Annotated in this window: 47 protein-coding genes and 1 pseudogene (1 of these 48 only partly in view); 33 read left to right on the top strand and 15 right to left on the bottom strand. The window is 71.8% G+C overall.

The features are described 5' to 3' along the window. The first annotated feature begins 115 nt into the window (after positions 1-115). On the top strand, positions 116-301 hold the full coding sequence (locus IE212_RS28240; protein WP_190200798.1) for a hypothetical protein: 186 nt from the start codon (positions 116-118) through the stop codon (positions 299-301). Here the strand turns inward: IE212_RS28240 and IE212_RS28235 are convergent. Continuing rightward, on the bottom strand, positions 255-2048 hold the full coding sequence (locus tag IE212_RS28235; protein ID WP_190200797.1) for a thiamine pyrophosphate-requiring protein: 1794 nt from the start codon (positions 2046-2048) through the stop codon (positions 255-257). The two genes, IE212_RS28240 and IE212_RS28235, sit on opposite strands and share 47 nt — an antisense overlap. 242 nt (positions 2049-2290) lie before the next feature. On the opposite strand from IE212_RS28235, the gene IE212_RS28230 reads away from it, so the two are divergent. The 4 genes from IE212_RS28230 to IE212_RS28215 all read left to right on the top strand — a co-directional run bounded on the left by IE212_RS28230 (position 2291) and on the right by IE212_RS28215 (position 7112). Then, positions 2291-3085, top strand: coding sequence for an RNA polymerase sigma factor SigF (locus tag IE212_RS28230; protein ID WP_190200796.1), 795 nt, complete (start codon positions 2291-2293; stop codon positions 3083-3085). Positions 3086-3205: 120 nt separating this feature from the next. Continuing rightward, positions 3206-4573 (top strand): hypothetical protein, encoded by a 1368-nt coding sequence (locus IE212_RS35565; protein WP_308430255.1) that lies wholly within the window; start codon positions 3206-3208, stop codon positions 4571-4573. Between the two features lie 242 nt (positions 4574-4815). After that, entirely contained in the window at positions 4816-6063 is a 1248-nt protein-coding gene (locus IE212_RS28220; RefSeq protein WP_190200795.1) for an aminotransferase class I/II-fold pyridoxal phosphate-dependent enzyme, read from the top strand. Further along, positions 6060-7112, top strand: a complete 1053-nt coding sequence (locus IE212_RS28215; protein WP_190200794.1) for an MBL fold metallo-hydrolase — start codon at positions 6060-6062, stop codon at positions 7110-7112. The genes IE212_RS28220 and IE212_RS28215 overlap by 4 nt, the downstream gene beginning before the upstream one ends. 84 nt (positions 7113-7196) lie before the next feature. On the opposite strand, the gene IE212_RS28210 is transcribed toward IE212_RS28215, so the two are convergent. Then, positions 7197-7850: a DedA family protein gene (locus IE212_RS28210; RefSeq protein ID WP_190200793.1), complete on the bottom strand. Its 654-nt coding sequence runs from the start codon at positions 7848-7850 to the stop codon at positions 7197-7199. Further along, positions 7847-8620 (bottom strand): MBL fold metallo-hydrolase, encoded by a 774-nt coding sequence (locus IE212_RS28205; RefSeq protein ID WP_190200792.1) that lies wholly within the window; start codon positions 8618-8620, stop codon positions 7847-7849. The genes IE212_RS28210 and IE212_RS28205 overlap by 4 nt, the downstream gene beginning before the upstream one ends. 82 nt (positions 8621-8702) lie before the next feature. On the opposite strand from IE212_RS28205, the gene IE212_RS28200 reads away from it, so the two are divergent. The 5 genes from IE212_RS28200 to dnaK all read left to right on the top strand — a co-directional run bounded on the left by IE212_RS28200 (position 8703) and on the right by dnaK (position 14729). Further along, positions 8703-9104: a hypothetical protein gene (locus IE212_RS28200; RefSeq protein ID WP_190200791.1), complete on the top strand. Its 402-nt coding sequence runs from the start codon at positions 8703-8705 to the stop codon at positions 9102-9104. Between the two features lie 151 nt (positions 9105-9255). After that, on the top strand, positions 9256-11328 hold the full coding sequence (locus IE212_RS28195) for a phage holin family protein (protein ID WP_190200790.1): 2073 nt from the start codon (positions 9256-9258) through the stop codon (positions 11326-11328). 128 nt (positions 11329-11456) lie between these two features. Beyond that, positions 11457-11885, top strand: a complete 429-nt coding sequence (locus IE212_RS28190) for an OsmC family peroxiredoxin (RefSeq protein WP_190200789.1) — start codon at positions 11457-11459, stop codon at positions 11883-11885. Positions 11886-12043: 158 nt separating this feature from the next. Further along, on the top strand, positions 12044-12784 hold the full coding sequence (locus tag IE212_RS28185) for a glycerophosphodiester phosphodiesterase family protein (protein WP_190200788.1): 741 nt from the start codon (positions 12044-12046) through the stop codon (positions 12782-12784). Between the two features lie 64 nt (positions 12785-12848). After that, positions 12849-14729, top strand: a complete 1881-nt coding sequence (gene dnaK, locus IE212_RS28180; RefSeq protein ID WP_190200787.1) for a molecular chaperone DnaK — start codon at positions 12849-12851, stop codon at positions 14727-14729. A 38-nt stretch (positions 14730-14767) separates the two neighbouring features. Here dnaK and IE212_RS28175 read toward each other — a convergent pair whose 3' ends face one another. Together IE212_RS28175 and IE212_RS28170 are read right to left on the bottom strand one after the other, a co-directional pair. Beyond that, positions 14768-15256 (bottom strand): nitrate reductase molybdenum cofactor assembly chaperone, encoded by a 489-nt coding sequence (locus tag IE212_RS28175; protein WP_190200786.1) that lies wholly within the window; start codon positions 15254-15256, stop codon positions 14768-14770. Between the two features lie 124 nt (positions 15257-15380). After that, positions 15381-16244: a Sco1979 family transcriptional regulator gene (locus IE212_RS28170; RefSeq protein ID WP_190200785.1), complete on the bottom strand. Its 864-nt coding sequence runs from the start codon at positions 16242-16244 to the stop codon at positions 15381-15383. Between the two features lie 282 nt (positions 16245-16526). Here IE212_RS28170 and IE212_RS28165 point away from each other — a divergent pair, with 282 nt between their 5' ends. Then, positions 16527-16952, top strand: coding sequence for a hypothetical protein (locus tag IE212_RS28165; RefSeq protein WP_190200784.1), 426 nt, complete (start codon positions 16527-16529; stop codon positions 16950-16952). On the opposite strand, the gene IE212_RS28160 is transcribed toward IE212_RS28165, so the two are convergent. Next, on the bottom strand, positions 16934-17740 hold the full coding sequence (locus IE212_RS28160) for a helix-turn-helix domain-containing protein (RefSeq protein WP_190200783.1): 807 nt from the start codon (positions 17738-17740) through the stop codon (positions 16934-16936). The two genes, IE212_RS28165 and IE212_RS28160, sit on opposite strands and share 19 nt — an antisense overlap. A 125-nt stretch (positions 17741-17865) precedes the next feature. On the opposite strand from IE212_RS28160, the gene IE212_RS28155 reads away from it, so the two are divergent. From IE212_RS28155 to IE212_RS28145, 3 genes are all read left to right on the top strand, one after another. After that, positions 17866-18171, top strand: a complete 306-nt coding sequence (locus IE212_RS28155; protein WP_190200782.1) for a 4a-hydroxytetrahydrobiopterin dehydratase — start codon at positions 17866-17868, stop codon at positions 18169-18171. Positions 18172-18175: 4 nt separating this feature from the next. Next, a complete protein-coding gene (locus tag IE212_RS28150) occupies positions 18176-18931 on the top strand; it encodes a class I SAM-dependent methyltransferase (RefSeq protein WP_190200781.1) in 756 nt (251 codons plus the stop codon). Between the two features lie 106 nt (positions 18932-19037). Then, on the top strand, positions 19038-19649 hold the full coding sequence (locus IE212_RS28145) for a DUF4352 domain-containing protein (protein ID WP_190200780.1): 612 nt from the start codon (positions 19038-19040) through the stop codon (positions 19647-19649). A 53-nt stretch (positions 19650-19702) separates the two neighbouring features. On the opposite strand, the gene IE212_RS28140 is transcribed toward IE212_RS28145, so the two are convergent. Together IE212_RS28140 and IE212_RS28135 are read right to left on the bottom strand one after the other, a co-directional pair. Continuing rightward, a complete protein-coding gene (locus IE212_RS28140; protein ID WP_190200779.1) occupies positions 19703-22357 on the bottom strand; it encodes a cellulose binding domain-containing protein in 2655 nt (884 codons plus the stop codon). Positions 22358-22598: 241 nt separating this feature from the next. Next, positions 22599-25517, bottom strand: a complete 2919-nt coding sequence (locus IE212_RS28135) for a glycoside hydrolase family 48 protein (protein ID WP_190200778.1) — start codon at positions 25515-25517, stop codon at positions 22599-22601. A 404-nt stretch (positions 25518-25921) separates the two neighbouring features. Between IE212_RS28135 and IE212_RS28130 the strand changes: the two genes are divergently transcribed. Together IE212_RS28130 and IE212_RS28125 are read left to right on the top strand one after the other, a co-directional pair. Next, positions 25922-27652, top strand: coding sequence for a glycoside hydrolase family 6 protein (locus IE212_RS28130; protein ID WP_190200777.1), 1731 nt, complete (start codon positions 25922-25924; stop codon positions 27650-27652). A gap of 137 nt (positions 27653-27789) precedes the next feature. After that, positions 27790-28689 (top strand): class I SAM-dependent methyltransferase, encoded by a 900-nt coding sequence (locus IE212_RS28125; RefSeq protein WP_190200776.1) that lies wholly within the window; start codon positions 27790-27792, stop codon positions 28687-28689. Between the two features lie 73 nt (positions 28690-28762). Here IE212_RS28125 and IE212_RS28120 read toward each other — a convergent pair whose 3' ends face one another. The 3 genes from IE212_RS28120 to IE212_RS28110 all read right to left on the bottom strand — a co-directional run bounded on the left by IE212_RS28120 (position 28763) and on the right by IE212_RS28110 (position 32769). Next, positions 28763-29554, bottom strand: a complete 792-nt coding sequence (locus IE212_RS28120; RefSeq protein WP_190200809.1) for an aldo/keto reductase — start codon at positions 29552-29554, stop codon at positions 28763-28765. A 168-nt stretch (positions 29555-29722) separates the two neighbouring features. Next, the gene (locus tag IE212_RS28115) at positions 29723-31549 is read right to left on the bottom strand and encodes an AMP-dependent synthetase/ligase (RefSeq protein WP_190200775.1); all 1827 of its coding nucleotides are present in this window, start codon (positions 31547-31549) and stop codon (positions 29723-29725) included. Positions 31550-31890: 341 nt separating this feature from the next. Continuing rightward, positions 31891-32769: a LysR substrate-binding domain-containing protein gene (locus IE212_RS28110; protein WP_190200774.1), complete on the bottom strand. Its 879-nt coding sequence runs from the start codon at positions 32767-32769 to the stop codon at positions 31891-31893. Between the two features lie 161 nt (positions 32770-32930). Here IE212_RS28110 and IE212_RS28105 point away from each other — a divergent pair, with 161 nt between their 5' ends. Then, on the top strand, positions 32931-33944 hold the full coding sequence (locus IE212_RS28105) for a bile acid:sodium symporter family protein (protein WP_190200808.1): 1014 nt from the start codon (positions 32931-32933) through the stop codon (positions 33942-33944). Here the strand turns inward: IE212_RS28105 and IE212_RS28100 are convergent. The 4 genes and pseudogenes from IE212_RS28100 to IE212_RS28085 all read right to left on the bottom strand — a co-directional run. Next, entirely contained in the window at positions 33880-35118 is a 1239-nt protein-coding gene (locus IE212_RS28100; protein ID WP_190200773.1) for a DUF5005 domain-containing protein, read from the bottom strand. The two genes, IE212_RS28105 and IE212_RS28100, sit on opposite strands and share 65 nt — an antisense overlap. Before the next feature lie 11 nt (positions 35119-35129). After that, positions 35130-37001, bottom strand: coding sequence for a sialidase family protein (locus IE212_RS28095; protein ID WP_190200772.1), 1872 nt, complete (start codon positions 36999-37001; stop codon positions 35130-35132). A 304-nt stretch (positions 37002-37305) separates the two neighbouring features. Continuing rightward, a complete protein-coding gene (fdhD, locus tag IE212_RS28090) occupies positions 37306-38154 on the bottom strand; it encodes a formate dehydrogenase accessory sulfurtransferase FdhD (RefSeq protein WP_190200771.1) in 849 nt (282 codons plus the stop codon). 7 nt (positions 38155-38161) lie between these two features. Then, positions 38162-38302: pseudogene (locus IE212_RS28085) on the bottom strand (2Fe-2S iron-sulfur cluster-binding protein); the annotation flags it as partial. Between the two features lie 158 nt (positions 38303-38460). On the opposite strand from IE212_RS28085, the gene IE212_RS28080 reads away from it, so the two are divergent. From IE212_RS28080 to IE212_RS28005, 16 genes are all read left to right on the top strand, one after another. Next, positions 38461-39795: an OFA family MFS transporter gene (locus tag IE212_RS28080; RefSeq protein ID WP_190200769.1), complete on the top strand. Its 1335-nt coding sequence runs from the start codon at positions 38461-38463 to the stop codon at positions 39793-39795. After that, entirely contained in the window at positions 39764-39904 is a 141-nt protein-coding gene (locus IE212_RS28075; protein ID WP_010045941.1) for an MFS transporter small subunit, read from the top strand. The genes IE212_RS28080 and IE212_RS28075 overlap by 32 nt, the downstream gene beginning before the upstream one ends. Positions 39905-40054: 150 nt before the next feature. Continuing rightward, complete coding sequence (locus IE212_RS28070; protein WP_190200768.1) at positions 40055-40993, top strand: beta-ketoacyl-ACP synthase III; 939 nt, start codon at positions 40055-40057, stop codon at positions 40991-40993. Positions 40994-41064: 71 nt separating this feature from the next. Continuing rightward, entirely contained in the window at positions 41065-41742 is a 678-nt protein-coding gene (locus tag IE212_RS28065; protein WP_190200767.1) for a GntR family transcriptional regulator, read from the top strand. A 240-nt stretch (positions 41743-41982) separates the two neighbouring features. Then, positions 41983-43164, top strand: a complete 1182-nt coding sequence (locus tag IE212_RS28060) for an ROK family protein (RefSeq protein WP_190200766.1) — start codon at positions 41983-41985, stop codon at positions 43162-43164. A 113-nt stretch (positions 43165-43277) separates the two neighbouring features. Then, complete coding sequence (locus IE212_RS28055; protein ID WP_190200765.1) at positions 43278-44795, top strand: sugar ABC transporter ATP-binding protein; 1518 nt, start codon at positions 43278-43280, stop codon at positions 44793-44795. After that, positions 44792-45811 carry an ABC transporter permease gene (locus IE212_RS28050; protein WP_190200764.1) on the top strand — a complete coding sequence of 340 codons (1020 nt, stop codon included), beginning with the start codon at positions 44792-44794 and terminating at the stop codon, positions 45809-45811. The genes IE212_RS28055 and IE212_RS28050 overlap by 4 nt, the downstream gene beginning before the upstream one ends. 17 nt (positions 45812-45828) lie before the next feature. Continuing rightward, the gene (locus IE212_RS28045) at positions 45829-46875 is read left to right on the top strand and encodes a substrate-binding domain-containing protein (protein WP_190200763.1); all 1047 of its coding nucleotides are present in this window, start codon (positions 45829-45831) and stop codon (positions 46873-46875) included. Positions 46876-46928: 53 nt separating this feature from the next. After that, positions 46929-48140, top strand: a complete 1212-nt coding sequence (locus tag IE212_RS28040; protein WP_190200762.1) for a Gfo/Idh/MocA family protein — start codon at positions 46929-46931, stop codon at positions 48138-48140. 14 nt (positions 48141-48154) lie between these two features. Then, positions 48155-49153: a sugar phosphate isomerase/epimerase family protein gene (locus IE212_RS28035; RefSeq protein ID WP_190200761.1), complete on the top strand. Its 999-nt coding sequence runs from the start codon at positions 48155-48157 to the stop codon at positions 49151-49153. 263 nt (positions 49154-49416) lie between these two features. Beyond that, entirely contained in the window at positions 49417-53139 is a 3723-nt protein-coding gene (locus IE212_RS28030; RefSeq protein WP_190200760.1) for a ThuA domain-containing protein, read from the top strand. 74 nt (positions 53140-53213) lie between these two features. Further along, positions 53214-54359 (top strand): inositol-3-phosphate synthase, encoded by a 1146-nt coding sequence (locus IE212_RS28025; protein ID WP_190200759.1) that lies wholly within the window; start codon positions 53214-53216, stop codon positions 54357-54359. Next, on the top strand, positions 54356-55426 hold the full coding sequence (locus IE212_RS28020; protein WP_190200758.1) for an SCO3242 family prenyltransferase: 1071 nt from the start codon (positions 54356-54358) through the stop codon (positions 55424-55426). Before IE212_RS28025 ends, IE212_RS28020 begins: the two co-directional genes overlap by 4 nt. Continuing rightward, positions 55423-56391 (top strand): sugar phosphate isomerase/epimerase family protein, encoded by a 969-nt coding sequence (locus tag IE212_RS28015; RefSeq protein WP_229864625.1) that lies wholly within the window; start codon positions 55423-55425, stop codon positions 56389-56391. The genes IE212_RS28020 and IE212_RS28015 overlap by 4 nt, the downstream gene beginning before the upstream one ends. Then, positions 56388-57140, top strand: coding sequence for an EboA domain-containing protein (locus IE212_RS28010; protein WP_190200757.1), 753 nt, complete (start codon positions 56388-56390; stop codon positions 57138-57140). The genes IE212_RS28015 and IE212_RS28010 overlap by 4 nt, the downstream gene beginning before the upstream one ends. Continuing rightward, positions 57140-57671, top strand: the 5' portion of a protein-coding gene (locus IE212_RS28005; protein WP_190200756.1) for a TatD family hydrolase. It continues 380 nt past the right edge of the window; 532 of the gene's 912 nt are visible here — the first part of the coding sequence; its start codon is at positions 57140-57142; its stop codon lies beyond the right edge, outside the window. The genes IE212_RS28010 and IE212_RS28005 overlap by 1 nt, the downstream gene beginning before the upstream one ends.

The following is a 57671-nucleotide window of genomic DNA, read 5'->3' as shown; positions in this document are numbered from 1 at the left end:
CGGAAGCCGACACGGGCTGCGCCCACCGGATCGCCGCGCGCCGCGCTGGTTTGCGCCACCGCCTCCGGGAGACCCGGATCGCACCCCCCCACACATTCCTGGGGAAGGACACGTCATGGCGCTGTTCGCTGTGCTCATCCCGCTGCTCATGCTCGGAGTGGTGCTGGTGCTGGGCCGTTACGAGGAACTGCTGCTGCCGCAGGACGACGCCGACCGGAGCGAACCGGCCGGCGTGCCTCCCGCCCCCGCCGCGGCTACTTCTTCTCCCGCCCCGGCAGGAACTCCTGCACCTTCGCCTTGAAGCCCTGCTTGACCACCGATGCCCGGTCCGCGTCACCCTTCAGGATCGACGCGGCGGTCGCCTCCATCTGGTCCCAGGTGGCGTGCGGCGGGATCGGTGGGACAGCCGGATCGGTCAGGAACTCGACCACCGCGGGACCGTCCGCCGCCAGCGCGGCACGCCAGGCCGCCTCGACGTCCTCGGGCTTCTCCACCCGGATGCCGGTCAGCCCCAGCGAACGGGCGAACGCCGCGTACTGCACGTCGGGCAGCTCCTGCGAGGGCAGGAACGACGGTGCGCCCTCCATGGCACGCATCTCCCATGTGACCTGATTCAGATCGTGGTTGTTCCACACCGCGACCACCAGTCGCGGGTCCTCCCACAGATGCCGGTACTTCGCCGCCGTGATCAGCTCCGCCATCCCGTTCATCTGCATCGCCCCGTCGCCGACCAGCGCGATCGCCGGCCGGTCCGGGTGCGCGAACTTGGCGCCGATGACGTACGGCACCCCGCAGCCCATCGTCGCCAGCGTCCCGGAGAGCGAACCGCGCATGCCCGGCCGCATGGTGAGGTGCCGGGCGTACCAGTTCGCCGTCGAACCGGAGTCGGAGGTGACGATCGCGTTGTCCGGCAGCAGCGGGTCCAGCGCGCGGGCCACGTACTCCGGGTTGATCGGATCGGCGTCGAGCCCCGCCCGGCGCTCCATCACGTCACGCCACAGCGTCACGTTCGCGCACACCGTGTCGTACCACTCGCGCCCGCGTCCGCCCTCGATCAGCGGGATCAGCCGTTCCAGGGTGGCCTTCGCGTCACCGACCAGGTTCACCTCGTACGGGTAGCGCATCCCGACCATGTGCGGGTCGATGTCGATCTGCACACCCCGCGCCTTGCCGAACTCCGGCAGGAACTGGGAGTACGGGAACGACGAGCCGATGGTCAGCAAGGTGTCGCAGTCACGCATCAGCTCGTACGACGGTCGCGTGCCCAGCAGGCCGATCGATCCGGTGACGTACGGCAGTTCGTCGCTGATGACGTCCTTGCCGAGCAGCGCCTTGGCGACGCCCGCGCCGAGCAGCTCGGCGATCCGCTCGACCTCGGCCCGCGCGCCGGCCGCGCCCTGGCCGACCAGAATCGCCACCTTGTCACCGGAGTTGAGGATCTCGGCGGCCCGCCGCACCGAGTCCTCGGAGGGCACCGCCGTCCACGAGCTGCGGTCCAGACTCGAGGGGACCATCTTGAACTCGTGCGTCGGCGGCGAGTAGTCGAGCTCCTGCACATCACCCGGGATGATGATCGCGGTCGGGCAGCGCCGCGCGTACGCGGTGCGGATCGCCCGGTCCAGCACGTTCGGCAGCTGCTCCGGCACCGTCACCGTCTCCACGAAATCGGAGGCGACATCCTTGAACAGCGTGTGCAGATCCACTTCCTGCTGGTAGGAGCCGCCCATCGCGGTGCGGTGCGTCTGGCCGACGATCGCCAGTACCGGCACATGGTCCAGTTTGGCGTCGTACAGGCCGTTCAGCAGATGGATCGCGCCCGGCCCCGACGTCGCGGCGCACACCCCGAGACGGCCGCTGAACTTGGCGTAGCCGACCGCCTGGAACGCGGACATCTCCTCGTGCCGCGACTGTACGAAACGTGGCTCGTTCTCGGCCCGGCCCCATGCGGCGAGCAGGCCGTTGATGCCGTCGCCCGGATAGCCGAAGACCTGCTCCACTCCCCACTCGCGCAGCCTGTGCAGGACGTAATCGGAGACGTTGGTGCTCATGTACGACCTCCCGGACGTAGGGGGAAGGGGCCAGCGGTACGAGTCACCCTGCGCGACGGCGGAAAACCTGGGGCGGGTTTGCGGGCAGGGGCGGAGGGCAGGCGCCCCTCAGTGCTTCGGACAGGAGGCACGTCCGTGAGGGAGCGGCGTCAAGCGCCGCCACCGGCGGTCCTGTCCCACAGCGGCCGAGCTCCCACGGTGACCGGCAACACAAGGCACCTATAAGGGAATTGTGACGCATCATGCCGATTCACACACGCGCGAAGCAGCACCCCCACGACGACGCCCCCGACACGGCCGACGCCTTCCGCAGGCTCGCCGCCCTCCCCGCCGGGCCCGAGCGCGACGCGCTCCGCGACGAGATCGTCGAGGCCTGGCTGCCCATGGCCGACCGTCTCGCCGGACGCTTCCGCAGCCGTGGCGAGAGCTTCGAGGACCTGCGCCAGGTGGCGGCCCTCGGCCTGGTCAAGGCCGTCGACCGGTACGACCCGGAGCTGGGCAACGCCTTCGAGAGCTACGCGGTGCCCACCGTCACGGGTGAGATCAAGCGGCACTTCCGCGACCACATGTGGACCCTGCACGTCCCCCGCCGGGTCCAGGACCTGCGCAACCGCGTCCGGCTGGCTTCCCGGGATCTGTCCCAGACCATCTCCGGCCGCCGGCCCACGGTCGCCGAGATCGCCGAGCACGCGAGGATGAGCGAGGAGGACGTCAAGGCGGGCCTGGAAGCTCTGGAGAGCTTCACCGCCCTGTCCCTGGACGCGGAGCTGCCCGGCGCCGAGGACGGGTACTCCCTGAGTGACGCGCTGGGGTCCCCGGACCCGGCGCTGGACACGGTCGTCGACCGCGAGTCCGTGAAGGCCCGGCTGGCGGCGCTGCCCGAGCGGGAGCGGGCGATTCTGTACATGCGGTTCTTCGGGGACATGACGCAGAGCCGGATCGCCGAGGAGCTGGGGATCTCGCAGATGCATGTGTCGCGGCTGATCAGCCGGTGCTGCGGGCGGGTGCGGGAGCAGGTCATGCGGGACATCGCGTAGCGCGTTCACCCGGTCGGAGGGCGCTGTCCCGCTAATGGGGGCCGGTCGCGCGCGCTGACCTGCCGGGCTGGCTGTGATGGCAGAAGGGCATTCCTGCCGTCGCCCGAAGGAGCTCGCGCCATGTGCCGCACCCTCCACGCACTGTCCGTCGCCGCCCTGGCCGGCTCGGCTCTGCTGAGCTTCGCGCCGGGCGTCGCCGCCGAACCCGCCGCCGAGGTCAGCCCGGCCACCGTCGGGCCCGGAGGCACACTCACCATCTCGGTGAGCTGTGATCCGGACGGCGGGCATCCGCCCGACACCATCGACGCGACCTCGCAGGCCTTCGACGAGGGCACGGTCCCGCTGCGCAGGGTGACCGGCAACGACGACAAGGTGTCCGGGCCCGCCTACCGCGGCACCGCCCGTATCGCCCACGACCTGAAGGGCGACCCCGGCCCGGGCAAGGACTCGGCCTGGACCGTCGACGGCACCTGTCCCGCCGCTCCCGGCGGTAAGGGCAAGGAGTGGAGCGCGACGTTCACGGTGGCCGACGGCGGAGGCGGTCACAGCCCGTCGCACAAGCCGTCTCCCACCACCCCGCCCACCCACGACCCCTGCCGGGCCGACGACCCGGACCACGAACCGGCCACCGGCTGGGCGGGAGAGCCGGGCGACGAAGGGGCCGGCGAGCTGGGCGAGGAGGTGGCTGGTGAGCTGGGCGGTGAGGCCGGTGAGCTGGGTGGCGAGGCGGCTGGTGGCCGGGCCGGTGTGTCGGGCGCTGGCGGGGTCGGCGAACCGGGTGGTGAAGCGGATGGCTCGCTGGGCGGGGAAGGGGACGGCGAGCTGGGTGGCGAGGCGGCCGGCGAGCTGGGCGATGAAGCGGCTGGCGAACCGGGCGGGGAAGTGGCTGGTGAGCTGGGCGGTGAGGCCGGTGAGGCCGGTGAGGCCGGTGAGCTGGGTGGCGAGGCGGCTGGTGGCCGGGCCGGTGTGTCGGGCGCTGGCGGGGTCGGCGAACCGGGTGGTGAAGCGGCTGGCGAACCGGGTGGGGAAGTGGCTGGTGAGCTGGGCGGTGAGGCCGGTGACGCCGGTGAGGCCGGTGAGCTGGGTGGCGAGGCGGCTGGTGGCCGGGCCGGTGTGTCGGGCGCTGGCGGGGTCGGCGAAACGGCTGATGAAGCAGCTGGCTCGCTGGGCGGTGAAGCGGCCGGCGAACCGGGCGGTGAAGCGGCTGGCTCGCTGGGCGGGGAAGCGGCCGGCGAGCTGGGTGGCGAGGCGGCCGGCGAGCTGAGCGATGAAGCTGCCGGCGAGTTGGGCGGTGAAGCGGCCGGTGGGTCGTGGCAGCACGAGGACGACTGCGGAGGAGCGGCCGTGCGGCGCGGGGTGCGGGCCGGTGACGGAGGCGCCTTCAGGGACTCCGTGCCCGCCCTGGTCGCCGGCGGGTTGCTGATCGCGGGCGCGTTCGGAGCCGCCGCGCACCGGCTGCGCAACCGGGAGAGCGATCCGTATCGCTGACCCACCCGCCCCCCACACGCGCCACCGCCCCCGATCGGCCCCTCTTTCCCCGGCCCGGCCCGATCATGCTGTGACCGTCACGACCCGGCGGGGTGCCCATGGGACGGCGGAGACCTGGGTACCCGGAGCCGAGGAAACGAGCCGCACCGCACGGACGAACGGGCATTGGACGGCGCACACGCCGAAGGCGACACAAGGCGGCACCAGGCACTGGCCCTGGCCCTGGCACTGCGGAGGTACGGATGCGGCGGACGGACCCGCAAGGCCACGGCCCCGTCCGGTTCGGGCCGCCGCTCCCCGAGGACGGACTGCCCGTACTGCCGGAGCTGTCCGCGGTGCTCGCCGCCGCGGCCTCCCGCGGTGATCACGAGCCGGTCGGCGGCGGCCCGGCCGTGCGCGAGGCCGCCTGCGCCTACTGGGAGCGGCGCGGCCTGCCCTGTGCCCCCGGCCACGTGGCCGCCGGCCCCGGCGCCCCCGCCCTGCTGCTCGCGCTGACCGCCGCCCTGGGCGGCGACGTCCTGGTGCCCAGGCCGTGCGCCGCCTGGTGGGCGCCGTACGCCCGCCTGCTGGGGCGCCCCGCCTTCCACGTGCCGACCCCGCCGGAGAGCGGTGGGGTACCCGACCCGTACGCCCTCCTGGAGACCGTGCGCCGGGTCCGCGCCGAGGGCGGCGATCCGCGCCTGCTCGTGCTGTCCGTCGCCGACGACCCCACGGCCCGGGTCGCCCCTCCCGAGCTCCTGCACGAGACCGTCGAGGCCGCCCAGGGTGAGGGCCTGCACCTGATCAGCGACGAGACCTGGCGCGACACCCTGCACGATCCGCACGACACGGTGCTGCTCAGCCCCGCCGAGATGCTGCCCGACCGGGTCACCGTCGTCACCGACCTGGCCGGTGCCCTGCTCCCGCCGGGCTGGCCGGCCGCCGTGGCCCGCTTCCCGGCCGGCGACGACGCCGAAGGTCTTCACGCGCGCGTGCTCGACGTCCTCACGGCTCTCGACGCCCGCGTCGCCGCCCCCGTCGCGGCGGCGGCCGCCTACGCCCTGGGAGAGCCGGAACCGCTCAGGGAGCGCGTCGCCACCGCCGTACGCCTGCACGCACGCCTGGCCGCCGAGGCGCACTCCGCCGTGGTCACCGCGGGTGCCCTCGCGCGGCCCCCGCAGGCCGGGCGCCACCTGTACGTCGACCTCACCCCGCTGCGGCCCGCGCTCAGCGCGCACGGCGTCGGCGACGCACAGGAACTCGAGGACTTCCTCTCCGCCCGCATCGGCCTGCCGGCCCCGGGCGGCCACCGCTTCGGCGACGATCTCGAAGCCCCGCGCGTGCGACTGTCCACCGGCGCACTGTTGCACGGCTCCGACACGGAACGCGCGGAATGCCTCACCTCACCCACACCGTTGGAACTGCCGCAGGTGCGGCACGCGTTGATCCAACTGAAGTCGGCCTTCGACGATCTCCGCGACGACGCTCGGCGATGGGAGCCTCCGCGATGACGCAGCAGTCCGAGTCGACCACGACCACCACCACGCAGGAAGCCGGCCACCCGGCCCCTCCGTCCCCCCTGGCACCCCCGTACCCGCCGCTGGCCGAACCGAGGCCGCTGGCCGAACGCCGGGTGTGGCCCCGTACGTTCCACGACCGGCTGACCGCCCCCCTCCCGGGCCTGAAGGCCATGGCCCGCTTCGCCCGCGAAGGCGCCGTGAGACCGGGCCCGGAAGGCCTCGTTGACATTCCCCGGCTGCCCTACGAGCCGGGCCCGCTGCCCCGCGTCGACGCCGGCACGGTCGCCGTCACCTGGGCGGGACACGCCAGTTGGGTGATCCGCATAGGCGGTCTCACCGTCCTCACCGACCCGGTCTGGTCCCGCCGGATCCTCGGGACCCCGGCCCGCATCACACCCGTGGGCGTCCCCTGGGAGGCGCTGCCGCGCGTCGACGCCGTCGTCATCAGCCACAACCACTACGACCACCTGGACGCCCCCACGCTGCGCAGACTCCCGCGCGACACCCCCGTGTTCGTCCCGGCCGGGCTGGCCCGCTGGTTCCACCGCCGCCGCTTCACTCGCGTCACCGAGCTCGACTGGTGGGAGGCGGCCCAACTCGACGGCGTCCGCTTCGACTTCGTCCCGTCCCACCACTGGTCCAAGCGCACCCTCACCGACACCTGCCGCAGCCTGTGGGGCGGCTGGGTCCTCACGGACCAGCAGGGCCAACGCGTCTACTTCGCCGGCGACACCGGCTACGGCCACTGGTTCTCCCGCATCGGGCGCCGCTATCCCGGCATCGACCTCGCGCTCCTCCCCATCGGCGCCTACGACCCGCGCTGGTGGCTCAGCGACGTCCACTGCGACCCGGAGGAGGCGGTTCTGGCCGTCCAGGACCTGGGCGCGACCAGGATGGCCCCCATGCACTGGGCCACGTTCGTCCTGTCGGCGGAGCCGGTCCTCGAACCCCTCACCCGGGTGCGGGCGGCATGGGACAAGGCGGGCCTGCCCCGGGAAAACCTCTGGGACATGCCGGTGGGCGCTTCAAAGGTGCTGTAGTGAACCAAGCCGAGGGGCGCGGGGAACTGCGTGACAAGCCACACACAACCCGCACCCCGAAGACAACAGCGGACGACAACGGCGCTACCGCACCCGCCGCACCACACTCGGCACCGCGCTGATCACCAGGGTCAGCCCGATCGCGGCCACCACACCCTGCCACGGCTCGTCGAACAACGACCCCCCGAGGATCCCGATCAGCTGATACGTCACGGCCCAGGCCAGGCAGGCCGGCAGATTCCCCCGGGAGAACCGCCGCAGCGGCCACTCGGCCAGCAGGCAGGCCAGCATCACGGGGATACGCCCCGCCGGCACCAGCCGGGACAGCACCAGTACGGCGACACCGTGCGCCGCGAGTTTCCCCTGCGCCTGCGCCAGCCGGTCCTCCGGCGCCCGTGCCCGGATCCGCTCCAGCCAGCGCGACCCGTTCCTGGACCTCAGCCCACGCCGCCCCAGCCAGTACAGCGTCGCGTCACCGAGGAACGCCGCGAGCGACGCCGTGACGAACAGCAACAGCAGCGAGAACGGTGCCATCCGGTGGAAGGCGACCACCGCCGCCGAACTCACCAGCGCGCCCGTGGGGATCACCGGCAGCAACGCCCCGACGAGCACCAGCAGGAAGAGCATGGGATACCCGACCGCCTGCTGCGTGGACTCCGGCAGGATCGGCGCCGGGGTGACGGCCGACGCGGCGAGCAGGGCCACGCCGGCCTGCGCTATCGGCGCGGTCCAGCTCATCTCCCGGCCTCCACGCGCACGCTCTGACCGTGCCCGAGCCGGTGCACGGCCACGCCGGGCGCGCGCCTGGCCGCGAGGCGCACGAACTCGTCACCCGGCGCGTGGAACTCGTGGGGGCGCACGGCGTCCATCCCGATCGGCCAGTACGTGCCGTAGTGCACCGGCACCGCACTGCACGGCGCCAGCCGCTCCAGCGCCTGTGCCGCCCGCCCGGCGTCCAGGTGCCCCTCGCCGAGGTACGGTCCCCAGCCGCCCACCGGCAGCAGCGCCACCTCGACCGGCCCGACCTCCTTGGCCATCTCGTCGAACAGCCCCGTGTCCCCGGCGAAGTAGGTGCGGGCCTCGCCGGCTATGACGTAGCCGAGGGCGGGGGAGCGGTGCGGTCCGAGCGGCAGCCGGCGCCCGTCGTGCCGCGCGGGCACCGCCCGTACGACGATGTCTCCGACGGGTGTCTCGTCCCCGGGCGCCATCTCGCCGATACGCAGGTGCGTGAGCCGGCGCAGACCGGGTACCGCCCGGCGCGCCCCCCGGGGCACGAGCAGGCGGGTGCCGGGAGCGAGCCGCATCAGCGACGGCACGTGCAGGTGGTCGGCGTGCAGATGCGACACCAGCGCCACGTCCGCGAGACGGGCTGCCGGGGGTGGCACGGCCCCGCGCCGCCGGCGCAGGTGCGCGAGCCGGCGCGCGAACAGAGGGTCGGTGAGTATCCGTACGTTCGAGTCCTCGACCGTGCACGTCGCGTGACCCCACCAGGTGATCTCCACCGGCACCTCTTTGCCTCCTTCGCGCGACTCCCCGAAGCCTACGTGCAGGAGTAGGGTCGGCGGCGAAACCGGAGGTGAGGGGGACGCCATGATGCCCGTGCGGGTCACGGCGATCGCGAGTCTGACGCCGCTGGAGGAGCTGGACGAGGACCCGTTCCTGGTCGACTCCCGTAGCCAGCACGCGATGTGCGCCCGCTGGGCCGCCGAGCGGGGATACGTGGTCAGCCGGGAGTTACTGGTCCGGGCCCTGCGCCCCGACCACGGCGTGCTGTGGGACGGCGTCCGGCCCGGCCTCGACCTGTTCGTGGCGCCCAGCCGGAGGGTGCTGGAGAGCGCGCTCGCGTCCGTCGAGGAGTTCACCGCGGAGTGTGCCCGGCGCGGGGTGCGGGTCGAGACGGTGGGACACGCGGAACCGGCGTACGACGCGGCGATGAAGGCGTGCGTGCACCGGCGGCTGTCGATGCCGACGGCCGGTTACGACGGCCGCTGACGTCCCGTCGTGGTTGCCCGGGCTGCCGCGGGAAACAAGGAATGCCCTCGGGCCGGAGGAAGAGCGCAGGGACAAAGGGCGTTCCCCCGGCGTTGAGACACTGTGAGCGGCAGGCCCGCGGCGGCGGGCCAGGGACGTGAGGTGGCGGGGCGTGCGGGGCGTGCGATGGCGACGGTTCGCCAGTCAGGTGGGGCGGAGCATCGCCGTGTGGGCGGTCTCCACCGTCACCATGCTCGTCCTCGCCGGAATCCTGCCGGACTTCCGGCTCCGCTCGGAGAACGGCGACAGCGCCACCGACATCGCCGTCACGGCCGCCTTCGGCGCCGGCGCCTTCGGCCTGCTGTCGGCCGTGGTGTGGCCGCTGCTCGTCCGGCTCCTGCTGCTCGTCCCGGCGCTCGTGCTCGGACTGCTGGTGTTCTTCCTCAACGGCGCGCTGCTGCTGCTCGCCCTGTACCTCAACCCGGCCGAGCGCGGTGCCGCCGCGCCGGAGACCGCCGTGGTGGTCGCCGCGGTGATGTCCGCCGTGGCGTCCGCCACCGGCGCCGCGCTGGCGGTACGCGACGACGACGCCTACCGCCGCCGGCTGTACCGGCTGTCCGACCGCCGCCGCAGATCCGGGCCGCCCAGCCCGGCCGCCCCCGGCACGGTCTTCGTCCAACTCGACGGCGTCGGCCACGACGTCCTGCTGGACGCCGTCGGCAAGGGCCTGATGCCCACCGTCGCCCGCTGGCTCGACCTGGGCGACGGTGGCCGCCCCACCCACCGGCTCACCCCCTGGCGCACCGACTGGTCCAGCCAGACCGGAGCCAGCCAGCTCGGCATCCTGCACGGCAGCAACCACGACGTCCCCGCGTTCCGCTGGTACGAGAAGGACACCCGCGAGGTGGTGGTCTGCAACCGCCCGACCAGCGCCGCCGAACTCCAGCGCCGCGCCGTCGCACACGCCGGGCACGGCGGTCTGCTCACCATCGACGGCGCCAGCCGCGGGAACCTGTTCAGCGGGGGCGCGGAGGAACAGGCCCTGGTGCTGTCCATAGCCACCCGCCGCCGCAGCCCGGAGAACCGCTCCCGCGCGGGCTACTTCGCCTACTTCTCCGACCCGGCCAACGCCGTGCGCACCGCCCTCTCCTTCGTCGCCGAGGCCGGCCGGGAGATCGGACAGTCCACCCGGGCCCGCCTGAGCAAGCAGAGACCGCGCGTCTCCCGCGGCGGCCTTTATCCCTTCGTCCGGGCCTTCGCGACGGTCGTCGAGCGGGACGTCGTCGTCGCCTCCGTCATGGGCGACATGCTCGCCGGACGCACCGCCGTCTACGCCGACCTGGTGGCCTACGACGAGGTGGCCCACCACTCCGGACCGATGAGCCGCGACGCGCAGAAGGTCCTCGAACGCCTGGACCGTTCGCTCGCCCTGATCGAGAACGTCGCCGAGCACGCCCCGCGTCCCTACCGGATCGTCGTGCTGTCCGACCACGGCCAGAGCCCCGGCGAGACGTTCCGCTCCCGCTACGGCCTCACCCTCGGCGACCTGGTGCGGGCCGGCTGCGGGCTGCACGTGCCGCGCAAGGCGGAGCGCACCCGCAGTGGGGCGGAGGCGCGTGCCGCGGTGCGCGCCGCGCTGCGGTTCCCGGTGGCGGAGAGCGGCGAGCAGCACCGCCCCGAGCGCCGCGAGGAGCCGATCGTGCTGGCCTCCGGCAACCTCGGCCTGGTCTCCTTCCCGGACGTCACGCACCGGATGAGCAAGGAGGAGATCGACGCCCGCCACCCGGCGCTGCTGCCGACCCTCGCCAACCACCCCGGCATCGGCTTCCTGCTGGTGCGCAGCGACGAGCACGGCGGGGTCGTCCTGGGCGCGTACGGCGCCGAGATCCCGCTGGCCGACCTGGACGACGACCCGGGGCCGCTCGCCCCGTTCGGGCCGGGCGCCGTCGACGCGGTACGCCGCACGCACTCCTTCCCGCACACCGCCGACATCATGGTCAACTCCTTCCACGATCCCGCCGACGGCGAAGTGCTCGCCTTCGAGGAGCAGATCGGCTCCCACGGCGGCCTCGGCGGCGAGCAGGGCAGACCCTTCCTGCTGTCGCCGCTCGTCCTGTCCGCGCCGGCCGGCGAAGGCGAGGAACTCGCCGGCGCCGAACACGTCCACCGCGTGCTGCGCCGCTGGCTGCGCGAGTCGAACGGCCCTCAGGTGCCGCTCGAGAGCACCGGGGAACGCGCCGCCTGACGCGGACCGACTGCCGTTCACCGTCCAGAGGCCCGGTCTTGCCAGTGAGCCGAACCGGAATGTGATCGGATGGGGACGGGACCCGCCCGAGGGGCCCGCACGCGAGTCCGCACGCGAAAGGAAGAACCGTGGCTACCACGCGCTCCGCACACACCGTCTGGGAAGGCAACCTCCTCGAGGGCAACGGCGTCGTCACCTTCGACTCCTCCGGGGCCATCGGCGAGCAGCCGGTCACGTGGGCCTCGCGCGCCCAGGAGGCGAACGGCAAGACCAGCCCCGAGGAGCTGATCGCCGCCGCCCACTCCAGCTGCTTCTCGATGGCCTTCTCCAACATCCTCAACAAGGCCGGCACGCCGCCCACCAAGCTCGTCACCTCCGCCGACGTCTCCTTCCAGCCCGGCGAGGGCATCACCGGCATCCACCTCACCGTCGAGGGCACCGTCCCCGGCATCGACGAGGCGGCCTTCCAGGCCGCCGCCGACGAGGCCAAGGTCGGCTGCCCCGTCAGCCAGGCCCTCAAGGCCACGCCCATCACCCTGACCGCCAAGCTCGCCTGACCCCGTTCACCGACGTCGCGCGGGCCGCCCACCGGGGCCGCCCGCGCGACGTCGTCGGTTCGCCCCCCACGCCGCCGCTCCGGCTCGCTGCTGCCGGGGCCCGGCGACGACGCCGTACCCCTTCCGCCGCCCCGCTCGCCCTCCGGGAGTCCGCGACCATGAGGCCACGCCCCGCCGTCTCCGCCCACCGGGGCGGCTCCGAGCGCGCCGGCGCCGCGACCTGGGAGGCGTACAAGGACGCGATCGGGTCCGGCGCGGAGTACGTCGAGTTCGACATCCGCCGCACGGCCGACGGCGTCCTCGTCGTCTACCACGACCCCCGCGTCGGGCCCACCGGACCGCCGCTGTCCGCGCTCACCCACGCCCAGCTGAGCGAGCGGGCCGGATACGACGTGCCGGTGGTGGACGAGGTCATGGCGCTGATCGCCGGGAAGCTCGTGGCGCACCTGGACCTGAAGGAGGCGGGCTACGAGCGGGAGGTGATCGACCGGGCGGTGGCCCTGCTCGGCGCGGACGGGCTGGTCGTGACGACGCTGGAGGACCGTTCCGTCGCCGCCGTCACGCACGGCTTCCCGGGAGTGCGCACCGCGCTGTCCCTGGGGCGCGACCGCAAAGAGCTGGCCCTGGCGCGGCTGCCCGGCACCCGGCTGAGCGAGCTGTTCCCGGCCCGCCGCATCCGGGCCTGCGGAGCCCACGGCGTCGCCGTGCACCAGCGGCTGGCCAGGACCAACGTGCTGCGCGAGGCGACCCGGCACGGACTGTTCACCATGGTGTGGACCGTCAACGACGACACCCTGATGCGCGCCTTCCTCGCCCATCCCCGCGTGGACGTGCTCGTCACCGACCGGCCCCGGCGCGCGGTGGAGCTGCGCGGGCCGGTCACCCATCCGCGGCATTGACAACAGCGCACTCAAGTTTTGTGCTGGAGAGTGTGGAGAGCCGCCCTGGCGGAAGGGGACAGCGATGGGACGTGCGGTCGGGATCGACCTCGGAACCACGAACTCGGTGGTCGCCGTGCTGGAAGGCGGCGAGCCCACCGTCATCGCCAACGCGGAGGGGGCCAGAACCACACCCTCGGTCGTGGCGTTCGCCAAGAACCGTGAGGTGCTGGTCGGGGAGGTGGCCAAGCGGCAGGCCGTGACGAACGTCGAGCGCACCGCCCGCTCGGTCAAGCGCCACATGGGGGACGCGCACTGGCACTTCCCCGAGCAGGGTGACATCGACGGCACGCGCTACCGGGCGCAGGAACTGTCCGCGCGGGTGCTGCAGAAACTGAAGCGGGACGCCGAGTCCTACCTCGGCGAGGACGTCACCGACGCGGTGATCACCGTCCCGGCGTACTTCGACGACAGTCAGCGGCAGGCGACCAAGGAGGCCGGGGAGATCGCGGGCCTGAAGGTGCTGCGGATCATCAACGAGCCGACGGCCGCGGCACTGGCCTACGGGCTGGACAAGGAGAACGACCAGACGGTGCTCGTCTTCGACCTCGGCGGCGGCACCTTCGACGTGTCGCTGCTGGAGATGGGCGAGGGCGTCATCGAGGTGAAGGCCACCAACGGCGACACACACCTGGGCGGCGACGACTGGGACCAGCGGATCGTCGAGTACCTCGTCAAGCGCTTCAAGGGGCAGTACGGCGTCGACCTGGGCAGCGACAAGATGGCCGTGCAGCGGCTCCGCGAGGGCGCCGAGAAGGCCAAGATCGAGCTGTCCAGCTCCACCGAGACGACGATCAACCTGCCCTACATCACGGCCTCGTCGGAAGGGCCGCTGCACCTGGACGAGAAACTCACCCGGGCCCAGTTCCAGGAGCTCACCCAGGACCTGCTCGACCGCTGCAAGAAGCCTTTCCACCAGGCGGTCGAGGACGCCGGTGTGAAACTCTCCGCGATCGACCACGTGATCCTCGTCGGCGGCTCGACCCGGATGCCCGCCGTGACGGACCTGGTCAAGGAACTCACCGGCAAGGAACCGCACAAGGGCGTCAACCCCGACGAGGTCGTGGCGGTCGGCGCCGCGCTCCAGGCGGGCGTCATCCGCGGCGACGTCAAGGACGTGCTGCTGCTCGACGTCACGCCGCTGTCCCTGGGCATCGAGACCAAGGGCGGCATCATGACGAAGCTCATCGAGCGCAACACCACCATCCCGACGCGGCGTTCGGAGATCTTCACCACGGCGGCGGACAACCAGCCCTCGGTCGGCATCCAGGTCTACCAGGGCGAACGGGAGATCGCCGCGTACAACAAGAAGCTCGGCGTCTTCGACCTGACGGGCCTGCCACCGGCGCCGCGCGGAGTCCCGCAGATCGAGGTGGCCTTCGACATCGACGCCAACGGCATCATGCACGTCTCCGCCAAGGACCTGGCGACCGGCCGCGAACAGAAGATGACGGTCACCGGCGGCTCGGCCCTGCCCAAGGACGACATCGACCGCATGATGCGCGAGGCCGAGCAGTACGCGGAGGAGGACCGCCAACGCCGAGAGGCGGCCGAGACCCGCAACCAGGCCGAGCAACTCGTCTACCAGACCGAGAACTTCCTCCGTGACAACGGCGACCGGATCCCGGCCGAGACGAAGTCCGAGGTCGAGTCGGCCGTCTTGGACGTCAAGGGACAGCTGGAGCAGCAGGCGGACACGGCCGCCCTGCGCGCCGCTGTCGAGAAGCTCGCCTCGGTCAGCCAGAAGATGGGCCAGGCGATGTACGCCCAGGCCCAGCAGACACCCACCGAGGGGACTCCCGCCGAGGAGACCCCCACCCCGCCGCAGGACGAGGAGGGCGTGGTCGACGCGGAGATCGTGGACGAGGAGAAGGACCAGCGCGACCGGGAGGGCGGCGCCGCATAGGCCGAACTCCGGTTGCCGAGAGACTCTCCCGCGAGGTTTCAGTCGCCTCTGCCGGCCTCCTGGGACCCGGTGTGCGCGGGCGGCAGCGTCGCGCACACCGCGTCCAGGACCGTCGCGTACGGCGTGCCGAACGCGGTGAGCTGGGACCGCAGCCGGTCCAGGCCGTCGCGGTGCTCGGTCAGCAGCTCGGCGCTGCCGGTGCGGGCCGCGAACTCCAAAACCGCGGGGAGGAAGTCCGGTGGCTCCTCGCCGGTGGTCTTGAGGCCGTGCGCGCGGTAGATCTCCTCGGAGGGCGCCGGTGCCGCCTCGCGCCAGGCGCTCAGATACAGGCTGAGGTCCTGCCCGGACTCGAAGACCTCGACGTAGTGCGCGGCCAGCTCCCCTGGCGGGGTGAGCGCCGCGTGGTCGGCGAACTCCCTCAGCTGCGGGGCGGCTTCACGCAGCAGCGGCAGGCGGGCTCGGAAGCCGTCGTCGGGGTACATCAGGCACAGCGCGGCCGCCTGGTACAGCACCTCGAACCCGGGCATCGGACCTCCTTCGCGTGCGCCCCGTGGTCCCGACGCTAAGGGCGCGCGGCGCAGCACACCTGCCGACCGGGCCCGTACGGGTCAGAACCGCGCTGTGACCAGGGAAAACGGCCGGGGGTCGGGCTCAGAAGCTGTCGCGGTACTCCCGCAGCAGCCCCTCCGTACGCTGCGGCGACGCGGCACCCGCCGTCATGTGGTCGAGGACCTCCAGATGCGCGGAGACCTCCTTGGCGGAGTCGAGGTAGAGCGCGCCGGTCAGGTACTCGGTGAAGACCATGTCGGGCAGTTCGGGCTCGGCGAAGCGGAACAGCGAGAACGGTGCGTACGTCCCGGGATGCGGCCCGTCCTCGAACTCGGCGACCTGGAGCGTGACGCGGTCCCGCGCGGAGTACTCCAGCAGCTTGTCCAGCTGGTCGCGCATCACCCGGCTGTCGACGCTCACCGGCCGGCGCAGCACCGTCTCGTCCATGATCACCCACAGGTGCGGCGGATTCTCGCGTTCCAGGAGCCGCTGCCGCTCCAGCCGCAGCGACACGTGCCGCTCCACGGCGTCCGGCCCGGAGTTCCCGATGGTGCCCGCCTCCAGAACGGCACGCGCGTACCCCTCCGTCTGGAGCAGTCCCGGAACGAAGTGCGGCTCGTAGGAGCGGATGATCCGGGCGGCGCCCTCCAGGCTCACGTAGAGGCTGAACCAATCGGGCAGCACGTCGTGGAACCGCTGCCACCAGCCCGGCCGGTTCGCCTCCTCGGCGAGCCCGACGAACGCCGTCACCTCGTCGTCGGCCACCCCGTACGCGGTCAGCAGGATCTGCACGTACGGGATCTTCAGCGCGACGTCGGCCGTCTCCATCCGGCGGACGGTCGCGGGGGCGACCCGCAGCACCCGGGCGGCCTCGTCGCGACTGAGGCCCGCCGCCTCACGCAGCTCCTGCAACCGCTTGCCCAGCACCACCTGGCCCACGGTCGGTGCGGCCCGCCGTTCACTCACGCCCCGCCTCCCCAACGCGCCCGTGATCGCGATCAGTGTGCCACGTTCCGCAGCCGGTCCCACAGGGCCGGTGGGGAGGAGATCGCACGAAGGGACCGGGCGCCGGGCCATTACCCCGCGGGTAATCGACCGGGCGCGGCCGGAACGGGATCGTGGACGTACCGGGGGCCGGACCGGCGCACTCCGGCCCGGGCCCCGGGCCCGCTGCCACCCGGCCGTGGCGCCCTGGGCCCGCGGCCGTCCCCAGCCACCGCACCACGACCCGACGGAGGGTGATGCCCCATGTCCACGACCCAGCTCGCCGCGCTCGCCCGGACCTCTTCCCCGCAGTCGACGCTGCGCCGCTTCCTGGCCCTGGACGCCGTGGTGACCGGCGCCAACGCCCTCGCCTACCTCGCCCTCTCCGGCCCCCTCGGCCGCTTCCTCGGCGTCGACTCCGGGCTGCTGCTCGCGCTGGGCGCGTTCCTCACCGTCTACGCCGCGGGCGTGGGCCTGCTGGCGTCCCGCCCGGAACCGCCGGCGCTCGGTGTCCGGGCCGTCGTCGAGGCCAACCTCGCCTGGACGGTGGCCAGCCTGGTGGCCCTGGCGCTGTGGCTCACGCCGAGCACACCGGGCGCCGTGTGGACGGTGCTCCAGGCGCTGGTCGTGACCGGCTTCGCCGTTCTCCAGCACGCTGCCCTGAGGGACCGTCAGAAGGCGAGGCCCTGAAGGTACTTGGCCGTCGCCGGGTCGGCCGGAAGCAGCGTCTCGATGGCCAGCTCCGCGACGGTCACGTCCATCGGGGTGTTGAACGTCGAGATCGAGGAGAGGAACGACAGTGTCCGCCCCTCGTGTTCGATCCGCAGCGGCAGCGCGAAGTACGGCACGGGCTCCAAAGGCTCCTCCGCCGGATCGGCGTCGGGCACCGGATACGCCGCCACCTCCTCGTACAGGGCCCGCAACGGCTCGGAGCGGTGCAGCGCGATCTGCCCCTCCATCTGCTCCAGCAGGTGGTCCCGCCAGGCACGCAGATTGCGGATCCGGGGCGCCAGGCCCTGTGGGTGCAGCGCGAGCCGCATCGCGTTCAGCGGTGGCTCCAGCAGCGACTCGGAGACACCCTCGGCCAGTGTCATCAACCCCCGGTTGGCGGCCACCACGTTGTACAGCGCGTCCACCACCACCGCCGGGTACGGCTCGTAACCCCCGATCAGCCGCTCGATGCCCTCACGCACCGCGCCCAGCGCCGGATCGTCGAGCGGCGTATGCGGGTAGCGCGGGGCGTAACCGGCCGCCAGCAGCAGCGCGTTGCGCCCCCGCACGGGGATGTCCAGATGCTCGGCCAGCCGCAGCAGCATCTCCTCGCTGGGCCGGGAACGGCCCGTCTCGACGAAGCTGATGTGGCGGGCCGAGGAGTCGGCGCGCAGGGCCAGCTCCAGCTGGCTGACCCGCCGCTGCTCCCGCCAGGCCCGCAGCAGCGGGCCCACGCCCTTCTCCGCGGTGGACGGGTGAGTGGTCATGCCAGGACCGTATCCGAGAGCCGGCGGCGCCGGACAGGCGCGCCCTGCGGACACGACCACGACGTCCCGCTGTGGCAGGCTGAGAGCAGGAGGACGACACCGGCGCAAGGGAAGGAGCGCAGCCCATGCCCGTCGAACCGCTGTCGCAGAAGGAGATCGAGGACCGGCTGGCGGAGCTGCCGGGCTGGTCGCTCGACGAGGGCCGCCTGACCCGCTCCTACCGGCTCGGCTCGCACTTCGCCGCGACCGCGATGGTCGTGCACGTCGCCCAGGTCCAGGAGGAGCTCGACCACCACTCCGACCTCACGCTCGGATACAACACGGTGGCCCTGTCCGTCCACACGCACAGCGCGGGCGGCGCCGTCACCGGGAAGGACTTCGAGCTGGCCCGCAAGGTGGAGGACCTGGCCCCCGGGCACGGGGCACACTGACCGGGTGCTCGACTACGACAGGGAAGCGGAGCGGTACGACGCCTCACGCGGTGGCGAGCCCAGGGCGGCCGCCGCCGCGGAGGCCGTGCTGGGATTCGTGCCGCCGGGGACCCGCAGTCTGCTGGACGTCGCCTGCGGCACCGGCATCGTGACCCGGCGGGTCGCCGCCGCGCGCGACGGCATGCGGGTGACCGGCGTGGACCTGGCTCCCGCCATGGCCCGGCAGGCCGCCACCCGGCTGCCCGGTGCCGTGGTGCTCGCCGACAGCCGGCGGCTGCCCTTCCGGAACGACGAGTTCGATGTCGTGAGCAGCGTGTGGCTGCTGCACCTGGCGGCCGGTCCCGCCGATGCGCGGGCCATCATCGGCGAGTGTGCCCGGGTGCTGCGACCCGGCGGGGTCTACGTCACCACCGTCGACAAGGCCGCCTCCCACAACGTGGGCAGTGACATCGATGCCGTCCTGGCCTCCCGCCCGCCCAGCCCGGTCCGCGACGCGGCGGCGGACATAGAGGCCTACGCAACCGGACACGGCCTGGTCCCCGCCGGGCGGGCCCGTTTCCGGGGGCGCGGGCAGGGCCGCAGCCCCCGGCGCACGATCGCCGATCTCCGTCGCGGCTGGTTCGTCACCCTGCCCCCTGGTGACCCGCTGGCCGACGGCTTCGCCGCCCGCCTGGCTGACCTCCCCGACCAGGACCGCCCCCGCCCGGACCCGGTCTTCACGCTCCGGGCCTTCCGGAAACCCGGCCGGCGGACGCCATAACGGTCTGTCAGGTTGCCTCAGGAGTACGACTTTTTTCGTGAGGTGTACAACCATCACAGTTCTTCACGGGTCCTTCACCCGCGTACCATCGAAACCTGGGGAGAACATGTTCCGCACCCGCACCCGCACCCGCATACGCCTCGCCGCCACCGCGGCCGCCGTCGTCGCCGCGTTCGGCCTGACCGCCTGTGGCTCCGGCACCGGTGACGAGATCGTCGACAAGCCGAAGGCGAAGGCCTCCGCCAAGGCCGAAGGCGGCGGCGCCGAGAAGGAGCCCGCCGCCGAGAAGAGTGCCCCTCCCGAGGTCGCCGGGGTGGGCGACACGATCGCCCTCAAGGGCACGGAGAGCGGAAGCGGGCTCGACGTCACCGTCGTCAAGGTCGTCGACAACGCCGAGTCCGGCGACGAGTTCTTCGCCCCCGAGGACGGCAGGCGCTGGGTCGGCGTGCAGTTCCGGCTCGTGAACACCGGCACCAAGGCCTACTCGGACAGTCCCGGGAACGGCGCGCAGATAGCCGACGACCAGGGCCAGCAGTTCGGGACCGTCCTCGCCGACATCACGGCCGGCCCGTCCATGTCGTCCGACGTGCGGCTCAAGCCCGGGGCCAAGGCGCTCGGCTGGGTCGTGTTCGAGGTGCCGAAGGCGTCGAAGGCGGCCACCGTCTCGTTCGCGATGGAATCGGGCTTCGCCGAGCAGGTAGGTGAGTGGAAGCTGTAGGACCACCACACCGAGGGCGCGGCCGTGCCCGGCGCGCGCCCTCGACGGCCCGGTCAGGCGACCGCGCAGCTCCGTTCACCCAGCCTGAACGCGGTCGGTTTCGTGTTCGTCCCCGACCAGCTCGCCGTGAAGCCGAAGCTCACCGAGGAGCCTGTGGCCACGTTGCCGTTCCAGCCGACGTTCTTCGCGGTGACCGTCGTACCCGACTGCGCCGCTTCCGCGTTCCACGCCCGGGTCAGCTTCTGGCCGTCGGAGAAGGACCACGTGAGGGACCAGCCGGTCCAGGGGGCGGTGCCGGTGTTGGTGAGCTGGACCTCGCCCTGGAAGCCGCCCGGCCACTGGCTCGTGACCTTGTAGGTCACCGCGCAGGCACCGCCGGGCGCCGGGCCGGGGCCCGGACCCGGGTCCGTCGTCCCGCCGCCGGAGGTGTCGCCGTAGATGACGCCACGTCCGTTGGTGGAGACGTAGACGCGGCCGTAGACGCGCGGGTCACCGGTGATCGCCGCGCCCGTCCAGCCCCACTGGTGGGCGTCGTCGTTGACGCGAGTCCAGCTCGCGCCCTTGTCCGTGGAGCGGAAGATGCCGCGCACCCCGCCGATCTTCGCGCTGGTGTAGAGGGTCTGGTAGGAGGCGCCGGGCGCCGCCCTGCCGAAGCCGATGGTGTCGGCCTGCTCGACGCCCGGCACCTTCGTGAAACTCGCCCCGCCGTCCGTGGAGTGCCACAGGCCGTACGCCCCGTCGCTCGCGCCGCCCGCCAGCCAGACGTCGCCCTTCCCGCCGGGCAGGGCCTTGAAGCGGACGCTGTCACCCCCGGGCAGCCCGGTCGCCGGGGACTCCTTGAACGTCGCCCCGCCGTCCGCGCTGACGTAGAACTTCCCGGACTTGTAGCCGTAGAAGGTCTTCGGGTCGACGCGGTCCGACTCGACGACCGCCCCGGCGGGGATACCGCCGGACGCCTGCCACGAGGTGCCGAAGCCCGTGGTGTGGTGCACGCCGGCACCCTGCGGGCTCCACACGAACCGGCTGCCGTCCGCCGCCGCGGCGACCGTGCCGCCGCCGCTGACACCGGAAGGGTCCTTTCCGGCGAACCAGTTGGCGCCGTTGTCCGTGGAGAACGCGATGTGCGGGCCCGAGTCGAGGTCACCGACCCGGACGACCGTGTTCGGATCCGACTCGGCGAAGTCCAGGCTCGTGGTCGTGGTGAAGTTGGGCTGGGTGAACATCATCGACGGAACCTTGGTCAGGTCCGTGTGCCGGAACCCGCCGACGTCACCGAGCGCGCTGAGCAACGGCGCGCCCGACGGAGGAGAGGCGAGGTCGTTGACCGCCGTCTCCTCCAGCCCCCGCGCCATCGGCTTGACGGTGAACTTGCCGCCGCTGTCCCAGTTCGTGAGGTTCTCGGTGCCGTAGACCGTCGCGCCGGTCCCGTACATCATGCGAGCGGAGTCGAACGGGTCGATCTCCAGAGCCTCCGTCATCCACCCGAGCTTGGGTGTCTGTTCGGGTGGTTGCGGGTTCCCGCCCCAGGTCAGCCACGGCGAGGACGAGACGTCCATCGTGTAGCGGTTCTCGCGGTCCGGATACGACGTGTAGTCCCACGCCTTGGTCCAGGTCGCACCGCTGTCCGTGGAGCGGAAGATCTGTGTGTCCGGCCACCAGGCGCTGTACGCCGTCGCCATGACCGTGCCGGGCTTTCGGCGGTCCACGGTCAGCCCGCTGAAGCCGTAGGAGGTGTCGGCCGCCGCCACCGGGCTGATGTCCTTCCAGGCACCGGTGCCGGTCGTGTACCGCCACAACTGGCCCTTGCCGCCGTCGTACGGCCCGCCCTTGTCGCTGTAGGCGAGGTAGAGGTGCCCGTTCTTCGCGTCCAGGACGCCCTTGTGGGCGAGGTAGCCGGTGGGCTGCCCGGCCAGCCGCTGCCAGCTCGCGCCCGCGTCCGTCGACCGGTACACCGCGTTGTCCTTGTCGGCGACCCCGACGTAGATCGTCTTCGTGGCGTTCCCGGCGGTACCGGTGGACTCGTCGAAGGTGACCCACACGATGCCCTGGTTGTCGGACGCGTAGCCGGAGGTGTCGCCCGGGTCCTGCACGTAGGTGCCGGCGTTGGGGAAGTTCGCGACCTGCGACCAGGTGACCCCCGAGTCCGTCGACCGCCACAGTCCCTTGCCGCTGGGCGCGCCCAGATACAGCACGCTGTTCCGGTTCGGGTCGACCGCCAGCCGCTCGCCCATGCCCCGTCCCGGCATGTTGCCGCCCAGCTTGAACGGCAGTCCGGTCTTCCGCCAGCTCGCGCCGCGGTCGGTGGACCGCATCACCGCGCCGTTCTTCGGATCCCAGCTGTTGGTGTACGTCCCGACCGCCGCGTACACCCGGTTCGGATCGACGGAGTCCGACGCGATGCTGACGACCCCGGTGTGGCCCCAGTCGTCCCACCCGACGGAGTCGAGCAGCGGCGTCCAGGTCTTCGAGGACTCCTGCCAGCGGTAGGCACCGCCGATGTCGGTGCGGGCGTACGCGAGGTTCTTCTCGGAGCGGTTGAAGACGATCCCGGGGACGAAGCCGCCCCCGTCGATCCGGGCGTTCTTCCAGGTGTACGTATCGGCGGCGATCCTCTCCGGTGGAGGATCGGCGGCCAGGGCGCCGGGGGAGCCCGACAGCAGGCCGGCGGCCAGCGCCAGCACTGCCGTGAGAATGCTGGTTCTTCGCACGGTGGGGTCCTTCCGTGAGGGGAACGTGCGAGGGCCGGGCGGCTCCCAGTGCTGGTGGGAACCGCCCGGCCGAGGTGGCCCCGCGTCAGGTGCAGGGCCGCGTACGCAGAGCTTCGGGCGCACCTTGGTGTTTTTGGGGGCGCGGGGCTGCGTCGACATGCGGCTGCCGCCGCGCGGGCGCGACCAGCCACAACGGACCCGCAGCCGAGATCCCGCCCACCCGCGGAGCGCCCGGCGGGGGCTATTCGAGAAGCTCCGCGTACGAGCCCATGGCCAGCGCGATGTCCGCCTGAGCCCAGAACCGGTGGTACGTGAAGGACGGAACCGCCCCGCCCGCGAGGTAACTCTCGATCTTCGACCAGGCCGGGTCGTCCTCGTAGAAGGACCGGATCGACTCGAACGTCGACGACGAGTTGATCGCGTCACCGTTCGGCATCGTGCCCGTCCAGCCACTCGGCACGACCACCCGGTCGTCGAACCGGTTGTAGTCCGCGCGGGTCTCCGCGACGGCGACCCCGAGTGCGTCCTGGTGGTTGGCCCACATCCCGTCCAGCAGTTTCTTCGCGGCCGCAGCGGCCTCCGTGTCACCGGACCGGTCGGCGTAGTACGTCAGCGTCTTGGCGTACGCGGCCGCCACCCCGACGTCGTTGGTGTAGTCGGCGACGGTGACGTGGAGCCCGCTGTTGGAGCCGGGACTGGCGGCGTTCCAGGTGTCGGGCTGGCCCGACCACTGCAGCGTCGACGGGATGCGGTACGTGCCGTCCGGGTTGAACGTGGTCTTGGACAGCGCCCAGTCGACCCACTTGTCCAGGACCGTCTTGGCCTGCGCGTTCCCGGTCTGCTGGTACAGCTCGGCGACCCGCTCCATGGACCACGCCTGGAAGCCGAACCACTGGTTGGACGGCGGGTCGTGGTACACCGGCTTCTCGTCGTAGTACATGCCGTAGAACGTCGACTTGCCCGAAGGCGGGGTCGCGTACCGGCCCTGCCAGCTGTTGGTGGCGCCGCCCGCGATGGCGCCCTCGTCCGACTGGAGCCAGCGGTAGAACTCCAGCTGCCGGTCCATGGACTTGGCCCAGTCGGCCGCACCCGTCGCCGACTTCGGCTTCAGCGGGGCGTAGTTGGCGAGCGCGTAGGCGGCCAGCGGGTTCTGGTAGCCGCCGTGGGCGTGGCTGGAGCCGATGCGCCAGGCCCAGCCGGCACTGGTGTCCGTGGCGCCGCCCCAGGCGTAGTACCAGGACATCAGGTAGAACGAGGCGTCCTTGCCGGTTCCCGCCGGGCAGGCCGAGGGACCGACGCAGTTGCCGACCTTCTTGAAGTACTTGTCGTACATCGAGTAGCGCAGGTAGTCGCCCATCTTGGCCGCCTTGGCGACCGTCCCGGAGACGTCCCCGCCCTTGCCCTGCTGCTTCGCCCACAGGTCGGCCCAGTAGGCGGCCTGCACGGCGCGCGCGTCGGCGTCCGGGGCGTTGGTGAACTTCCACTGCTTGGCGTAGGACGAGTCACCGGTGAACAGGTCCAGATAGCCGTTCTTGCCGCCGTACTTGAAGGCGTCGCAGGTCGGCTGCGGCACCGTCTCCCACACCGACTCCTGCGCACCGCGCTGGAAGGTGTTGATGTACGACGGGCCGGTGTCCGACGGGCCCGCCTCGCACTTGCCGGGCGCGTTGCCGTAGCCGTAGACGTTGTCGACGTCCTGCAGCCAGTGCATACCGTAGACGTCGTCCGTGCCGTACGCGCTCTTCAGCTCGGCCGCGATCGGGTCCCGGCCCACCGAGACGCCCGAGTCGAGCTTGGCCGGGTACTCGTCGGGGGTGTCCAGCTCCGGGGCGTAGGTCGCCGGCTTGGAGGCGTTGTAGAAGGAGTTCGTCGGCTGGTCCGCACGGGTCGGGATCATGTACTTCTCCATCAGATCCCACGCGCCGTTGAACTTGGACCAGTCGCCGGTCACCTTGCCGTACATGGCCTGGAGCCACAGGAGGTAGCTGTACGCCTCCGAGGTGGTCTCGTGGCCGTGGTCCGGCGCCTCGACGATCAGCGTCTCGACCGAGTGGTACGGGATGCCCTCGGGGGAGAAGTAGCCGTTCGCCGGGTTGGTGATCTTCCCGTACAGCTCCAGGAAGCGGGCGTCGTAGACCTTCGCCGCCGCCAGCTGGGTCACGGTGACCGAGGCCTTGGCGTGGCCCGGCGCGGTCGACTCGAAGACGGCGGAACCGGTTCCGGAGTCCGCGGCCGTGACGGTCACCTTCTGCGCGGTGTTCCAGTTCTGCGGGGTGAAGGTGAGCGAGGCGCCGGCCGACACCGACAGGCCCGAGTTGCCGCTCGCACGGGCCGACGTCACCGTCACGTCGGAGGCCGGCTGCTTGGACAGCTTCACCTCGTACGTGCCCGACTTGCCCGACTGGACGCCCAGTTGGAGCGGCGAGGCGACGACGGTGGGACCGGAGGCGACCGTGATGCCGACCGGAGTGGAGTCCGCGGAGGCCCCCATGCTGTCGTACGCCTTCGCCACCAGGGAATGACTGCCCACGGCCAAGTCCGTCACGGACAGCGTGTAGGGCGCGCTCGTGTCCGTGCCGAGCAGCTTGGTGTCGTCGTAGAACTCGACCTTGCTGATCGTGGCGTTGTCGGCGGCTGCGGCTGTGGCGGCCAGCGGGACCGCCGCCCCCTGGGTGTAGACGGCGCCCGGGGCCGGGCTCGTCAGCACGGTGATGGGCGGCTGGTGCGCGCCGGTGCAGGCGGTGCCGTTGACCGAGAAGGACGTCGGCGCGGTGTTGCTGCCGCTGTAGCTGAACTGGGCACCGGTGGAGACGGCGGCGCCCGCGGCGACCCGCGCGTTGTGGGGGGCGTTCTTCACGGTGATGTTCCGGCCCGACTGCGACCAGGTGCCGTTCCAGCCGTTGCCCAGCCTCTGGTTGCCGGAGTAGGCGTACGTCAGCGTCCAGCCGTCGATGGCGTCCGTGCCGCGGTTGGTCAGGGTCAGGTCCACCGTGAAACCGGAGCCCCAGTCGTTCGTCTTGTAGTCGACACTGCACTGAAGTGCCGCCGCCTGCGCGGGAGTCGACCCTGAGGAGAGCATCGTCAACGGAAGCGCGAGAGCTGCGAGCGCGGCGGTCCACAGACGCCGCACGGCTCTCCGCCTCCGGGGTGGGGGATGCATGGTGCTGGTTCCTCCTTGCGGCTCGGAGAAGTCAAGGCTTGAACCAGTGGGAGCGCTCCCATAGTGAGGACGGGGGTGGTATCGGTCAAGGTCCTTGAAGAGTCGAAAAGATTCGACGCGGTGAGTTGAGCGAAAGTCAGTGACTCCCCTGTTCTTCGCCGGAACTTGGCGCTACCTTCCTGGACACCAGTGGGAGCGATTCCATCAGTCGACGCGTCCGTCACGGCATGCCCGACCTGCGAGGAGTCGCTCGAGCGACACCTCTCGCGTTCAGTACTTTGAGCCGCCGCCGACGCGGCCGTCCCCGGCTGCGCGAGCGCCGGTGCCGGGTAGTTCCCCATGTCCTTGCCGGAGCGCGCCCCGAACGGCCGCCACCCCCACGACCGAAAGGGATATCCCCCCTCATGAGCCGTACCAGAACAGCGTTACTGGCCGCGATGGCCCTGGTCGCCGGCGCGACCGGCACCGCGTTCGCCGTCGACCCCGGCGGGGCCGGCGCCGCCGCCGTCCCCTGCACCGTCGACTACAAGATCCAGAACCAGTGGAGCACCGGCTTCACCGCCGCCGTGACCATCACCAACAACAGCGCCGCGAAGTCCGCCTGGTCGCTGAAGTGGTCGTACGCCGGGAACCAGAAGGTCACCAGTGGCTGGAACGCCAGGCTCAGTCAGAGCGGTGCGGCCGTCACCGCTTCGAACGAGAGCTACAACGCCCAGCTGGGAACCGGGGGTTCGGTCAGCTTCGGATTCCAGGGAAGCTACAGCGGCAGCAACGCGATCCCGGCCGCCTTCACCCTCGACGGCGTGACCTGCAACGTCGACGACGGCGGTCCCGGCGGTCCCGGCGGCCCCACCGATCCGCCGGACCCGGGCGGCCCGTCCAACCGGGTCGACAACCCGTACAGCGGCGCCAAGGTGTACGTGAACCCGGAGTGGTCCGCGAACGCCGCCGCCGAGCCGGGCGGCAGCCGCGTCGCCAACCAGCCGACCGGTGTCTGGCTGGACCGCACCGCGGCGATCAACGGAGCCGGCGGCAAGATGGGCCTGCGCGCCCACCTCGACGAGGCGCTGCGCCAGAAGGGCTCCGGCGAGCTCGTCGTCCAGCTCGTGATCTACAACCTGCCCGGCCGGGACTGCTCCGCCCTCGCCTCCAACGGCGAACTCGGCCCGACGGAGATCGACCGCTACAAGACGGAGTACATCGACCCGATCAAGGCGATCCTCGCCGACCCGAAGTACGCCTCGCTGCGGATCGTCACCACCGTCGAGATCGACTCGCTGCCGAACCTCGTCACCAACACCGGCAGCCGTCCCACGGCCGTCCCGCAGTGCGACGTGATGAAGGCCAACGGCAACTACGTCAAGGGCGTCGGCTACGCGCTGAACAAGCTCGGCGACGTGCCGAACGTCTACAACTACATCGACGCCGGGCACCACGGCTGGATCGGCTGGGACGACAACTTCGGCCCCTCGGCGACCATGTTCAAGCAGGCGGCGACGGCCGAGGGCGCGACCGTCAACGACGTCCACGGCTTCATCACCAACACGGCGAACTACAGCGCCCTGAAGGAGGAGAACTTCTCCATCAACGACAACGTGGCCGGCAAGTCCGTCCGCGAGTCCAAGTGGGTCGACTGGAACCGCTACACCGACGAGCTGTCCTTCGCCCAGGCCATGCGCGGCCAGCTCGTGTCGATCGGGTTCCCCTCCGGCATCGGCATGCTGATCGACACCTCCCGCAACGGCTGGGGCGGCACCGCCCGGCCCACCGGCCCCGGCGCGCGGACCTCCGTCGACACCTACGTCGAGGGCGGCCGTTACGACCGCCGCATCCACCCCGGCAACTGGTGCAACCAGTCCGGAGCCGGCCTCGGCGAGCGGCCGCAGGCCAATCCGGCCGCCGGGATCGACGCCTACGTGTGGATGAAGCCCCCGGGCGAATCCGACGGGGCGAGCAAGCAGATCCCGAACGACGAGGGCAAGGGCTTCGACCGGATGTGCGACCCCACCTACACGGGCAACCCGCGCAACAACAACAACATGTCCGGTGCCCTGCCGGACGCGCCGCTGTCGGGGCAGTGGTTCTCCGCCCAGTTCCGGCAGCTGATGCAGAACGCGTACCCGCCGCTGTCCTGACCGCCTGACACCCCGTCCCCACGGATCCGCCGGGGCCCCGGCCCCGGCGGATCCTTTTTGCGGGAGCGGCAACAGCGGTGGCCCTCTCCCGGTGCGTCGGCGCAGGCTGACGGCATCCGAGCGAGAGGCTGACCACCATGACGCACGAGCACGACCACCACCCCGAGCACGGCCACCGCCACCACCACGACCACACGGACCTCGACTGGGCCGCGCTGGGACCGATGCTGGAGTCCTCGGCGGAACTGTTCGCGCCGCTGTACGAGCGGGCCCTGGCCTGGCTGGGACAGGAGGTGACCGAGCCTGGCCTGATCGTCGACGCGGGGAGCGGACCGGGTGTCGTGTCGTGCCTGTTCGCCGAGGCGTTCCCGGGCGCCCGGATCGTGGCCGTGGACGGCTCCGAACCGCTGCTGGAGCGGGCCCGGGCGCGCGCGGAGCGGCAGGGGGTCGCCGACCGCTTCGGTACGCTCACCGGCGAACTCCCCGGAGTGCTGGACGAGTTGGACTACCCCGCCGACCTGCTCTGGGCGAGCCGCAGCCTGCATCACCTGGGCGACCAGCGGGCCGCGCTCGCCGCGTTCGCGGCGCGACTGGCGCCCGGCGGGACGCTGGCCCTGATGGAGGGCGGTCTGCCTCCGCGGTTCCTGCCGCGCGACATCGGCATCGGCCGACCCGGCCTCCAGGCGCGGATCGACGCGGTGGAGGCGGAGTGGTTCACGCGGATGCGCACGGAGCTGCCCGGCCACGTGGCGGAGACGGAGGACTGGCCGGCCCTGCTGGCCGCCGCGGGCCTGAAGCACACCAGGACACACACGTTCCTCCTGGACCTTCCCGCACCCGTCTCGGACCGGGCCCGCGCCTATGTCGCCGCGGCCCTGTCACACCTGCGCGAGAGGATCACGGACGGGTTCGACCCCGAGGACCTCGCGACCATCGACCGGCTCCTCGACCCCGACGACGAGGCGAGCGTGCACCACCGTCCGGACGTGTTCGTCTTGGAGGCCCACACCGTGCACACGGCGGTGCGGGCGGTCTGACACAGGGCGGCGAACGGGCGGTGCCCCGGTCCGTGCCCCTCAGGGCTCCCGGACCGGGGCACCGCCGTACGGCTCACGCTCCGTTGAACTCCGCGGGGTCCGGGCCCAGGCGGCGGTCCTCGTTGAGGGCGCTGATGGCCGCCAGGTCCTCGGTGTCCAGGCTGAAGTCGAAGACGTCGATGTTCTCCTTGATCCGGGACGGGGTCACCGACTTCGGGATCACCACGTTGCCCAGCTGGATGTGCCAGCGCAGCACCACCTGGGCCGGGGTGCGGTTGTGCTTCCGGGCGATGGCCACGATCGCCGGGACCTCCAGCAGGCCCTTGCCCTGGCCGATCGGAGACCAGGCCTCGGTGGCGATGCCCTGCTCCGCGTGGTACTCACGGGAGGCCTGCTGCTGCAGGTGGGGGTGCAGCTCGATCTGGTTCACCGCGGGGACGACCGACGTCTCGCCGATCAGCCTCTCCAGGTGCTCGGGAAGGAAGTTGGAGACACCGATGGCCCGGATCCGGCCGTCGGCGTGCAGCTTCTCGAACGCCTTGTAGGTGTCGACGTACAGACCCCGCTCCGGCGTCGGCCAGTGGATCAGGTACAGGTCGACGAAGTCCAGGCCGAGCTTCTGCAGCGACGTGTCGAAGGCGCGCAGCGTGGAGTCGTACCCCTGGTCGGCGTTCCAGAGCTTCGTGGTGACGAAGAGCTCCTCACGGGGCAGACCGGACGCGGCGATGGCCTTGCCGGTGCCCTCCTCGTTGCCGTAGATCGCCGCTGTGTCGATGCTGCGGTACCCGGCCTCGAGCGCCGTGGCGACGGCCGTCGCGGCCTCGTCGTCCGGCACCTGCCAGACGCCGAAGCCCAGCTGGGGCATCTCGACGCCGTTGTTCAGCTTGATCGGGGGGACCTTGCTCACGAGCTCTCGATCCTTCGGTAAGTGGTCAGGTGTGCTCCCACCGTCAACGATCACGAGCGGTGCGGTATTCCTGATGACCGCCGGACGGGAGAGTTCCGAAGCGACACATGCCCCGCGGGGCCGACCTCACGCCCGGTACAGTGCCTCGACCTCGTTCTCGTACGCCTTCTCGATCGCCTTGCGCTTCAGCTTCAGGGACGGGGTCAGCAGCCCGTGCTCCTCGGTGAACGGCTGGGCCAGGATGCGGAAGGTGCGGATCGACTCGGCCTGGGAGACGAGGGTGTTGGCCGCGACGACCGCGCGCCGCACCTCCGTCTCCAGGTCCGCGTCGCGCACCAGCTCCGCGTGGGACATCCGCGGCTTGTTCCGCATGGTCAGCCAGTGCTCCACGGCTTCCTGGTCGAGGGTCACCAGGGCGGCGATGTACGGGCGGTCGTTGCCGACGACGATGCACTGGCTGACCAGCGGATGGTCCCGGACGCGCTCCTCCAGCACACCGGGCGAGACGCTCTTGCCGCCGGATGTGACCAGGATCTCCTTCTTGCGGCCGGTGATGGTGAGGTAGCCGTCCTCGTCGAGCGAGCCGAGGTCGCCGGTGGCCAGCCAGCCGTCGTGCAGGGTCTCGTCGGTGGCCTTCGGGTTGTTGAGGTAGCCCTGGAAGACGTTCTGGCCGTGCAGCCAGATCTCGCCGTCGTCGGCGATGTGCACGGTCACGCCCGGGATGGGCCGGCCGACCGTGCCGAACCGGGTGCGTCCGGGCGGGTTGGCGGTCGCGGCGGCCGTGCACTCCGTCAGGCCGTAGCCCTCGTAGATGTGCACGCCCGCCCCGGCGAAGAACAACCCGAGCCGCCGGTCCATCGCCGAGCCGCCCGACATGGCGTGCCGGATGCGGCCGCCCATCGCCGCGCGGATCTTGGTGTAGACGAGCTTGTCGAACAGCTGGTGCTGCATGCGCAGGCCCGCCGACGGGCCGGGCCCGACGCCCCAGGCCTTGGCCTCCACCGCGTCGGCGTACTTGATCGCGATGTCCACGGCCTTCTCGAACGGGCCGGAGCGGCCCTCCTTCTCGGCCTTGCGGCGGGCTGCGTTGAACACCTTCTCGAAGATGTACGGCACGGCCAGGAAGAACGTCGGCTTGAAGGCGGCGAGGTCGGGCAGCAGGGCCGCCGCGTTCAGCTGCGGCTGGTGGCCGAACTTCACCCCGCCGCGTATCGCCGCGACCTGAACCATCCGCCCGAAGACGTGTGCCAGCGGCAGGAACAGCAGGGTGGCCGCCTCGTCGCCGCGCTTGGAGTGGAACACCGGCTCCCAGCGCTCGATGACGGTGTCCGCCTCGTACATGAAGTTGCCGTGCGAGATGACACAGCCCTTGGGGCGGCCCGTGGTGCCCGAGGTGTAGATGACGGTGGCGACCGAGTCGGGGGTGACGGCCTGCCGGTGGCGGTGCACCACCTCGTCGTCGAGGTGCGCGCCGGCGTCGTACAGCTCCTGTACGGCCCCCGAGTCGAGCTGCCACAGGCGGCGCAGCCGCGGCAGCCGGTCGATGACGGTGGCGACCGTCATCGCGTGGTCCTCGTGCTCCACGACCGCGGCCGTCACCTCGGCGTCGTACAGCATCCAGAAGCACTGTTCGGCCGAGGAGGTCGGGTAGACCGGCACGACCTGGGCGCCGATCGTCCACAGCGCGTAGTCGAACAGCGTCCACTCGTAGCGTGTCCGGGACATGATGGCGACCCGGTCGCCGAACCGGATGCCGCTCGCCAGCAGCCCCTTGGCCAGGGCGAGCACCTCGTCACGGAACTCGGCGGCGGTGACGTCCCGCCACTGCCCGGACTCGTCCTTGCGCCCCAGGGCGATGCGCAGCGGCTCCTCCTGGGCATGCTGGAAGACCACGTCGGCCAGACCGCCCACCGGAGGCGCCAATGCCAACGGAGGGTTGGAAAACTCGCGCAAACCCCGCTCCCCGCTCCTCAGCGCTTCTGTCGAGTGACGCTCCGCACAGCGCCATGGAAGCTACCCCACAGGGCCGGGGTACGGGAGGGGGCTGAAGGCCGGCGGCGTCCTCGTCGATGCCGGTCACCGGGGGAAAAAACGCTCACATGGGGAAGGGTCGGACAGAAACCTGACGGTTGAGTAAGTTTCGGTGCCGTGATCTCCACCGAATCTGTACGACTCCGGGCACGGCACGGCATGGCGCGGCGCGGTGCGGCCCCAGGAGGGTCTGGTCTCTCAGAGGGTCTCTTCGAGGGTCTCTTCTCTCAGCGTGACGGCGGCGGATTCCGTCACTCCGGCCGTCACAGGTCCTTGCGTGAGCTGCGGTGCAGGCGGTCCCCGCCGGACAGGATCGCCGCCGCCAGGGCGTCCGCCGCGCCCCGCGCGGAGGTGCGGCGCCGGCCGTGGACCACGACGAAGTCGACCTGCCCCAGCTCCGGCAGGCCCGCGCGGTCCGGGACCCGGACCAGGCCCGGCGGGATGAGGCCGCGGGAGTGGGCCATCACGCCGAGCCCCGCCCGCGCGGCCGCGACCAGGCCGTTGAGGCTGCCGCTGGTGCACACCACGCGCCATTCCCGGCCCTGGCGCTCCAGCGCCTCCAGGGCGAGCGCGCGGGTGATGCCCGGCGGCGGGTAGACGATCAGCGGTACCGGGCGGCCGGGGTCGAGCCGGAGGCGTTCCGCGCCGATCCACACCAGCCGGTCGTGCCGGACCAGTTCGCCGTGCGGGTCCTCGGGCCGCCGCTTGGCCAGAACGAGGTCGAGCTTGCCGGCGGCGAGCTGTTCGTGCAGCGTGCCCGACAGCTCGACCGTGAGCTCCAGGTCGACCTCCGGGTGGTCGTGCCGGAAGCCCTCGAGGATCTCCGGCAGCCGGGTCAGCACGAAGTCCTCCGACGCGCCGAAGCGCAGCCGGCCGCGCAGCCGGGTGCCCGTGAAGAACGCCGTCGCCTGCTCGTGCACCTCCAGGATCCGGCGGGCGAAACCGAGCATGGCCTCGCCGTCCTCCGTGAGCTCCACCGAGTGCGTGTCCCGGCTGAACAGCGTCCGCCCGGTGGCGTCCTCCAGCCGCCGCACGTGCTGACTGACGGTGGACTGCCGCAGCCCGAGCCGTCGCGCGGCCTGCGTGAAGCTCAGCGTCTGCGCCACCGACAGGAAGGTGCGCAGATGGGAGGGGTCGTACATGGCTTCAGGTTATCGCGAAGCGCGATAGCAGTGAGAGCGCTGTACGGGATTCCCGATCGCCGACCGGGGGAGCAGGATGGGAGGGGGCCGCTCCGGCCCTCGTACCGCCCGCACGTTCGAGCCAGTGGAGCACCGTGAAACGCCTGCGCCGACCGCGTCGGATGCCGATCGACCCGTACATCCTTCTCCTGCTCGCGACGGTGGGTGCCGCGGCCCTGTTCCCCGCCCGGGGCACCGTCGCCGATGCCGCATCCGGAGCGTCCACGGCGGCGATCGCCTGTCTGTTCTTCCTGTACGGGGCCCGGCTGTCCACCCGTGAGGCGCTCGACGGGCTGCGCCACTGGCGCCTCCACGTCACGGTCCTGGCCTGCACCTTCGTCGTCTTCCCGCTGCTCGGTCTCGCGGCCCGAGGGCTGGTGCCGGTGATCCTTACCCACCCGCTGTACCAGGGCATGCTCTTCCTCACACTGGTCCCGTCGACCGTCCAGTCGTCGATCGCCTTCACCTCCATGGCCAGGGGCAACGTGCCCGCCGCGATCTGCGCGGGCTCCTTCTCCTCGCTCGCCGGCATCATCGCCACCCCGCTGCTCGCGGCATCGCTGCTGGGCGGCAGCGGCGGCGGGTTCTCCGCCGACTCGCTGCTGAGGATCGTGCTGCAACTGCTCGTTCCGTTCCTCGCCGGACAGCTGCTGCGCCGCTGGATCGGAGGCTTCGTCACCCGGCACAAAAAGGTTCTCGGGCTGGTGGACCGGGGCTCGATCCTGCTCGTCGTCTACACCGCGTTCAGCCAGGGCATGGCGCAGGGCATCTGGCACCAGGTCAGCCCCGTCCGGCTGGCCGGGCTGCTCGTCGCCGAAGCTGTCCTCCTCGCCGTGATGCTGCTGGTGACGTGGTACGGCGGCAAGGCGCTGGGCTTCGGCCGGGAGGACCGGATCACCCTGCAGTTCGCCGGTTCGAAGAAGTCCCTGGCCTCCGGACTGCCCATGGCGAGCGTCCTGTTCGGCGCGCACGCCTCGCCGGCCGTGCTGCCGCTGATGCTCTTCCACCAGATGCAGCTGATGGTCTGCGCCGTGATAGCCAAGCGCCGTTCGCGCGACCCCCGTGCGGAGGTCACCGCCGCGGAGCCGTCCGAAGCGTCACGAACCGAGGTCGGTACAGGGACACGTTCCGGCTGAGCTGTGCCGCGGCGCCCGTCGTTTCCAGCCAGTTGACGTCGTAGCTCAGCACGAGACGCCCCTCGCCGCTCAGCACCGGATGGACCTGCGGGTTGTAGGCGGCCACCTGGCCCTGCGGCAGCGGCGGGCTGAACTCCTTCGCGGGCCCGTGCCACGGCCCGGCCGGGGAGCACGCCCAGTACGACGCCACGGTGGTCAGCCCCTTGGTGCCGGTGGCCATCGTGAACAGCACGTACGCCCCGTCGTCCCGGACGACCGAGAAGGCGCTGCCCACGCCCGTGCGCCGCCCGTCCCCGAGCACCGGCCGGGGCCGGGCGCCGGCGGCCCACGCCGAGCCGTTCCAGTACTGCCAGGCCGCCGGATCCGCGAGTCCGCCCTCCCGCACCCGGGCCACGTACGCGTGTGAGGCGGGTCGGGAGGCGGCCTGGCCGTCGTCGCCGCCGAAGACGTAGCTCCAGCCGTCCTCCTCGACCAGCGTCGTGCCGAACAGCACGCGCCGGGACGGATCCGGCACCAGCTGCTGGTCGAGCACCTTGACGACCGACTCCACCCGCAGACCGGGCAGGGACAGGGTGGCCACCTCGGTGGCGGTGGGGACGCCGTAGACCCACGGGGCCTGGCCGGCCGTGCGCACCCACAGCAGCACCCGCACGACCTGCTCCGGGGAGCCGGGGGAGCGGGGTTCGACCCGGGCCGCGACCGGCCAACGCCACTGGTTCGGGGCCGGGTCGGCGAACAGCGGGGCGGGCAGGGTGCTCCGCAGCCGCCCGTCGCGCATCAGCACGGCCGAGTTGCGCACCAACGGCGTGGTGACATCTCGCCAGGCATGCGGCTCACCGGCGGGGTTGGGCGGGCCGTACACCCGGCCCAGATAGGTGTCCGAGAACAGCCACAGCACCCGGCCGTCGGGCAGCCGCACCGAGTGGGTGCCGTCGCCGCCGGTCCAGTCGTCGGCGCGGCTCGCGTCGTCGCCGTAGCGGGCGAACTCGGCGGTGAGGCCGTCGTCCGCCTGCCAGGAACGGACCGCGCGCGCCCGGCAGGCACCGTAATCGTCCGGACTCTCGTCCTCCGGGAGGGCGATGAGCAGCGCGGCCCCGAGAACCAGGACCAGCAGCAGGCCGATCCCCACTCCCGCGCGCTGTCGTGCTCGTGCTGCGCATGCGTCGTCGGGCACGCCCCGTGACATTAGTTGCTGCCGCTCACCTGGTCCATGGGCAGCCACAGCACCGTGCCCCAGGCGGCCGCGCCCGAGGCGCCGGAGGCCAGCTCCTGGTCGGTCAGGGCCCGGTTCCAGACGCGGACGTCGTCGATCGCCCCCGTCAGGAACGCCCGGCTGTCCATCCGCTGGCCGATGTGCACGCCGAACGGGCTGTTGCGGCTGACCGAGCCCGGCACATCCGCGGTGCTGACCGGCGAACCGTCGACGAAGAGCGTCAGTTCCCCGTCGCCCCGGCGCAGGGCCAGATGGTGCCAGCGGCCGTCGTTGTGGGCGCCGGCGGTCCACACCGAGGCCGACCTGACGGTCGTCGCGCCCGACCGGGTGGTGATGAGCCCCCGGACCCGGTCACTCGCCGGCTCCCCGCGCAGCCAGATCTGGGGCTGGTTGACGCCGATGCCGCCCATCCACAGCAACGGCTGCTCGCCGGTCGTGGCCGTGTAGCGGAAGAACAGCGAGGCCGTGAAGTCCCCGTCCCCGAGCGGGAGCCGGGGCCGGAACGGCAGGCGTACCGCGTCGTCGGTGCCGTCGAAGGACAGCGCGCCGCCGCGCACACCGGCCGTCCGCCCGGCACCACCGAGCACGGCCGCGGGCTTGGCACCGGCCGCCGCGTCACGCGTGGTCGGGTCGCGGCCCCGGCGTGGCTCCAGCCAGTCCTCGCCGAAGCGGGCGAAGCGGATCTCGTCCCGGGCGTCGACCGCGCCGCCCTCGTACAGCAGGCCCACCGTCGAGGAGCCGACCGCGGCCATGTCGGAGTAACCGGACCAGTCCGTGGTGACGACCGTCCCCCGGTCCACGCTGTCCCAGGTGCGCCCGCCGTCGTAGGAGGAGCGGACCATCATCGTCCGGCGGCGGTCGGGGTCGGCCGGGGCGGACAGCAGGATCCTCCTGCCCAGGCGCAGCGTGGCTCCCTGGACCTGCGGGGTGTAGAGATCCGGCAGGGCGCGGAAGGGCGTGGCGAAACTGTCGCCGCCGTCCCGGCTGACGGTCTGGGAGCGGTGGCCCAGGTCGGTGCCGTCCTGCTCCCGGCCGCTGACGAGGATCGCGCCGTCGGCGCGTTCGGTGAGCGTCACCTCGGACGGCTTCTGCCGGAACGTACCGTCCTGAGCTATGGGCCAGGAGTCGGTGGCGCCGACCCGCCAGTGGTCGCCGCCGTCGTCGCTGACGATGAGCGCGGCATGGTTCGCGGTGACCCGGCTGCCGTCCCACGTCTCGGTGTTGACGCCGAACACCAGCCGCCCGGCGTGCCTGCCGCGGGTGAGCTGGATGCCGTGCACGGGCCCGGTGGCGTACCAGGAGTTCCAGTGCTCGGGCAGGATCTGGTCGCTCAGGTCGCGCGGCTCCGACCAGGTCCGGCCGTCGTCGTCGCTGTACTGCAGACGCGGGGTGCGATCGCAGGGAACGGAGCAGCTGCCCGCGTCGGTACGGCCCGTGTTGTACGTCTCGGCCAGCAGGATCCGGCCGGTCCTGCGGTCCACGAGGGGAGCCGGGTTGCCGTGCGTGTCGCCCGCGCCCTCGTTGACCACCTGGAGCGGGCCCCAGGTGCGGCCGCCGTCGGTGGAGCGCTTGACGACGATGTCGATGTCGGCCGCGTCCCCGCAGTTGAGGACGCGGCCCTCGGCGAACGCGAGCAGTGTGCCGGCCGTGCTCCGCACGATCGCGGGGATCCGGAAGCAGGCGTAGCCGGGGTCCTGGGAGGCCTTGAAGAGGATCTGTTGCTCGAACTCCGGTAATGATCTGTCGGGTTGGGCATGCACCGGGCCTGTGGGCGCGAGCAGCGCCGCGGCGGCGAGAACGGCTGTCAGGGTGGATCTCAGACGTGCGCGAAGACTTGACGGCATGGCGCGACCTGCCCCTTCATGGGTCTGTCGGCTGGGCCACCGAGCATGGGAACGGACATCCGGGCGACAGAGATGCGGACAACCGGACATCCCACGTCCCATGTGTGGGGGTCACAGACGGTACTTGTCCTCACACATCCCGACAAGAACCGTGCGTCCGGAGATCAGGACGACCGTTCGTAGGTGGGACCCCGCACCGGCGCCCCGGTGCCCCTGCTTGCCGGAGGGCGAGGCGGGCCCCCAGAGGCGCAGGGGGCGCTCCCCGCAGCTCGGGGTCCCGCCGCGGTGCGGCGGGGGAACCTGCTCAGCCCTGGGCGGTCGCCGCCCGCAGGGCGACGCGGTCCTCACCCGCGTACACGTTCATGGAGCCGCCCCGCAGGAAGCCCACCAGGGTCAGGCCCGCCTCGGCGGCCAGGTCCACCGCCAGCGAGGACGGCGCCGAGACCGCCGCCAGGACCGGTATGCCGGCCATCACGGCCTTCTGCGCCAGCTCGAAGGAGGCCCGGCCCGAGACGAGCAGGACCGCCCGGGAAAGCGGCAGCTCCCCGTTCTGCAGTGCGCGGCCGACCAGCTTGTCGACCGCGTTGTGCCGGCCCACGTCCTCCCGGACGTCCAGCAGCTCACCGCCCTCCGAGAACAGTGCCGCGGCGTGCAGGCCCCCCGTCCGGTCGAAGACCCGCTGGGCGGCGCGCAGCCGGTCGGGCAGGCCGGCCAGCAGCTCGGGGGAGACCCGCACCTTGGGGGTGTCGGCGATGGGCCAGCGGGCCGTCGTCCGGACCGCGTCCAGCGACGCCTTGCCGCACAGGCCGCACGAGGACGTGGTGTACACGTTCCGTTCGAGTGTGATGTCGGGGATCACCACGTCCGGGGCCGTCTGCACGTCGACCACGTTGTACGTGTTCGAGCCGTCGGCCGTGGCCCCGGCGCAGTACACGATGTTCCGCAGGTCCCGCCGCGTGCCCAGCACCCCCTCGCTCACCAGGAAGCCCGCCGCCAGCGCGAAGTCGTCGCCCGGGGTGCGCATGGTGATGGCCAGGGGCTTTCCGTTCAGCCGGATCTCCAGGGGTTCCTCGGTCACCAGCGTGTCCGGGCGGCTGGAGACCGCACCGTCCCGGATGCGGAGCACCTTGCGTCGTTCCGTGACTCGTCCCATGTCCTGATCAGTCCCGGTTCTGTATGTGCCGGTGGCCGAAACGGCCCTTGATGCGGAGATCGCAGTGGGGCACCGGGTCGTCGTGCGGCGAGGTGACCTTCACGGTCTCATTGTCCCGCACGTGCGGCGTCAGGTCACAGCCCACTCCGCTGCCGTACGTGTGCCGGCGACATGGTGCTGCAGTGCGGAGGCCGGGCGGCAAGGGTCCGTGCGCCGACCGTTCGGCGCAGGCCGGCTACCGCTCACCGCACACGGTCGACGCGCCGACTTCTCAACTCCCCTGCGGATCCCTACTGTCCGGGGTTCATGAGTCCCCCCGTAGCACCCCCGGGCTGGAGCCGCTGGCTCGTCCCGCCCGCCGCCCTCTCCGTGCATCTCTCCATCGGCCAGGCCTATGCCTGGAGCGTGTTCAAACCGCCTCTGGAGTCCGCGCTCGGTCTGAGCGGCACCCAGAGCGCGCTGCCCTTCCAGCTGGGCATCGTCATGCTGGGGCTGTCGGCCGCTTTCGGCGGCACGCTCGTGGAACGCAACGGCCCGCGCTGGGCGATGACCGTCGCCCTGGTCTGCTTCTCGTCCGGCTTCCTGCTCTCCGCGCTGGGCGCGGCCACGGAGCGGTACTGGCTGATCGTCCTCGGCTACGGTTTCGTCGGCGGTATCGGCCTCGGCATCGGCTACATCTCGCCCGTCTCCACCCTGATCAAGTGGTTCCCGGACCGGCCCGGCATGGCCACCGGCATCGCCATCATGGGCTTCGGCGGCGGCGCGCTGATCGCCTCGCCGTGGTCGGCGCAGATGCTTCAGTCGTTCGGCGCCGACAGCTCCGGCATCGCGCTGGCCTTCCTCGTGCACGGGTTTTCCTACGCCGCCTTCATGCTGCTGGGTGTTCTGCTGGTCCGGGTCCCGCGCCAGGCCCCAGGGGCGCGGGGAACCGCGCGACAAGCCCCCACCGGCCCACAGGTCTCCGCGAACCAGGCCCTGCGCACCCCTCAGTTCTGGTTGCTGTGGATCGTGCTCTGCATGAACGTCACCGCGGGCATCGGCATCCTGGAGAAGGCCGCGCCGATGATCACGGACTTCTTCGCCGACACCTCCACACCGGTGTCGGTGACGGCCGCCGCCGGATTCGTCGCGCTGCTGTCGGCGGCGAACATGGCGGGCCGCATCGGCTGGTCCTCGACGTCCGACCTCATCGGCCGCAAGAACATCTACCGCGTCTACCTGGGCGTCGGCGCCCTGATGTACGCCTTCATCGCCCTCTTCGGCGACTCCTCCAAGCCCCTGTTCATCCTGTGCGCCCTGGTCATCCTCTCCTTCTACGGAGGTGGATTCGCCACGGTTCCCGCCTATCTGAAGGACCTGTTCGGCACGTACCAGGTCGGCGCGATCCACGGGCGCCTGCTCACCGCCTGGTCCACGGCCGGCGTCCTCGGGCCGCTCATCGTGAACTGGATCGCCGACCGGCAGGAGGAGGCCGGCCGGCACGGCGCGTCCCTGTACGGACTGTCGTTCGTCATCATGATCGGGCTGCTCGCCGTCGGCTTCGTCGCCAACGAACTGGTCCGGCCGGTCGACCCCCGCCACCACGTCCCACAGCCGAAGGAGGCCGACCGTGTCCAGCGACAGCAGTCAGAGTCCGCCTAGCCCGGACCGGCGGTGGCTGATCGCCTTCGCCTGGGTGTGGGTGGGCGTCCCCCTCGCCTACGGGCTGTACGAGCTGGTCCGGAAGGCGACGCAGCTGTTCACCGGCTAGGTGAGGGATACATGTGCGGGCGTCCGAGGATCTGATCGAAGCTGACAACGCGGACGCCCGTTTCCTGTCGCCTTGCCTGCCCGCGTACCGGCGAGTCACTGATCAGACTGGTGTGTCCCGCTACCCAAGGCAACGAGGGGGACCGCCCGCATGAACGGCTCGCGCATCGCCGCAGTCGGCCACTACCAGCCCGCCAAGGTGCTCACCAACGAGGATCTGGCGGGCATGGTCGACACCAGTGACGAGTGGATCAGGAGCCGGGTGGGCATCCGCACCCGCCACGTCGCCGAGGCCGACGAGCCGGTCGACGAACTGGCCGCCCACGCCGGGGCCAAGGCCCTCGCGGCGGCCGGACTGGCCCCGGCCGACATCGACCTGGTGCTGGTGGCCACCTCCACCGCGGTCGACCGCTCACCCAACACCGCCGCCCGGGTCGCCTCCCGCCTCGGCATCCCGCGGCCCGCCACGATGGACCTCAACGTCGTGTGCGCGGGCTTCACCCACGCGCTGGCCACCGCCGACCACACCGTCCGCGCGGGCGGCGCGAGCCGCGCGCTCGTCATCGGCGCCGACAAGATGTCCGACGTGACCGACTGGAGCGACCGCACCACGTGCGTGCTCGTCGGCGACGGGGCGGGGGCGGCGGTCGTCGAAGCCTCTTCGGAGGCCGGCATCGGGCCGGTGCTGTGGGGCTCGGTGCCGGAGATGGGGCACGCGGTGCGGATCGAGGGCACCCCGCCACGGTTCGCCCAGGAGGGCCAGAGCGTCTACCGCTGGGCGACCACCCAGCTGCCGCCCATCGCACGCCGGGCGTGCGAACGGGCCGGGATGGTGCCGGAGGACCTCGCCGGGGTCGTGCTCCACCAGGCCAACCTGCGCATCATCGAACCCCTCGCCGAGAAGATCGGTGCCGTGAACGCGGTCGTGGCCCGCGATGTCACCGAGTCCGGCAACACCTCGGCCGCGAGTATCCCGCTGGCCTTCTCCAAGCTGGTCGAGCAGGGCGCGGTCACCACCGGCGACCCGGTACTGCTGTTCGGCTTCGGCGGGAACCTGTCGTACGCGGGGCAGGTCGTCCGCTGCCCCTGAGGCAATCGATACTGACTCCGCGGTGAGCTTCCGCCGCGCTGTGCACGGCCCTGCCGAGGAGGGGGACCGCGATGCTGTCGACAGGCCTGCCCCAGGGGGCGGTACCCAAGCTGGAACGCCCGGGCCCGCTGCGCGACCGCGTGTACGAGGCGCTGCTCGAACTCATCACCACCCGTGCCCTCCAGCCCGGCCGGCACCTCGTCGAAAGCGAACTCGCCGGGCACCTGGGAGTCTCCCGGCAGCCGGTGCGCGAGGCACTGCAGCGGCTCAACACCGAGGGATGGGTCGATCTGCGGCCCGCCCAGGGCGCGTTCGTCCACGAGCCCACGGAGGAGGAGGCCGACCAGCTCCTTACGGTCCGTACGCTGCTGGAAGCCGAGGCGGCCCGGCTCGCGGCGGCGAACGCGAACAGCGCCGGGATCGCCGCCCTTGAATCGCTGTGCGCGCAGGGCGAGCAGGCCGTCGAGGCGGACGACGTGGACGGCGCCGTCGCCCTGAACGCCCGCTTCCACGCGAAGATCATGGATCTGGCCGGCAACGCCGTCCTCGCGGAACTCGCCGCCCAGGTCGACCGGCGCGTCCGCTGGTACTACACGCCGGTGGCCCGCCGGCGCGGCCACCAGTCCTGGACCGAACACCGTGAACTCATCGCCGCGATCGCCGACCGCGACGAACAGCGGGCCACCCGGCTGATGCGCGAGCACACGGAGCACACGCGCAGGTCGTACCACGCGCGGGCGCGTTCCTAGCGCCTCACCCGGTCGTCAGCACCGGCCTGCGGCTGCGTCGTTCCGGCCCACCGGGGCCTGCCCCGCACGGCCCGCCGCCCCCGTCTTTGTCCTCTGAGTGGAGAAAGTCGGGGGCAATTCCCGCGCGACTTCTTCCCACCCTGGGCAGCCGCTGCTACGTTCCCTCCGAAAGCAGGCCACCGATGTGGCGGAAAGCCGGCGCGCACAGGCCGATGAGGCGGGGAGGGGATCGTGAGACGTATGACCGCACGACCCGGAAACGCCCATCAGGCCCGACTGCTGAAGCTGCTGCGCGACGGCGGGCCCAACTCCCGCGCCCAGCTGGGCGACCAGGTCGACCTCTCGCGTTCCAAGCTCGCCGTGGAGGTGGACCGGCTGCTTCAGACGCGGTTGGTCGTGGCCGACGGACTCGCCGCCTCGCGCGGCGGGCGCCGCAGCCACAACATCCGGCTCAACCCCGAACTGCGCTTCCTCGGCGTCGACATCGGCGCGACCTCCATCGACGTCGCCGTCACCAACGCCGAGCTGGAGACGCTCGGGCACCTCAACCAGCCCATGGACGTGCGGGAAGGCCCGGTCGCGGTCTTCGAGCAGGTGCTGGCCATGGCCGCGAAGCTCAGGTCCTCCGGACTCGCGGAGGGGTTCGACGGCGCCGGTATCGGCGTCCCGGGCCCGGTCCGCTTCCCCGAGGGCGTCCCGGTGGCGCCGCCGATCATGCCGGGCTGGGACGGCTTCCCCGTGCGGGAGGCGCTCAGCCAGGAACTCGGCTGCCCGGTCATGGTCGACAACGACGTGAACCTCATGGCGATGGGCGAGCAGCACGCGGGCGTCGCCCGGACCGTCGCCGACTTCCTCTGCGTCAAGATCGGCACCGGCATCGGCTGCGGCATCGTCGTCGGCGGCGAGGTCTACCGCGGTACGACGGGCAGCGCCGGTGACATCGGGCACATCCAGGCCGTTCCCGACGGCCGCCCCTGTGCCTGCGGCAACCGGGGCTGCCTGGAGGCCCACTTCAGCGGGGCAGCCCTCGCCCGCGACGCCATGGAGGCCGCTCAGCAGGGGCTTTCGGCCGAACTGGCCTCGCGGCTGGAGACGGGCGGCGACCTCAGCGCCGTCGACGTCGCCGCCGCGGCGGCCGCCGGTGACCCCACCGCGCTCGAACTGATCCGCGAGGGCGGCGACCGCACCGGCCAGGTCATCGCCGGCCTGGTCAGCTTCTTCAACCCGGGCCTCGTGGTGATCGGCGGCGGGGTGACCGGACTCGGCCACACCCTGCTCGCCGCGATCCGCACCCAGGTCTACCGCCAGTCGCTGCCGCTGGCGACCGGCAACCTTCCCATCGTGCTGGGTGAGTTGGGACCCGCCGCCGGCGTCATCGGCGCGGCCCGGCTCATCAGCGACCACCTGTTCTCACCCGCGTAAGCGCACGTCAGCACAAGCGCACGTCAGCACAAGCGCACGTCAGCACGCCAGCACCACGCTTTCGGTACCGAGCCCTGCCCTGAACCGGCCCGCACGCCTGCCAAGGGGACCTCATGGCACCAGAATCACCGCTGCTCAGCATGTCCAAAATCACCAAGTCGTTCCCCGGAGTCCGGGCCCTCGACGGCGTCGACCTCGATGTCCAGGCCGGCGAGGTGCACTGCCTCCTCGGCCAGAACGGCGCAGGCAAGTCGACCCTGATCAAGGTCCTGGCCGGTGCCCACCAGCCCGACACCGGCCGCCTCCGCTGGCGCGGCGAGGAGGTCGCCCTCCGTTCACCGATCGCCGCCATGCGTCTCGGCATCGCGACCATCTACCAGGAACTCGACCTGGTGGAGCACCTGTCGGTCGCCGAGAACGTCCACCTGGGACACGAACCGACCGCCGCCGGCTTCGTCGTCCGGGGCAAGGCGGCCAAGGCGTCGACGGCCGCCCTGCTGGAGCGGCTCGGCCATGCGGAGATCGACCCGGCCCGACTCGTCGGGGAGTTGTCGGCGGCACAACAGCAGATCGTGTCCATGGCCAGGGCGCTCTCCCACGACGTGCGGCTCATCGTGATGGACGAGCCGTCCGCCGCCCTCGACCCCGACGAGGTCGACAACCTCTTCCGCATCGTCGGTGACCTCACCGCCGCCGGAGTCGCCGTCGTCTACATCTCGCACCGTCTCGAGGAGATCCGCCGCATCGGCGACCGGGTGACCGTCCTGAAGGACGGCCGGGCCGTCGCGAACGGACTCCCCGCGAAGTCGACCCCGACCCGTGAGGTCGTCGCCCTGATGACCGGCCGCAACGTCGAGTACGTCTTCCCCGGCCGGCCCGTCTCCCCGCCGTCGGGGGAGCCCGTCCTGAAGGTCCGGCAGCTGTCCCGGACCGGTGAGTTCGAGCCTTTCGACCTGGACGTGCGGCCGGGCGAGATCGTCGGCCTCGCGGGACTCGTCGGCTCGGGCCGCTCCGAGATCCTGGAGACCGTCTACGGGGCCCGCAGGCCGACGTCCGGTCAGGTGCTGGTCGACGGCGAGCCGTTGCGGCCGGGAAGCGTCCGGGCCGCCGTCCGGGCCGGGCTCGGGCTCGCCCCCGAGGAACGCAAGGCGCAGGCCCTGCTGATGCTGGAGTCCGTCACCCGCAACGTGTCGGTCTCCTCCATGTCCCGCTTCTCGCGCGGCGGCTGGATCGACCGGGGCGCCGAACTGGGCGCCGCCCGGGCCGCGACCCGCGAGCTGTCGCTGCGCCCCGACAACCCGTCGGTGCCCGTGCGCACCCTGTCCGGCGGCAACCAGCAGAAGGCCGTCCTCGCCCGCTGGCTGCTGCGCGGCTGCAAGGTGCTGCTGCTCGACGAACCCACCCGCGGCGTCGACGTCGGCGCCCGCGCCGAGCTCTACGCGGTCGTCCGCCGGCTGGCCGACGAGGGCCTCGCCGTGCTGCTGGTCTCCAGCGAGGTGCCCGAGGTGCTCGGCCTCGCCGACCGCGTCCTGGTGCTGCGCGAAGGCCGTGTCGTCCACACGGCACCCGCGCGCGAACTCGACGAACACCGCGTACTCGACCTGGTCATGGAAGGAAGCCCGGCGTCATGACGCAGCCCGTCTCCCCGCCGCGGGACAGCAGCACCGACACGGTGCCCACCGCTGAACCCCCGGCCTGGCGCGGCCTGCTGGCCCGCGCCGACGTCCGCACCCTGTCCCTGCTCGGCGTGCTCGCCGCGCTCGTCGTCATCGGCGGCATCACCAAGCCCGACGAGTTCCTCGACACCCGCAACCTGCAACTCGTCCTCACCCAGGCGTCCGTCATCGGCGTCGTCACCGTCGGCATGACCTTCGTCATCGTCTCCGGCGGCATCGACCTCTCGGTCGGCGCGATCGTCGCCCTCGCCTCGGTGTGGGCCACCACCGTCGCCACCCAGGAGTACGGCTTCGCCGGCATCCTCTTCACGGCGGTCGTCGTCGGAGTCGGCTGCGGCCTGGTCAACGGCGTGCTCATCGCCTACGGGGCGATGGTGCCGTTCATCGCCACCCTCGCCATGCTGGCCTCCGCCCGAGGCCTGGCCCTGCAGATCACCGACGGGAAGACGCAGATCGTCACCGTGCCGTCAGTGCTCGACCTGGGCGAGCGCGACGCCTACGTCCTCGGCGTCCCGCCCCTGGTGCTGGTCTTCGCCCTGGTCACGGTCGTCGGCTGGCTGGTGCTCAACCGCACCACGTTCGGCCGCCGCACGGTCGCCGTCGGCGGCAACCCGGAGGCCGCCCGGCTCGCCGGCATCGACGTCCGCCGCCAGCGGCTCTACCTCTACCTGCTGTCCGGTCTGTGCTGCGGCATCGCCGCCTTCCTGCTGATCGTCCTGTCCGGCTCCGGCCAGAACACCAACGGCAACCTCTACGAACTCGACGCCATCGCCGCCGCGATCATCGGCGGCACGCTGCTCACCGGTGGCCGGGGCACCATCACCGGCTCGGTCCTCGGCGTCCTGATCTTCACCACGATCACCAACATCTTCGCCCTGAACAACCTGCAGAGCGACGTCCAGCAGATCGCCAAGGGAGCGATCATCGTCGCCGCCGTGCTGGTCCAGCGCCGTACCGCGAGCACGACCTGAGGAAAGGGTTCCCCGCCATGACAGAGATCACGAGCCGCAGAGGACTGCTCTTCGGGGCCGCCGCCGTCTCCGCCGGTGCCCTCCTCACGGGGTGCACGAGCAACGAGCCGTCCGACTCCAAGGACGAACCGGCCGGCAACGAGCAGCCGGCCGCCGACGACAAGCCCGGCAAGCAGGTCACCATCGGCTTCGCCGGCCCGCAGGCCGACCACGGCTGGCTCAACGCCATCAACGACAACGCCAAGAGCCGCGCCGAGAAGTACTCCGACGTCACCCTGGAGATCACCGAGGGCTCCAACGACACCGCCCAGCAGATCGGCCAGATCGAGACCCTCATCAACAAGAAGGTCGACGTCCTGGTCGTGCTGCCCGCCGACGGCAAGGCCCTCACCCAGGTCGGGCTGAAGGCGATGCGCGCCGGCATCCCCGTCGTCAACCTCGACCGCATCTTCAACACGCCTCAGGCGTACCGCTGCTGGATCGGCGGCGACAACTACGGCATGGGCCTCAACGCCGGCCACTACATCGGCGAGAAACTCAAGGGGAAGCCGGGCGCCCGCGTCATCGAACTGGCCGGCCTGGACAACCTGGAACTGACCAAGCAGCGCACCAAGGGCTTCGACGACGCCCTGAAGAACTACCCCAACATCAAGAAGGTCGCCCGGCAGGCCGCCGAGTTCACCGTCGAGTCCGGGCAGGCCAAGATGGCCCAGTTGCTCCAGGCCCAGTCGAAGTTCGACGCGCTGTGGAACCACGACGACGACCAGGGCGTGGGCGCGCTGCGCGCCATCGAGCAGGCCGGGCGGGACGGCTTCCTGATGGTCGGCGGCGCCGGCGCGCTCTCCGCCTTCCAGGCCATCAAGCAGGACGACGGCGTGCTGAAGGCGACGGTGCTCTACCCGCCGACCATGGCCGCCTCCGCGATCGACCTCGCCCGCGCTCTCGGCCAGGGCAAGGGCATCGGCGGCATGGCCGAGTTCGAGATCCCGTCGTCGGTCACGCTCTACTCGGCGGTCGTCGACAAGACCAACGTCGACCAGTACATGTCCACCGGCTTCAAGTGACCGCGCCCGCACCCCCACCTGCGCCACCCGACCAGGACGAGGAGGACACCCGTATGGGACAGCCGCAGCAGCAGCCAGAGGGGACCGTGGCAGGTAAGCCGCCCTTGCGTGTGGGGATGGTCGGCTACGCCTTCATGGGTGCCGCCCACTCCCAGGGCTGGCGCACCGCGGGCCGTGTCTTCGACCTGCCGCTGAACCCCGTGCAGGCCGTGATCTGCGGCCGGGACCGCTCCGCCGCGCGGGCGGCGGCCGACCGGCACGGCTGGGCATCCGTCGAGACCGACTGGCGGGCCCTGGTGGAACGGGACGACATCGACCTGGTCGACATCTGCACCCCCGGCGACAGCCACGCCGAGATCGCGCTCGCCGCCCTCGCCGCCGGCAAGCACGTGCTGTGCGAGAAGCCCCTCGCCAACACCGTCGCGGAGGCCACCTCGATGGCGCTGGCGGCCGAGAAGGCGTACACCCGCGGGCAGCTGGCGATGGTCGGGTTCAACTACCGCCGGGTGCCGGCCGCCGCCCAGGCCCGGCGCATGGTCGCCGAGGGCCGTCTCGGCAGGCTCCGGCACGTACGCGTGACGTACCTCCAGGACTGGCTGGTCGACCCGGAGTTCCCGCTGACCTGGCGGCTGCGCAAGGAGCAGGCCGGCTCGGGCTCGCTGGGCGACCTGGGCGCGCACATCGTCGACCTGGCGCAGTACCTGACGGGGGAGCGGCTGTCGGGCGTCTCCGCGCTGACGGAGACCTTCGTACGGGAACGGCCCCTGCCCACCGGCGCCACCAGCGGTCTGACCGCCGTCCCGGCCGCGGGCACGGGCGAGGTCACCGTGGACGACGCGGCCCTCTTCACGGCCCGCTTCCCCTCCGGCGCCCTCGCCTCCTTCGAAGCCACCCGCTACGCCACCGGCCGCAAGAACGCCCTGCGCATCGAACTCAACGGGGAGCGCGGCTCCCTCGCCTTCGACCTGGAGCGGCTCAACGAGCTGTCCTTCCACGACGGCACCCAGCCCGGCGCGGAGGCCGGCTTCCGCCGGATCCTCGTCACCGAACCCGACCATCCCTACCTGGACGCCTGGTGGCCTCCGGGCCACGGCCTCGGCTACGAGCACAGCTTCATCCACCAGGCCCGCGACCTCGTCCACGCCATCGCCGAGGGCCGCCGCCCCGAACCCTCCTTCGCCGACGGGCTGCAGGTGCAGCGCGTGCTCGCCGCGGTCGAGGAGAGCGCCGAGAAGAACTCCGTCTACACGCCGATCGCAGTCTGAGGAGACCCGTTCCCATGCCGCGCACCTTCACGCTCTTCACCGGCCAGTGGGCGGACCTGCCCCTGGAGGAGGTCTGCCGCCTGGCCCGCGACTTCGGCTACGACGGCCTCGAACTCGCCTGCTGGGGAGACCACTTCGAAGTCGACAAGGCGCTGAGTGATCCCACCTACGTGGAGTCGAGGCACCAGCTCCTCGACAAGTACGGCCTCAAGTGCTGGGCCATCTCCAACCACCTGGTCGGCCAGGCCGTCTGCGACGCCATCATCGACGAACGCCACCAGGCGATCCTGCCGGACGCGGTGTGGGGCGACGGCGACCCGGAAGGGGTACGGCAGCGGGCCGCGGACCGCATGAAGGACACCGCCCGCGCCGCGGCCGCCTTCGGCGTCGGCACGGTCATCGGCTTCACCGGCTCCGCCATCTGGCACCTGGTCGCCATGTTCCCGCCCGCGCCCGACGCGATGATCGAACGCGGCTACCAGGACTTCGCCGACCGCTGGAACCCCATCCTCGACGTCTTCGACGCCGAGGGCGTGCGGTTCGCGCACGAGGTCCACCCCAGCGAGATCGCCTACGACTACTGGACGACCCAGAAGGCCCTCGACGCCGTCGGCCGGCGCCCCGCCTTCGGCCTCAACTTCGACCCGAGCCACTTCGTCTGGCAGGACCTCGACCCGGTCGGCTTCCTGTGGGACTTCCGCGACCGCATCTACCACGTCGACTGCAAGGAGGCCCGCAAGCGCCTCGACGGACGCAACGGCCGGCTCGGCTCCCACCTGCCCTGGGGCGACCCGCGGCGCGGCTGGGACTTCGTCTCCGCGGGACACGGCGACGTCCCCTGGGAGGACGTCTTCCGGATGCTGCGCTCCATCGACTACCAGGGTCCCGTCTCGGTCGAGTGGGAGGACGCCGGCATGGACCGGCTCCAAGGCGCCCCCGAGGCGCTGACCCGGCTGAAGGCCTTCGACTTCGAACCGCCCACCGCGTCCTTCGACGCCGCGTTCAACAGCTGAGCCCGGCACCCGGCGCAGGCCGGGACGGGGGGCCGGAACCACCGCCGGCCCCCTCTCCGACCTGCACGATTTCTGCTTTGTCCTGTGATGGGGGAAAGCCGAACGGATCCTGACGCAAGGGGTGTTCGCCCCGGCCGGACCCGGTTACCGTCCTTGAAGCGTTCAGGACACACGCACCTCCCGGGGTGACGCGCACCCCGGCGCCCGCACCGCACGTTCACGCACCCACCCGTACGGCCACACCCCGTTCCCGGAGGGACCTCGTGCACAGAAGCAGACTCAGAAGCGCCCACGCCGCGAGGCGTCCCGGACTGCGCACCACCCTCGCGCTGTTCACCGGCCTGATGCTCGCCGTGGGCTCTCCCGCCACCGTCGCGGTCGCTCACCCCGGTCACCCCGAGCACGACCGACCGGCAGCCGCCGAGGGCCAGTTCCAGCAGGTGCCGCTCGCCAAGGGCGAACCCGAGACGGGCGAGCCGATGTCGCTCGCCGTGCTCCCGGACCGCAGCGTCCTGCACACCGCGCGCGACGGCACACTGCGCCTCACCGACCAGGGCGGCGTCACCAAGGTCGCCGGCAGGATCCCCGTCTACAGTCACGACGAGGAAGGCCTCCAGGGAGTCGCCGTCGACCCGGACTTCAAGAACAACCGGGCGATCTACCTCTACTACGCCCCGCCGCTCGACACACCCGCGGGTGACGCCCCGGAGACCGGGACCGCCGCGGACTTCAAGAGGTTCGACGGTGTCAACCGCCTCTCCCGCTTCGTGCTGAACGCCAACGGCACGCTGAACACGGCGAGCGAGAAGAAGGTCATCGACGTCCCGGCCTCCCGCGGCACCTGCTGCCACGTCGGCGGCGACATCGACTTCGACGCGGACGGCAACCTGTACCTGTCGACCGGCGACGACACCAACCCCTTCGCCTCCGACGGCTACACCCCGATCGACGACCGCGAGGGACGCAACCCCGCCTTCGACGCCCGCCGCAGCGCCGGCAACACCAACGACCTGCGCGGCAAGATTCTCCGTATCAAGGTCGCCGAGGACGGCTCGTACACCGTCCCGGAGGGCAACCTGTTCGCCCCGGGCACCGAGAAGACCCGTCCCGAGATCTACGCGATGGGCCTGCGCAACCCGTTCCGGATGAGCGTCGACGACAAGACCGGCACGGTGTACGTCGGCGACTACGGCCCCGACGCGGGCGCCGCCGACCCGAAGCGCGGCCCGGCGGGACAGGTCGAGTTCGCCAAGGTGACCAAGGCCGCCAACTTCGGCTGGCCGTTCTGCACCGGGAACAACGACGCCTACGTCGACTACGACTTCGCCACCAAGGAGTCCGGCGAGAAGTTCGACTGCGACGCCCCGAAGAACACCTCGCCGCACAACACGGGCCTCGTCGACCTGCCGCCCGCGCAGCCCGCCTGGATCCCGTACGACGACGGCTCCGTGCCCGAGTTCGGCGCCGGCTCCGAGTCCCCGATGGCCGGTCCGGTCTACCGCTACGACCCCGGGCTCGACTCCAGCGTGAAGTTCCCCGAGGCGTACGACGGTGACTTCTTCGCGGGCGAGTTCGGCCGCCGGTGGATCAAGCGGATCGAGCAGAACGGGGACGGCTCCGTCGCGAAGATCAACGACTTCCCGTGGACCGGCACCCAGATCATGGACATGGAGTTCGGCCCCGACGGGGCGCTCTACGTCCTCGACTACGGCGTCTCCTGGTTCCAGGGCGACGAGAACTCCGCGCTGTACCGGATCGAGAACGCCGAGGACGGCTTCTCACCGATCGTCGAGGTGAGCGCCGACAAGACGTCCGGGGCGGCCGGCCTGAGGGTGCGATTCACCGGCTCCGCCAAGGACGCCGACTCCACGAACCTCACCTACAGCTGGGACTTCGGTGACGGCACCAAAGGCGAGGGCCTCAACCCCACCCATCGGTACAAGAAGGTCGGCACGTACAGCGCCACCCTCACCGTCAGGGACCCCGAGGGCAACACCGGCAACGCCAGCATCCGGATCGTCGTCGGCAACACCGAACCCAAGGTGCGGATCGACGTCCCGGGCAACGGCAGCCTGGCCGAGTTCGGCAAGCCCGTTCCGTTCAAGGTGACCGTCACCGACCCCGAGGAGACGGTCGACTGCTCCAAGGTCAAGGTCGTCTACAGCCTCGGCCACGACTCCCACGCCCACGAGCTGACCAGCGAGACGGGCTGCGAGGGCACCTTGAAGCCGCCCCCCGGTGACGGCGGTCACGACCCCAACGCCGACATCTACGGCGTCGTCGGCGCCGGCTACACCGACGGCGGGGCGAACGGCCAGGAGGCGCTGACCGGCACCGCCCGCACCGTGCTCCAGCCGCTGCACCGCCAGGGCGAGCACTTCTCCACCCAGTCGGGCGTATCGGTCATCGACAAGACCGGCGCCAACGGCGGAAAGACCGTCGGCGACATCAACGACGGCGACTGGATCTCCTTCACCCCCTACCGGTTCGACGGGCAGCGGAAGATGACCGTGCGGGCCTCCTCCGGCGGCGCGGGCGGCTTCGTCGAACTGCGTACCGGCTCGCCCGACGGGCCGCTGCACGGCTCGGCGTACATCCCGCCGACCGGCGGCTGGGAGACCTTCCAGAACGTCGACGTGCCGTTGCGGGCCCTGCCCAAGCGCACCACGGAGATCTACCTGGTCTTCAGGGGCGGCGACGGCGCGCTGTACGACGTGGACGACTTCGAGTTCTCCAAGGAGCCGTTCAAGGGCGGAAGGAAGGTCCTGGTCTTCTCCAAGACCGCCGGCTTCCGGCACGACTCCATCCCGGCGGGCATCACAGCGCTGAAGGAACTCGGCGGCCCGGCCGGCATCACCGTCGACGCCACCGAGGAGGCCGGGCAGTTCACCACGGCCAACCTCGCCAAGTACGACGCCGTGGCCTTCCTGTCCACCACCGGTGACGTGCTGAACGCCGAGCAGCAGCAGGCGTTCGAGAACTACGTGAAGAACGGCGGCGGCTACCTGGGCATCCACGCCGCCGCCGACACCGAGTACGACTGGGAGTTCTACGGCGGCCTCGTCGGCGCCTACTTCCAGTCCCACCCGGCCATCCAGAAGGCCACCGTCCGCGTCGAGGACCACGACCACCCGTCGACCGCGCACCTCGGCGACGCCTGGGAGCGCACCGACGAGTGGTACAACTACCGCACCAACCCGCGGGAGAAGGCCAAGGTCCTCGCCACCCTGGACGAGACCACCTACCAGGGCGGCACCATGAAGGGCGACCACCCGATCGCCTGGTGCCAGAACTACGGCGGCGGCCGGTCCTTCTACACCGGCGGCGGCCACACCAAGGAGTCCTACGCCGACGAGGCCTTCCGCGCCCACCTGCTCGGCGGCCTGCAGTACGCCACCGGCCAGGTCAAGGCGGACTGCAAGCCCGGCAAGAACCACCGGAAGATCTTCAACGGCCGGACCCTGGACGGCTGGAAGCAGGCCGGACCCGGCAGGTTCGACGTCAAGGACGGCACCCTGGTGTCCGAGGGCGGCATGGGCCTGCTCTGGTACCAGGCCAAGGAGTTGAAGTCGTACTCCCTCAAGCTCGACTGGAAGATGCGGGGCGACGACAACTCCGGGATCTTCGTGGGCTTCCCCGCCTCCGACGACCCCTGGTCCGCGGTGAACAAGGGCTATGAGATCCAGATCGACGCCACGGACACGCCCGAGCGCACCACGGGATCCGTCTACTCGTTCAAGTCGGCCGACATCAAGGCCCGTGACCAGGTTCTGCGGCCGCCCGGCCAGTGGAACTCCTACGAGATCAAGGTCGAGGGCGAACGCCTCCGGGTGTTCCTCAACGGAGTCAAGATCAACGACTTCACCAACAAGGACCCCGCGCGGAGCCTGACCGACGGCTACATCGGTCTCCAGAACCACGGCGCCGGCGACCAGGTCTCCTTCCGCGACATCCAGTTGAAGGAACTGCCCGTCAAGGGCGACTGAACGGCGGCGGGCGGGGACACCGGCCCCCGCCCGCCGTCCCTTCCCCCCGGTTCCGTACGACCAGGAGGCTGCCCATGTCCGCGTCCCTGTCCCGACCGCGTGTGGGGGTGTGGCTGATCGGAGCCCGGGGCTCCGTCGCCACCACCGTCGTCACGGGGTGCGCCGCCGTCACCGCGGGACTGCACCCGCCCACCGGCATGGTGACCGAGACCCCCGCGTTCACGGACAGCCGCCTGCCCGCGCTGTCCGACCTCGTCTTCGGCGGGCACGACACACTCGACTGCCCCCTTCCCAAGCGCGCCGAGTCCCTGACCGCGGGCGGCGTCCTCCCAGCGGGCGTCGCCACCGCCGTCGCCTCCGAACTCGCCGCCGCCGAACGGGAGATCAGGCCCGGAGGTCCCACTCCGGGGGACACCAGGAGCGACGCGGAACTGATCACCGCCTTCACCGACGACATACGCGACTTCACACACCGCCACGAGCTGGACCGGACCGTGGTGGTGAACGTCGCCTCCACCGAACCAGCCTCCCGGGAAGCCGGCGCCCCGCTCCCCGCCAGCACCCTGTACGCGCTGGCGGCCCTGCGCGCGGGCTGCCCCTACGTCAACTTCACCCCCTCCGAGGGCATGAACCACCCCGTCGCCGCCCGCGAGGCCCAGCTGAGCGGTCTGCCGTACGCCGGCCGGGACGGCAAGACGGGTCAGACGCTGCTGCGGGCCGTACTGGGCCCGATGTTCGCGCAGCGGGCGCTGAGGGTCCGGGCCTGGTCCGGCACCAACCTGCTCGGCGGCGGTGACGGAGCGGCCCTGGCCGACCCGGCCGCCGCGGCGGCGAAGAACGCCGGAAAGGAACGCGTCCTCGCCGACACCCTCGGCACCGTCCCCGAGGGAGAGGTGCACATCGACGACGTCCCGGCCCTCGGGGACTGGAAGACCGCCTGGGACCACGTCGCCTTCGACGGTTTCCTCGGCACCCGCATGGTCCTCCAGACCATCTGGCAGGGCTGCGACTCCGCCCTCGCGGCGCCGCTGGTGCTGGACCTGGCCCGGCTGACGGCCCGTGCGCACGAGGCGGGGCTGTCCGGCCCGCTCGGTGCCCTCGGCTTCTACTTCAAGGACCCTGTCGGGGGCGGGCCGTCCGGTCTCGCCGAGCAGTACGAGGAACTGGTCCGGTTCGCAAGGAGCCTGGGGCACACCGAGGGGACAGGGGAAGCGCGGTGAGGGCGCACGAGAGCCCCGGCCGATGCCCGCACACCGCGCGGGGAACCACAGCCGGCGGCAGCGCGGGCGACCGTGCGCCCGCCGACGGCACAGCACCTTCCCCCGGACGCGCCGGCCGCTCATCCCGGGGCCGCGCCTGGGCCGAACTCCTGCGTCTGCCCGCCCTGTTCAGCGTCCCCGGCGACGCTCTGGCCGGCACAGCGGCGACAGGCGCCCCACCCAACGCCCGCACCCTGCTCGCCATCGGCTCCTCCCTCTGCCTCTACGAGGCCGGAATGGCCCTCAACGACTGGGCGGACCGCGACATCGACGCCGTCGAACGCCCGCACCGCCCCCTGCCCTCCGGCCGCGTCCACCCCGCCGGCGCACTCACCGCGGCCTGTGCCCTCACCGGAGCCGGACTGGCCCTGGCCACCGCGGCCGGCCGTCCCGCGCTGGCCGTCGCCGCCCCCCTCGCGGCGACCGTCTGGGCGTACGACCTCGGCCTGAAGCACACACCGGCCGGTGCTGTGGCCATGGGAGCGGCCCGCGGCCTCGACCTGCTCCTGGGAGCCGCGGCCGGCACCGGCCGCACCCGCCGGGCCCTGCCCTCCGCCGCCCTCCTCGGCGCCCACACCCTGGCCGTCACGACCGTCTCCCGCCAGGAGGCCCGGGGCGGCTCACCCCTGGCCCCGCTGGCGGCCCTCGCGGCGACGGCCCTGCTGACCCGTCACGTGACCAAGAGCCGTGAGGAGCCCCCGGCGGAACGACAGGGCGCGGCCGCCCCCGTCCTGCCAGGCCCGCAGGCGGCCCTGCCCCGACGGTCCGCGCCGACCACCCAGCCCACGGCACATCTCACCGCCGCCCTCGCGGCCGCCTACGCCGCGACCACCGCACGCCCCTACTTCCACGCCACCCTCAACCCCTCACCTCCGCTCACCCAACGAGCCGTGGGCGCCGGGATCCGCGCCACGATCCCCCTCCAGGCCGCCCTGACCGCCCGCTCCGGCAGCACCGCCACGGCCCTCCTCATCACGGCTCTCGCTCCACTCGGAGCGAGGTTCGCGAGGAAGGTGAGCGTGACGTGAGCACCCAGGCCCGTGTCTCCGACACCCTGCCTCCGCTCCGCTTCGGCTACGGCACCAACGGCCTCGCCGACCTCCGCCTCGACGACGCGCTCCGCCTCCTCGCCGACCTCGGCTACGACGGTGTCGGGCTGACCCTCGACCACATGCACCTCGACCCGCTCGCCCCCGGCCTCGCCGCCCGCACCCGCCGGGTCGCGCACCGGCTGGGCGAACTCGGTCTGGGCGTCACCGTGGAGACGGGCGCCCGCTATGTCCTCGACCCGCGGCGCAAGCACGGCCCGTCCCTGCTGGACCCGGACCCCGACGACCGGGCCCGCCGCGTCGGCCTCCTGGTCCGGGCCGTCCGGATCGCCGCCGACCTCGGCGCACACGCCGTCCACTGCTTCAGCGGGACCGTCCCGCAGGACACCCCCGCCGACACCGCCTGGAAGCGCCTCGCGGAGTCCCTCACCCCCGTCCTGGACGCCGCCGCCCGCGCCGGCGTCCCGCTCGCCGTCGAACCGGAGCCGGGCCATCTCCTCGCCACCCTGGCCGACTTCCACCACCTCCGCCGCACCCTCGGCGACCCCGCGCCGCTCGGCCTCACCCTCGACATCGGCCACTGCCAGTGCCTCGAACCCCGCCCTCCCGCCGACTGCGTGCGCGACGCCGCCCCATGGCTGCGGCACGTCCAGATCGAGGACATGCGACGCGGTGTCCACGAACACCTCCCGTTCGGGGAGGGGGAGATCGACTTCCCGCCGGTGCTGGCGGCCCTCGCCGCCACCGGCTACCAGGGCCTGACCGTCGTCGAACTGCCCCGCCACTCCCACGCCGGCCCCCACCACGCCGAGCACTCCCTCCCGTTCCTCCGCCACGCCGAGCAGACCGCGTCCGCCACGTCGCCGTCCCCCGCTCCGGCCCTCCAGCAGACCGCGCCACCCCACGGCGCTCCCTCCGCACCCACTGAAGGGAGCAGCAGATGACCCACCCCCGCGCCACCCCCGCGGCGAGCACCGACAGCACCCAGCAGGCGCCGAGCACCGGCACCCACACCGGCCAGACCGTCCCCGCGACCGGCCTCACCACCGCCCCCTCCCTCGCCGACCTCCGCCGTCACCTCACCACGCAGCTCGACCCCGCCGCCCGCACCTGGCTGGAGCACGCCCTCGACGAGGCCGCCGCCCACCCCGGCGTCCACGGGCCGATCTCCCCCTGGGAACTGCGTCTCGCCGAAGCCGGCCGCCGCTGCGGGGCCGCGCACGCCGACGCCGCACGGGTGCTCATCCTCGACGCGGCCCGCGCCGGCACCGACGCCCTGACCCGGGTCTACTTCCAGGGCACCGCCGACGAGCGCCGCGCCGTCCTGCACGCCCTGCCCCACCTGGTGCCCGGACCCGGCGCCCTCCCCCTCGTCGAGGACGCCCTGCGCACCAACGACACCCGGCTCCTCACCGCCGCCGTCGGCCCGTACGCCGCCCGGCACCTGGCAGCCCACGACTGGCGTCACGCCGTGCTGAAGTGCCTGTTCACCGGCGTCCCCGTCGAGCACGTGGCGGACCTGGGCCGGCGCGCCCACGGCGACGGCGAACTCGCCCGCATGCTGGGCGACTACGCCGCCGAGCGCACCGCCGCCGGCCGGCCCGTCCCCGAGGACCTGTACCGCGTCCTGGACCTGACCGAGCCCGTGCCCCCCACCGCCGGCCCGGCCGACCCCCACGGCAAGGAGTCCTGATGCGCATCTTCGACCCCCACATCCACATGACGTCCCGGACCACCGACGACTACGAGGCCATGTACGCCGCCGGAGTGCGCGCCGTCGTCGAGCCCTCCTTCTGGCTCGGCCAGCCCCGGACCTCGCCCGCCTCCTTCCGGGACTACTTCGACTCCCTTCTCGGCTGGGAGCCCTTCCGCGCCGCCCAGTACGGCATCGCCCACCACTGCACCATCGCCCTCAACCCCAAGGAGGCGAACGACCCGCGCTGCGCACCCGTCCTCGACGAACTGCCCCGCTATCTCGTCAAGGACAACGTCGTCGCGGTCGGCGAGGTGGGCTACGACTCCATGACCCCGGCCGAGGACACCGCCCTCGCCACGCAGCTCCAGCTCGCCGCCGACCACGGCCTGCCCGCCCTCGTGCACACCCCGCACCGCGACAAGCTCGCCGGTCTGCGCCGCACCCTCGACGCCGTCCGCGAGTCCGCGCTGCCCCCGGAGCGCGTCCTGGTCGACCACCTCAACGAGACCACCGTCAAGGAGGCCAAGG

Origin of the sequence: Streptomyces djakartensis, from assembly GCF_014651075.1 — a bacterium.
GTDB lineage: Bacteria > Actinomycetota > Actinomycetes > Streptomycetales > Streptomycetaceae > Streptomyces > Streptomyces djakartensis.
Note: the sequence above shows the minus strand (reverse complement) of the source record. Positions and strands in the feature narration are given on the sequence as shown.

What these genes read in the sequence shown, in the direction of transcription:
- IE212_RS28240 (WP_190200798.1), top strand. Translation starts at nt 116, where the DNA reads ATGGCGCTGTTCGCTGTGCTCATCCCGCTGCTCATGCTCGGAGTGGTG.
- IE212_RS28235 (WP_190200797.1), bottom strand. Translation starts at nt 2,048, where the DNA reads ATGAGCACCAACGTCTCCGATTACGTCCTGCACAGGCTGCGCGAGTGG.
- IE212_RS28230 (WP_190200796.1), top strand. Translation starts at nt 2,291, where the DNA reads ATGCCGATTCACACACGCGCGAAGCAGCACCCCCACGACGACGCCCCC.
- IE212_RS35565 (WP_308430255.1), top strand. Translation starts at nt 3,206, where the DNA reads ATGTGCCGCACCCTCCACGCACTGTCCGTCGCCGCCCTGGCCGGCTCG.
- IE212_RS28220 (WP_190200795.1), top strand. Translation starts at nt 4,816, where the DNA reads ATGCGGCGGACGGACCCGCAAGGCCACGGCCCCGTCCGGTTCGGGCCG.
- IE212_RS28215 (WP_190200794.1), top strand. Translation starts at nt 6,060, where the DNA reads ATGACGCAGCAGTCCGAGTCGACCACGACCACCACCACGCAGGAAGCC.
- IE212_RS28210 (WP_190200793.1), bottom strand. Translation starts at nt 7,850, where the DNA reads ATGAGCTGGACCGCGCCGATAGCGCAGGCCGGCGTGGCCCTGCTCGCC.
- IE212_RS28200 (WP_190200791.1), top strand. Translation starts at nt 8,703, where the DNA reads ATGATGCCCGTGCGGGTCACGGCGATCGCGAGTCTGACGCCGCTGGAG.
- IE212_RS28185 (WP_190200788.1), top strand. Translation starts at nt 12,044, where the DNA reads ATGAGGCCACGCCCCGCCGTCTCCGCCCACCGGGGCGGCTCCGAGCGC.
- dnaK (WP_190200787.1), top strand. Translation starts at nt 12,849, where the DNA reads ATGGGACGTGCGGTCGGGATCGACCTCGGAACCACGAACTCGGTGGTC.
- IE212_RS28175 (WP_190200786.1), bottom strand. Translation starts at nt 15,256, where the DNA reads ATGCCCGGGTTCGAGGTGCTGTACCAGGCGGCCGCGCTGTGCCTGATG.
- IE212_RS28165 (WP_190200784.1), top strand. Translation starts at nt 16,527, where the DNA reads ATGTCCACGACCCAGCTCGCCGCGCTCGCCCGGACCTCTTCCCCGCAG.
- IE212_RS28160 (WP_190200783.1), bottom strand. Translation starts at nt 17,740, where the DNA reads ATGACCACTCACCCGTCCACCGCGGAGAAGGGCGTGGGCCCGCTGCTG.
- IE212_RS28155 (WP_190200782.1), top strand. Translation starts at nt 17,866, where the DNA reads ATGCCCGTCGAACCGCTGTCGCAGAAGGAGATCGAGGACCGGCTGGCG.
- IE212_RS28145 (WP_190200780.1), top strand. Translation starts at nt 19,038, where the DNA reads ATGTTCCGCACCCGCACCCGCACCCGCATACGCCTCGCCGCCACCGCG.
- IE212_RS28135 (WP_190200778.1), bottom strand. Translation starts at nt 25,517, where the DNA reads ATGCATCCCCCACCCCGGAGGCGGAGAGCCGTGCGGCGTCTGTGGACC.
- IE212_RS28130 (WP_190200777.1), top strand. Translation starts at nt 25,922, where the DNA reads ATGAGCCGTACCAGAACAGCGTTACTGGCCGCGATGGCCCTGGTCGCC.
- IE212_RS28125 (WP_190200776.1), top strand. Translation starts at nt 27,790, where the DNA reads ATGACGCACGAGCACGACCACCACCCCGAGCACGGCCACCGCCACCAC.
- IE212_RS28120 (WP_190200809.1), bottom strand. Translation starts at nt 29,554, where the DNA reads ATGCCCCAGCTGGGCTTCGGCGTCTGGCAGGTGCCGGACGACGAGGCC.
- IE212_RS28110 (WP_190200774.1), bottom strand. Translation starts at nt 32,769, where the DNA reads ATGTACGACCCCTCCCATCTGCGCACCTTCCTGTCGGTGGCGCAGACG.
- IE212_RS28105 (WP_190200808.1), top strand. Translation starts at nt 32,931, where the DNA reads ATGCCGATCGACCCGTACATCCTTCTCCTGCTCGCGACGGTGGGTGCC.
- IE212_RS28095 (WP_190200772.1), bottom strand. Translation starts at nt 37,001, where the DNA reads ATGCCGTCAAGTCTTCGCGCACGTCTGAGATCCACCCTGACAGCCGTT.
- fdhD (WP_190200771.1), bottom strand. Translation starts at nt 38,154, where the DNA reads ATGGGACGAGTCACGGAACGACGCAAGGTGCTCCGCATCCGGGACGGT.
- IE212_RS28080 (WP_190200769.1), top strand. Translation starts at nt 38,461, where the DNA reads ATGAGTCCCCCCGTAGCACCCCCGGGCTGGAGCCGCTGGCTCGTCCCG.
- IE212_RS28070 (WP_190200768.1), top strand. Translation starts at nt 40,055, where the DNA reads ATGAACGGCTCGCGCATCGCCGCAGTCGGCCACTACCAGCCCGCCAAG.
- IE212_RS28065 (WP_190200767.1), top strand. Translation starts at nt 41,065, where the DNA reads ATGCTGTCGACAGGCCTGCCCCAGGGGGCGGTACCCAAGCTGGAACGC.
- IE212_RS28060 (WP_190200766.1), top strand. Translation starts at nt 41,983, where the DNA reads ATGACCGCACGACCCGGAAACGCCCATCAGGCCCGACTGCTGAAGCTG.
- IE212_RS28055 (WP_190200765.1), top strand. Translation starts at nt 43,278, where the DNA reads ATGGCACCAGAATCACCGCTGCTCAGCATGTCCAAAATCACCAAGTCG.
- IE212_RS28050 (WP_190200764.1), top strand. Translation starts at nt 44,792, where the DNA reads ATGACGCAGCCCGTCTCCCCGCCGCGGGACAGCAGCACCGACACGGTG.
- IE212_RS28045 (WP_190200763.1), top strand. Translation starts at nt 45,829, where the DNA reads ATGACAGAGATCACGAGCCGCAGAGGACTGCTCTTCGGGGCCGCCGCC.
- IE212_RS28040 (WP_190200762.1), top strand. Translation starts at nt 46,929, where the DNA reads ATGGGACAGCCGCAGCAGCAGCCAGAGGGGACCGTGGCAGGTAAGCCG.
- IE212_RS28035 (WP_190200761.1), top strand. Translation starts at nt 48,155, where the DNA reads ATGCCGCGCACCTTCACGCTCTTCACCGGCCAGTGGGCGGACCTGCCC.
- IE212_RS28025 (WP_190200759.1), top strand. Translation starts at nt 53,214, where the DNA reads ATGTCCGCGTCCCTGTCCCGACCGCGTGTGGGGGTGTGGCTGATCGGA.
- IE212_RS28010 (WP_190200757.1), top strand. Translation starts at nt 56,388, where the DNA reads ATGACCCACCCCCGCGCCACCCCCGCGGCGAGCACCGACAGCACCCAG.